Origin of the sequence: Blautia sp. OF03-13 (assembly GCF_003460685.1) — a bacterium.
In the GTDB taxonomy this organism is placed as follows: Bacteria; Bacillota; Clostridia; order Lachnospirales; family Lachnospiraceae; genus Fusicatenibacter; species Fusicatenibacter saccharivorans.
The window spans coordinates 1-49,826 of sequence record NZ_QTVR01000021.1 but is presented as its reverse complement, the minus strand read 5'-3'; the positions used below and the strand labels follow the sequence as shown (position 1 = coordinate 49,826).

The 49,826-nt window shown below is 45.7% G+C and carries 46 protein-coding genes, 4 pseudogenes and 1 riboswitch; of the genes and pseudogenes, 16 read left to right on the top strand and 34 right to left on the bottom strand.

Annotated elements, in window-relative coordinates; all coding sequences use genetic code 11:
• Positions 1-307: 307 nt before the first annotated feature.
• Positions 308-847, top strand: a complete 540-nt coding sequence (locus tag DXA55_RS18980; protein ID WP_117814482.1) for an FKBP-type peptidyl-prolyl cis-trans isomerase — start codon at positions 308-310, stop codon at positions 845-847.
• A 118-nt stretch (positions 848-965) separates the two neighbouring features.
• On the opposite strand, the gene DXA55_RS14070 is transcribed toward DXA55_RS18980, so the two are convergent.
• The 9 genes from DXA55_RS14070 to DXA55_RS14030 form a co-directional block, all read right to left on the bottom strand.
• On the bottom strand, positions 966-2,855 hold the full coding sequence (locus DXA55_RS14070) for an ABC transporter permease (protein ID WP_158565094.1): 1,890 nt from the start codon (positions 2,853-2,855) through the stop codon (positions 966-968).
• A gap of 102 nt (positions 2,856-2,957) precedes the next feature.
• Positions 2,958-3,725 (bottom strand): ABC transporter ATP-binding protein, encoded by a 768-nt coding sequence (locus tag DXA55_RS14065; RefSeq protein ID WP_055219485.1) that lies wholly within the window; start codon positions 3,723-3,725, stop codon positions 2,958-2,960.
• 139 nt (positions 3,726-3,864) lie between these two features.
• Positions 3,865-4,890 (bottom strand): sensor histidine kinase, encoded by a 1,026-nt coding sequence (locus DXA55_RS19635; protein WP_242998573.1) that lies wholly within the window; start codon positions 4,888-4,890, stop codon positions 3,865-3,867.
• A gap of 24 nt (positions 4,891-4,914) precedes the next feature.
• Positions 4,915-5,586 (bottom strand): response regulator transcription factor, encoded by a 672-nt coding sequence (locus DXA55_RS14055; protein ID WP_117509267.1) that lies wholly within the window; start codon positions 5,584-5,586, stop codon positions 4,915-4,917.
• 135 nt (positions 5,587-5,721) lie between these two features.
• Positions 5,722-6,243, bottom strand: a complete 522-nt coding sequence (locus tag DXA55_RS14050; RefSeq protein WP_022461381.1) for a nitroreductase family protein — start codon at positions 6,241-6,243, stop codon at positions 5,722-5,724.
• A 74-nt stretch (positions 6,244-6,317) separates the two neighbouring features.
• The gene (locus DXA55_RS14045) at positions 6,318-6,542 is read right to left on the bottom strand and encodes a DUF6472 family protein (protein ID WP_117509268.1); all 225 of its coding nucleotides are present in this window, start codon (positions 6,540-6,542) and stop codon (positions 6,318-6,320) included.
• 67 nt (positions 6,543-6,609) lie between these two features.
• Positions 6,610-7,812: a class I SAM-dependent rRNA methyltransferase gene (locus DXA55_RS14040; RefSeq protein ID WP_022461383.1), complete on the bottom strand. Its 1,203-nt coding sequence runs from the start codon at positions 7,810-7,812 to the stop codon at positions 6,610-6,612.
• A gap of 136 nt (positions 7,813-7,948) precedes the next feature.
• Positions 7,949-8,857: a radical SAM protein gene (locus DXA55_RS14035; RefSeq protein ID WP_238061024.1), complete on the bottom strand. Its 909-nt coding sequence runs from the start codon at positions 8,855-8,857 to the stop codon at positions 7,949-7,951.
• Positions 8,858-8,946: 89 nt separating this feature from the next.
• A complete protein-coding gene (locus DXA55_RS14030) occupies positions 8,947-9,822 on the bottom strand; it encodes a methionyl aminopeptidase (protein ID WP_117509270.1) in 876 nt (291 codons plus the stop codon).
• Positions 9,823-10,193: 371 nt separating this feature from the next.
• On the opposite strand from DXA55_RS14030, the gene DXA55_RS14025 reads away from it, so the two are divergent.
• Positions 10,194-10,622, top strand: a complete 429-nt coding sequence (locus tag DXA55_RS14025) for a hypothetical protein (protein ID WP_022461386.1) — start codon at positions 10,194-10,196, stop codon at positions 10,620-10,622.
• A gap of 283 nt (positions 10,623-10,905) precedes the next feature.
• A complete protein-coding gene (locus tag DXA55_RS14020) occupies positions 10,906-12,669 on the top strand; it encodes a Na/Pi cotransporter family protein (protein ID WP_117801746.1) in 1,764 nt (587 codons plus the stop codon).
• 221 nt (positions 12,670-12,890) lie between these two features.
• Here DXA55_RS14020 and glgD read toward each other — a convergent pair whose 3' ends face one another.
• The 3 genes and pseudogenes from glgD to DXA55_RS14005 all read right to left on the bottom strand — a co-directional run bounded on the left by glgD (position 12,891) and on the right by DXA55_RS14005 (position 18,150).
• A complete protein-coding gene (glgD, locus tag DXA55_RS14015) occupies positions 12,891-14,033 on the bottom strand; it encodes a glucose-1-phosphate adenylyltransferase subunit GlgD (protein WP_117801747.1) in 1,143 nt (380 codons plus the stop codon).
• Positions 14,027-15,234: pseudogene (locus DXA55_RS14010) on the bottom strand (glucose-1-phosphate adenylyltransferase). Before DXA55_RS14010 ends, glgD begins: the two are co-directional and overlap by 7 nt.
• Positions 15,235-15,534: 300 nt before the next feature.
• Positions 15,535-18,150, bottom strand: a complete 2,616-nt coding sequence (locus DXA55_RS14005) for a glycoside hydrolase family 3 protein (protein WP_117814480.1) — start codon at positions 18,148-18,150, stop codon at positions 15,535-15,537.
• Between the two features lie 322 nt (positions 18,151-18,472).
• Between DXA55_RS14005 and DXA55_RS14000 the strand changes: the two genes are divergently transcribed.
• Positions 18,473-18,877 carry an ACT domain-containing protein gene (locus tag DXA55_RS14000; RefSeq protein WP_022461391.1) on the top strand — a complete coding sequence of 135 codons (405 nt, stop codon included), beginning with the start codon at positions 18,473-18,475 and terminating at the stop codon, positions 18,875-18,877.
• Between the two features lie 77 nt (positions 18,878-18,954).
• Here the strand turns inward: DXA55_RS14000 and DXA55_RS13995 are convergent, their stop codons facing one another.
• Together DXA55_RS13995 and DXA55_RS13990 are read right to left on the bottom strand one after the other, a co-directional pair.
• A complete protein-coding gene (locus tag DXA55_RS13995; RefSeq protein WP_117814479.1) occupies positions 18,955-20,334 on the bottom strand; it encodes an MATE family efflux transporter in 1,380 nt (459 codons plus the stop codon).
• A gap of 22 nt (positions 20,335-20,356) precedes the next feature.
• Positions 20,357-21,679: an APC family permease gene (locus DXA55_RS13990; protein WP_119221444.1), complete on the bottom strand. Its 1,323-nt coding sequence runs from the start codon at positions 21,677-21,679 to the stop codon at positions 20,357-20,359.
• Between the two features lie 311 nt (positions 21,680-21,990).
• Here DXA55_RS13990 and DXA55_RS13985 point away from each other — a divergent pair, with 311 nt between their 5' ends.
• From DXA55_RS13985 to bsh, 4 genes are all read left to right on the top strand, one after another.
• Positions 21,991-23,526 (top strand): aminotransferase class I/II-fold pyridoxal phosphate-dependent enzyme, encoded by a 1,536-nt coding sequence (locus DXA55_RS13985; protein WP_117814477.1) that lies wholly within the window; start codon positions 21,991-21,993, stop codon positions 23,524-23,526.
• 365 nt (positions 23,527-23,891) lie between these two features.
• Positions 23,892-24,683, top strand: coding sequence for a hypothetical protein (locus DXA55_RS17905; RefSeq protein WP_242856420.1), 792 nt, complete (start codon positions 23,892-23,894; stop codon positions 24,681-24,683).
• Positions 24,575-25,963 carry a bifunctional diguanylate cyclase/phosphodiesterase gene (locus tag DXA55_RS13975; protein WP_330415319.1) on the top strand — a complete coding sequence of 463 codons (1,389 nt, stop codon included), beginning with the start codon at positions 24,575-24,577 and terminating at the stop codon, positions 25,961-25,963. The genes DXA55_RS17905 and DXA55_RS13975 overlap by 109 nt, the downstream gene beginning before the upstream one ends.
• A gap of 295 nt (positions 25,964-26,258) precedes the next feature.
• Positions 26,259-27,233, top strand: a complete 975-nt coding sequence (gene bsh, locus DXA55_RS13970) for a choloylglycine hydrolase (protein ID WP_055219508.1) — start codon at positions 26,259-26,261, stop codon at positions 27,231-27,233.
• A 60-nt stretch (positions 27,234-27,293) separates the two neighbouring features.
• On the opposite strand, the gene DXA55_RS13965 is transcribed toward bsh, so the two are convergent.
• On the bottom strand, positions 27,294-27,473 hold the full coding sequence (locus DXA55_RS13965) for a hypothetical protein (protein ID WP_055219510.1): 180 nt from the start codon (positions 27,471-27,473) through the stop codon (positions 27,294-27,296).
• Between the two features lie 397 nt (positions 27,474-27,870).
• On the opposite strand from DXA55_RS13965, the gene DXA55_RS13955 reads away from it, so the two are divergent.
• Positions 27,871-28,821, top strand: coding sequence for a tRNA dihydrouridine synthase (locus DXA55_RS13955; protein ID WP_117814476.1), 951 nt, complete (start codon positions 27,871-27,873; stop codon positions 28,819-28,821).
• Between the two features lie 128 nt (positions 28,822-28,949).
• On the opposite strand, the gene DXA55_RS13950 is transcribed toward DXA55_RS13955, so the two are convergent.
• The 6 genes from DXA55_RS13950 to DXA55_RS13930 all read right to left on the bottom strand — a co-directional run bounded on the left by DXA55_RS13950 (position 28,950) and on the right by DXA55_RS13930 (position 32,239).
• Complete coding sequence (locus DXA55_RS13950; protein WP_117814475.1) at positions 28,950-29,192, bottom strand: hypothetical protein; 243 nt, start codon at positions 29,190-29,192, stop codon at positions 28,950-28,952.
• A 15-nt stretch (positions 29,193-29,207) separates the two neighbouring features.
• Entirely contained in the window at positions 29,208-29,423 is a 216-nt protein-coding gene (locus tag DXA55_RS13945; RefSeq protein ID WP_242998571.1) for a metal-sensing transcriptional repressor, read from the bottom strand.
• Positions 29,424-29,509: 86 nt separating this feature from the next.
• Positions 29,510-30,286, bottom strand: a complete 777-nt coding sequence (locus DXA55_RS13940) for a GTP pyrophosphokinase (protein WP_022461464.1) — start codon at positions 30,284-30,286, stop codon at positions 29,510-29,512.
• Between the two features lie 82 nt (positions 30,287-30,368).
• Complete coding sequence (locus DXA55_RS13935; RefSeq protein ID WP_022461465.1) at positions 30,369-31,070, bottom strand: response regulator; 702 nt, start codon at positions 31,068-31,070, stop codon at positions 30,369-30,371.
• Positions 31,063-31,296 (bottom strand): sensor histidine kinase, encoded by a 234-nt coding sequence (locus DXA55_RS17900; RefSeq protein WP_242857174.1) that lies wholly within the window; start codon positions 31,294-31,296, stop codon positions 31,063-31,065. Before DXA55_RS17900 ends, DXA55_RS13935 begins: the two co-directional genes overlap by 8 nt.
• Complete coding sequence (locus DXA55_RS13930; protein WP_242998569.1) at positions 31,244-32,239, bottom strand: DUF4118 domain-containing protein; 996 nt, start codon at positions 32,237-32,239, stop codon at positions 31,244-31,246. The genes DXA55_RS17900 and DXA55_RS13930 overlap by 53 nt, the downstream gene beginning before the upstream one ends.
• Before the next feature lie 263 nt (positions 32,240-32,502).
• Between DXA55_RS13930 and DXA55_RS13925 the strand changes: the two genes are divergently transcribed.
• Positions 32,503-33,252 (top strand): transposase, encoded by a 750-nt coding sequence (locus tag DXA55_RS13925; RefSeq protein ID WP_227093614.1) that lies wholly within the window; start codon positions 32,503-32,505, stop codon positions 33,250-33,252.
• Positions 33,253-33,287: 35 nt separating this feature from the next.
• Positions 33,288-33,965 (top strand): GGDEF domain-containing protein, encoded by a 678-nt coding sequence (locus DXA55_RS13920; RefSeq protein ID WP_242998566.1) that lies wholly within the window; start codon positions 33,288-33,290, stop codon positions 33,963-33,965.
• Between the two features lie 63 nt (positions 33,966-34,028).
• Here the strand turns inward: DXA55_RS13920 and DXA55_RS13915 are convergent, their stop codons facing one another.
• From DXA55_RS13915 to DXA55_RS13880, 8 genes and pseudogenes are all read right to left on the bottom strand, one after another.
• On the bottom strand, positions 34,029-35,204 hold the full coding sequence (locus tag DXA55_RS13915) for a glycosyltransferase (RefSeq protein ID WP_117814473.1): 1,176 nt from the start codon (positions 35,202-35,204) through the stop codon (positions 34,029-34,031).
• A gap of 31 nt (positions 35,205-35,235) precedes the next feature.
• Positions 35,236-35,604, bottom strand: a complete 369-nt coding sequence (locus tag DXA55_RS18160; RefSeq protein ID WP_117814472.1) for a LicD family protein — start codon at positions 35,602-35,604, stop codon at positions 35,236-35,238.
• Positions 35,601-36,080 (bottom strand): LicD family protein, encoded by a 480-nt coding sequence (locus DXA55_RS18155; protein ID WP_117814471.1) that lies wholly within the window; start codon positions 36,078-36,080, stop codon positions 35,601-35,603. Before DXA55_RS18155 ends, DXA55_RS18160 begins: the two co-directional genes overlap by 4 nt.
• Positions 36,081-36,107: 27 nt before the next feature.
• Entirely contained in the window at positions 36,108-36,464 is a 357-nt protein-coding gene (locus DXA55_RS13900; RefSeq protein ID WP_055265271.1) for a response regulator, read from the bottom strand.
• Positions 36,446-36,730: a hypothetical protein gene (locus tag DXA55_RS13895; RefSeq protein ID WP_055219522.1), complete on the bottom strand. Its 285-nt coding sequence runs from the start codon at positions 36,728-36,730 to the stop codon at positions 36,446-36,448. Before DXA55_RS13895 ends, DXA55_RS13900 begins: the two co-directional genes overlap by 19 nt.
• A 26-nt stretch (positions 36,731-36,756) precedes the next feature.
• A pseudogene (gene rhuM, locus DXA55_RS13890) lies at positions 36,757-37,484 on the bottom strand (RhuM family protein); the annotation flags it as partial.
• Positions 37,485-37,787: 303 nt separating this feature from the next.
• Positions 37,788-37,904: pseudogene (locus DXA55_RS13885) on the bottom strand (transposase); the annotation flags it as partial.
• Positions 37,905-37,937: 33 nt separating this feature from the next.
• A complete protein-coding gene (locus DXA55_RS13880; protein WP_117814470.1) occupies positions 37,938-38,537 on the bottom strand; it encodes a YczE/YyaS/YitT family protein in 600 nt (199 codons plus the stop codon).
• A 267-nt stretch (positions 38,538-38,804) separates the two neighbouring features.
• Here DXA55_RS13880 and DXA55_RS13875 point away from each other — a divergent pair, with 267 nt between their 5' ends.
• Positions 38,805-39,305 (top strand): transposase, encoded by a 501-nt coding sequence (locus DXA55_RS13875; RefSeq protein ID WP_082424585.1) that lies wholly within the window; start codon positions 38,805-38,807, stop codon positions 39,303-39,305.
• Here DXA55_RS13875 and DXA55_RS13870 read toward each other — a convergent pair.
• From DXA55_RS13870 to DXA55_RS13860, 3 genes are all read right to left on the bottom strand, one after another.
• Entirely contained in the window at positions 39,294-39,554 is a 261-nt protein-coding gene (locus DXA55_RS13870) for a sensor histidine kinase (RefSeq protein WP_055219527.1), read from the bottom strand. The genes DXA55_RS13875 and DXA55_RS13870 overlap by 12 nt on opposite strands.
• A 217-nt stretch (positions 39,555-39,771) precedes the next feature.
• Positions 39,772-42,720: a hybrid sensor histidine kinase/response regulator gene (locus DXA55_RS13865; RefSeq protein WP_117814469.1), complete on the bottom strand. Its 2,949-nt coding sequence runs from the start codon at positions 42,718-42,720 to the stop codon at positions 39,772-39,774.
• 5 nt (positions 42,721-42,725) lie between these two features.
• Positions 42,726-44,576, bottom strand: coding sequence for an ABC transporter substrate-binding protein (locus DXA55_RS13860; RefSeq protein WP_055265263.1), 1,851 nt, complete (start codon positions 44,574-44,576; stop codon positions 42,726-42,728).
• Between the two features lie 87 nt (positions 44,577-44,663).
• Positions 44,664-44,739, bottom strand: a riboswitch (cyclic di-GMP riboswitch).
• A 311-nt stretch (positions 44,740-45,050) separates the two neighbouring features.
• On the opposite strand from DXA55_RS13860, the gene DXA55_RS13855 reads away from it, so the two are divergent.
• A complete protein-coding gene (locus tag DXA55_RS13855; protein WP_055219533.1) occupies positions 45,051-45,236 on the top strand; it encodes a hypothetical protein in 186 nt (61 codons plus the stop codon).
• 173 nt (positions 45,237-45,409) lie between these two features.
• On the opposite strand, the gene DXA55_RS13850 is transcribed toward DXA55_RS13855, so the two are convergent.
• Positions 45,410-47,164: a recombinase family protein gene (locus tag DXA55_RS13850; protein WP_242998564.1), complete on the bottom strand. Its 1,755-nt coding sequence runs from the start codon at positions 47,162-47,164 to the stop codon at positions 45,410-45,412.
• 337 nt (positions 47,165-47,501) lie between these two features.
• Between DXA55_RS13850 and DXA55_RS17890 the strand changes: the two genes are divergently transcribed.
• Both DXA55_RS17890 and DXA55_RS13840 read left to right on the top strand, forming a co-directional pair.
• Entirely contained in the window at positions 47,502-47,687 is a 186-nt protein-coding gene (locus tag DXA55_RS17890; RefSeq protein ID WP_215636726.1) for a hypothetical protein, read from the top strand.
• A complete protein-coding gene (locus tag DXA55_RS13840) occupies positions 47,680-48,288 on the top strand; it encodes a GNAT family acetyltransferase (RefSeq protein ID WP_117814467.1) in 609 nt (202 codons plus the stop codon). The genes DXA55_RS17890 and DXA55_RS13840 overlap by 8 nt, the downstream gene beginning before the upstream one ends.
• 47 nt (positions 48,289-48,335) lie before the next feature.
• Here DXA55_RS13840 and DXA55_RS18150 read toward each other — a convergent pair whose 3' ends face one another.
• Complete coding sequence (locus DXA55_RS18150) at positions 48,336-48,470, bottom strand: hypothetical protein (RefSeq protein ID WP_004844681.1); 135 nt, start codon at positions 48,468-48,470, stop codon at positions 48,336-48,338.
• Between the two features lie 249 nt (positions 48,471-48,719).
• Between DXA55_RS18150 and DXA55_RS13835 the strand changes: the two are divergent.
• Positions 48,720-49,652: pseudogene (locus DXA55_RS13835) on the top strand (ATP-binding protein); the annotation flags it as partial.
• Between the last annotated feature and the right edge of the window lie 174 nt (positions 49,653-49,826).

Below are 49,826 nucleotides of genomic sequence, written 5' to 3'. Positions count from 1 at the left end.
TTCGTTTGACTCACTTGCACTCAATCTTACGCTATCGCGTAAGCGACATTCGTCTTCGCCAACTGAAAATAAATTTTCATTTGGCTCACTTGCACTCAATCTTACGCTATCGCGTAAGCGACATTCGTCGTTCGTCAAATGAAAATAAATTTTCATTTGACTCACTTGCACTCATTATATCGTCATTTTTGAGCATTGACAATGTTGGATCGTGTTATTTTTTTCACACTTTTACCATATTTTTATGATATACTTGATATTATAAAATACGATTGCAGTCGTAAAAAGCGCAAAGGAGATCCATTTTATGAACAAAGAAAACAGAAAAGCTGCCAAGGAACGGCGTGCCAAAGAGCGGGAGCACGAAGCGAAAGTAGCGCATTACAAAAAGATCTGGAGCTGGGCCGGACCGGCTCTGATTGTCGTTGTGATCGTCGGCCTTATTATTGCCAGCGTACTCGATTCCAAACGACTCTCTACCAAAAGTGCCTCGGAGGATACCTCCACAGCCTCATCGGCCGCATCCGCCTCATCAGCCTCCACTTCGGCTTCTGCCTCTTTGCAGACCGACACTTCCCTTACCATCGAGGACGGTGATACCGTCAATATCGACTATGTCGGCTCCATTGACGGCGTGGAATTTGAAGGTGGAAACACAAAAGGAAACGGCGCTGATCTTGTGATCGGTTCTCATACTTACATCGATGACTTTGAAGAACAGCTCATCGGTCATCACCCTGGCGACAGCGTAGATGTAACCGTCACTTTCCCGGAAGACTATGGAAAAGACGAACTCAACGGAAAAGAAGCTCTTTTCAAAGTTACCGTCAACGGCATTTATAAATAGAACAACCAAAAAGACATCCCCAGCAGATTTTCCGTCTGCGCCGGATGTCTTTTTCTTATTATTTTTTTGTTAAGTTTTTTTCAAAGGCGCTTCGATGTATTAAAAAAAGTACATCTTCTTATTCCACAATTTTGTAATACGCCCGCGCCGTCAGCACATAGACGATCAGGTAAACCACGGCAAACGCCGCAATCGTAATCGCTGTTGCAGCCAGGAACAGATTGCTGTCCGGGAAATTCAGCATTGCCATGATACGCCTGGTCAATGGAAACGCTACCATTGTATGCACCACGGCCACCGCGAGCGGCAGGAAAAAGACCGTTACCACCTGTGACTGAATCGTCTGACGGATTTCTTTGCGGCTCATGCCGACCTTCTGCATAATCTGGAACCGTTTTCGGTCATCGAAGCCTTCTGAAACCTGCTTGTAATAGATAATCATAACGGCACCCATCAAAAACAGCGCACCGACGAAAACACCTAAAAACAGAAGTGAACCATACAGACTGTAAACCGTATTGCGCTCTTTTTCGCGCACTTCCACCCATCCGTTAAAAGATGATTCCGTCAGTATCGTCTCAATCTCATCTCCAACAGTGATCTGTTCGCCGGCATCCCCGATAAGATCCAGAGCATATTCCCAACTGTATCCTTCTGGCTCCTTTCCCTGCACAGCCGCATACGCTTCCTTTGCTTCATGGTTCCGCGTCACCACCGTCATTGTCTCATACACTTGCGTCTTCTCATCCAGAATGTACGATTTCTTATCGGTATTCCATTTTTTTACTTCATACGTCTGATTTCCCAGTTCAATCGTGTCATATCCATAATTTTTCTGTTTTTCCTGAAAAACCAGAGCCTGCCCTGGTTCCAGCTCTACCTGTTCGCCGGTTACCTGATTGTACTCCGACTCTTCCATGATTTTTATCAGTGTGCTCGCCGCAGCATCATCTGACCGTGTTTTTTCTACTTTGTTTCTATCTACAACAGCAAGCATAACATAGTATCTCTGATCACTTTCATACTTTTTTCTGAGCTGCTTTTCTTCCAGATGCTGATCAATCCCAGTTTTCACTTCCTCTATCATCTTCTGACTGACCGGTTCCACCGTCTTCATAATGCCGCTCACGCCAGTATTTGCTTCGATCGAAATCTGATGTGGAAACCGCGTATAGGTAACCTCCTCAATCCCCGTCCACAAACATGTGCTGATGGAGATAACCAGAAGCACACCCGTTGACAGAATACAGATATTCGCAAGACCGACCGCATTTTGCTTCATGCGGTACAGCATGCCCGAAATGCTTGTAAAATGGCGTGTCTGGTAATAGTAATTCTTGTTTTTCTTCAGAATTTTCAAAAATGCAATACTTCCAGCAGAAAACAGGCAGTACGTTCCCACCATAACCAAGGCGATTGCATTAAAAAACTTATCAAGTGCGTCCATCGAGGATTGGCTGGTCAGAGCCAGATAATAGCCAACACCAAGAAGCATGAATCCAAGAACCGCCGTCAAAAGCTTCGTTTTCGGTTCCCGCTCACCCTGCGCGCCGCCGTGCAGCAGTTCGACCGGCTGTGAGACGTGGATCTGGCGAAGGCTTAAGAGAAAATTGATCACAAAAGTCAGGCCGAACAGCAGCATCGTACTTCCCACGGCTTTTGCACTGAACGCAAAACCAATTGTTCCGTTCAGTCCGGTCAGCTTCATCAGCACCAGAAACAGCAGGCGGTACAGCAACACACCGAGCAGAATACCGATTCCAAGCGATGCCGCCCACAGATACAGACTCTCAAAAAAGAGGATCTTCGCCAGATGCTTTTTCTCCATGCCGAGAATCTGGAACAGACCGAACTCTTTTTTTCTTCTTTTTGCCAGAAAACTGTTGCTGTAGATCAGAAAAATCACCGCGAACAGGCCAATGATATAGGTTCCCATCCCCATCACTGCCAGGATCGTATCTTTTCCGATCATGGAATCAAAGCCACTTCCCTGCGCCAGTGTATCCATGATAAAAACATCACCACCGAGCCGATGCATGACAGCAGATACGGAAGAATATTCTGACGGTTTTTGCTCAAATTTGTTTTTGCCAGTCTGGCATACAGCAGATTATTCATCCCGTTCACCACCCGTCGCAAGAATTGTCAGCGTATCGGAGATCTTCTGATACATCTCATCGCGCCCTAAAGAACCGCGATACAGCTGGTGGAAGACCTCGCCGTCCTTGATGAACAGCACACGCTTCGCCGAGCAGGCCGCCTTCACACTGTGCGTTACCATAACAATCGTCTGGCCCTCCTCGTTGATCTCCCCGAACAGTTTCATGAGGCCATCCGCTGCATGGGAATCGAGCGCGCCGGAAGGCTCATCCGCAAGAACCAGCTCCGGATTGGTAATCAGCGCACGCGCAACGGCTGCACGCTGCTTCTGTCCGCCGGACACCTCATATGGGTATTTATTGAGGATCTGGGTGATGCCGAGTTTTTTCGCAATCGGCTCTGCCCGAAGACTCATCTCCTCGTATTTTTTTCCTTCCAGCACGAGCGGCAGATAAATGTTGTCACGCAGGGAAAAGGTATCGAGCAGGTTGAAGTCCTGGAACACGAAACCTAAGTTTTCGCGGCGGAATCCGGCAATCTCCTTCTCTTTTAATTCGCCGAGATTCTTTCCATTTAACCGCACCTGTCCGCCGGTTGGCTTGTCTAGTGCTGCGAGCAGGTTCAGAAGCGTCGTTTTTCCGCTTCCCGATTCGCCCATGATTGCAACAAATTCGCCCCGTTCCACTGTAAAATTAACGTCTTTCAACGCTTCCACCCGGTTGCTGCCGAGGCGTGTGGTATATGTTTTTTTCAGATGTTCTACTTCCAGAATTGCCATGTCACATTTTCCTTTCTGTCTGAACTGTTTTCTTAATTGACAAGGCTTATTATACCCGTCCACGCCCTCTTCTGCCTTAGGATCATCTTACAAAAAGACCGGCAACCTTACATTTCTGTAAGATTCCCGGCGAAGCTCTCTATGTACTACAGGGATACGGTATCCAGCCCAAGATACACCTTCGTTCCCACTCCCATCTCCGACTCGATGCGGATGGTATGCGAAAGTTTCTCCATGATCTGGCGGCACAGATACAGTCCGATGCCCGTTGACCGCTTGTCTGCGCGGCCGTTGCAGCCCGTGTAGCCTTTTCGAAAATTCGCGGCAGATCCTCCGGCGCAATGCCGATGCCGGTGTCCTCAATCACCAGCGTTTTTGGTGCATCCGGTGACAGATAGATGTGAATGCTGCCACTTTTCGTGTATTTCAGCGCATTTGACAGAATCTGCTCCAGCACAAAGACGAGCCATTTTTCATCTGTCAGCACCTCGCAGTGCACCGGCTCGTAGGAAAGGATAATCTTCCGGCGGATAAAAAGCGGGGCATATTTCCGCACAGCCTGGCGGATCAGCGCATCTAAATCGCACCTCGTAAAGACAAGATCCGATGTCATTTTTTCCATGCGCAGATACTGCAGCGCCATCTGCACATACTGCTCCGTTTGGAAAAGTTCGCTCTGCATTTCACGCGAAAGCGGCGTATCCTCCTCCTGCAGAAGCAGCCGCATCGCCGCAATCGGCGTTTTGATCTGATGGGTCCACATCGTGTAATACTCCATCATATCGCGGTATTTCTGCTCCATCTTAATCTGTTCTTCCTGAAACTGCCGCTCGTAGGATGCGATGATCTGCTGGTAATCCCGCGCCAGAAGCCCGTCCGCCTCCGGAAGCGCTTCTGTTTTGCCCTGCGGTTCGGCGGCAAGGAGTGCTAAGACCAGATGATGTTTCCGATACTTCCCATAATGAAAGCAAAAACCTGCGGCTCCGACAGCAGCCATCAGCACGATCATATAAACGGTGACATCCTGCGGCACATTACGCAGAAAACAGAGGAGTGAAAATACTCCTATAAAAGCGGCAATCCGCACGGCCGATGCAAGATGCTCTTTCAAATACCAGTTAAGAAGCATAAACTCCTGCCGGATTCCCTCTTTCTGTTGTTCCATCCTTTTTCTCCTGTTCTGCTTCCGTCATGCGATCAGGTAGCCGACACCCTTTTTCGTCTGGATAAAGTCTGTAAGTCCTGCCTCCTCCAGTTTTTTCCGCAGGCGCGTGACGTTAACGGTCAGCGTGTTGTCATCTATAAAGCTGTCCGACTCCCACAGATGCATCATCAGCATATCGCGGCTGACGGCTTTTCCTTTATTTTCGAGAAGGGACTGCAGAATGCGCCACTCATTTTTTGTCAGCTCAATCCGCTTTCCCCGGTAATTCAGCACACCACTTCCCGTATCGAGCATGGCACCGCGGTGCTCGAGGAAATTCGTTTCTCCGGCAAATTCGTAGGTGCGGCGGAGCATCGCCTGGACTTTGGCGGTCAGGACACTTAAATCAAACGGCTTCGCGATAAAGTCATCGCCGCCCATATTAACGGCCATAATGATGTTCATGTTGTCCGATGCAGAAGAAAGAAAAATTACCGGCACTTTCGAGACTTTTCGAATCTCCTGGCACCAGTGAAATCCGTTAAAAAAGGGAAGATGAATGTCCATCAGCACTAATTGCGGATTTTTCACGGCAAATTCAGCGAGAACACTGGAAAAATCCTGTACGCAGAACGCATCCATGCCCCAGGAAACCAGGCTCTGCTGCACGGCGCGGGCGATGACTTCATCATCTTCTACAATCATAATTCGATACATGGCTGTTCCTCTGTTGTCTCTAGCAAAGCGGATATTCGTAATCCGCTTCGCTACTTGCTTGATTCGGTTAAAAATATAGACTCCGGGCGGGTGTTTTCAACACACAGCCGCTCCCGGAGCCGTTTTCGCAGATGATTATACTCTTACAATATAATCTGCTTTTCTTTCTTTTGCCTCCGGGTACTCACAGTCGCGATAGCCGAGGATGCAGTGGCCGATGCCAACATAATTTTCGGAAAGTCCCCACTCTTTTAAGAGGGCTTTTCCCTCCGGGCTCGCGAACTCTTCTTTTGCACGATGGATCCAGCAGGAATCCACACCAACGGCATGTGCTGCCAGCATCAGATTTCCCATGACAAGAGAGCCGTCCTCCACATAAGTTCCGCGCTCCGGGTCAGCAAGCACAATCAGAACGGTCGGAGCGCCGTAGAACGGATCGGATGTTGTACCCATAACAGCCGCATTCATTTTCGAAAGCTTTGCAATCAGCTCCGGTTTCTGTACCACAACAATCACCGGCGACTGTTTTCCCATGCCGGTTGCCGCATACGTTCCGGCCTCCAGAATTGCATCGAGCTGCTCATCGGTAATCTGCTCCGCTTTGTATTTGCGGATGCTTCTTCTTGTTTTGATTGCATTTAATACTTCGTTGTTCATGGTAAAAATCCTCCTGTTCTTTTTCTATTTTTATTGCAAACGCCGTAGCCTTGTATACCGGACGCATTGCCTGCCTACATCTGTTTCCGCACAATCCGATACTCGTCGCCGAGCTGGTAGTACGGACAGTCGTAAAATTTATCCTGCAGAAAACGTGCCATCTCATCCTCATCGAGATCCACCTCGCAGGTGTAGCATTCATACTCCTCATCATACACAAAATTGCCGCACGACTCACAGCTTGTGGCCATCTGGCGGGAGTGCTTTTTCTTTTGTGCATGGGGTGTTGGTTCTATCATATGGCAATTCCTCCCATTTCTTACACTTCGCTTTTCCGTTTCGGCGCTTCCGGCAGAGGAAGAATTTCTATTTTTCATCCACAACCTGGAAAGTGTAGAACTTCAGGTAATAGGACTCATCCGCCGCCCACAGAATTGGGTGATCCGGAGCCTGGGTGCGGTATTCTACCTGACGGAGACGTTTGTGGACGTTGTGAGCCGCCTGGTTGATGGTTTTTGTAAAGAGTTCGTAGTCCATAAAGTGGGAACACGAACAGGTGCACAGATAGCCACCGTCTTTGACCAGTTTCATGCCGCGCAGATTGATTTCACGATATCCCTTGATTGCGTTTTTGATGGAGTTTCTTGATTTTGTGAAGGCCGGCGGGTCAAGGATAACGACGTCGAATTTTTCTCCCTCTTTTTCAAGACGCGGCAACAGTTCAAAGACATCCTCGCACACGAAAGATGCTACGTTTTCCAGACCATTTAAGGATGCGTTTTTCCGTGCCTGCTCTACGCCGAGCTCTGATGCATCAACGCCGATAACTTCCTTTGCTCCTGCATATGCCGCATTCAGTGCAAACGATCCGGTATGGGTAAAGCAGTCGAGCACTCTCGCGTCCTTGCAGAGCTTCTGCACAGCCAGACGGTTGTATTTCTGATCCAGGAAGAAACCAGTTTTCTGGCCGTCCTTGACATCGACGAGATAGTGGACACCATTCTCGACGATTTCCACGCTGGTGTCAAACGGCTCGGAGAGAAATCCTTTCACACGCTCCATGCCCTCCTGCTCACGCACTTTTGCATCACTTCGCTCAAACACGCCGCGGATCTTAACCCCGTCAGCCGCCAGAACCTCCTCCAACAGGCGGATAATCGTCATTTTCATTTTGTCGATACCAAGTGCCAGTGACTGAACGACCAGCACATCGGAGAATTTATCCACTACGAGTCCCGGCAGGAAGTCTGCCTCGCCAAAGATCAGGCGGCAGCTTGATGTGTCTGTCACTTTTTTGCGGTATTCCCAGGCATCCTGCACTCTTTTTCTCAAAAATGCTTCATCGATTTCCTGGTCGATATTTCTTGTCATCATACGGATGCGGATTTTGGAATGCTCGTTGATAAAACCTCGTCCCATCGGATATCCGTCGAAGTCGCGCACCAGCACGATATCTCCGTTTTCATATGCTCCTAAAATCGAAGCGATCTCATTATCAAAAATCCAGGCTCCGCCCTGCTTTAAGGCGCGGCCCTCTCCTTTTTTCAGTGTTACAACTGCGTTGCTCAAAAGTTTTTCCTCCTTAAAACAATATAGTTAGTCATATCTAATCATAGACAAATGTGTTTTGCTTGCATTCTCAAAACCGCGCTTCCAGCGCTTTTTGCTGCTGCACAGCTCCTTTTTGCACGAGTGAACTATAACGTCAGATTCCTCTTCCGTCAAACTCCGGAATGAAGCTCTCCTCGGCCACCGGGCCTTCCTGTAAAAAGGCGTTGGTGACGCCGAGGGAAAACGTATAGTCCAGCAGACGCTCATACTCCCGCTTTGTCGTTTTCCGGTTCAGCGGACTTATGTTTTCCACCTGCGGAAGCGGCGTGTACTGGCTCATGAGGCTCAGCCAGACGGTATCGCCGTACGTCTCATAGACGTATTTTACCACAGCTTTTGCATTTTTTACAGCACCGGGCAGCAATAAATGGCGCACAATCACACCTTTTTTCATCAGACCATTCTCATCGAATACAGCCTCTCCTGTCTGACGCACCATTTCCGCCAGCGCCCGTTTTGCTGTTTCCGGGTAATCTTCTGCCCGCGAGTACACTTTTGCAAGGGAGGAGTCCATATACTTAAAATCTGTCAGATAAATATCGATCAGCCCATCCAGGGCCTGCAGGGCTTCCACGCTCTCATACCCGCCGCAGTTATAGACAATCGGTACGGTAAGTCCCTTCTCTTTCGCCAGAAGAAGTGCTTCCCGGATCTGCAGCACGTAGTGGCTCGGCGTCACAAGATTGATGTTATTCGCATTCTGCGCCTGCAGCTCCAGAAAAATATCCGAAAGCCGCCCGATCGAAATCACTTTTCCGCTCTCCATCTCCGCAATATGATGGTTCTGACAGTAAACACACCGCAGATTACATCCGGAAAAGAAAACCGTCCCCGACCCCGTCGTCCCGGAAATACACGGCTCCTCCCAGAAATGCAGTGCAGCCCGCGCCGCCGCAACCCCGGAGGGCGCCTTACAATATCCCGTCTTTCCATGCTCCCGGTCCGCTCCGCACTTCCGCGGACAAACCCGGCACCGGCTCATCTCCAGTTCCAAATCCTGCATCGTATTTCTCCCTTTTCTCTTTAGAAAAAAGCCGTGTCTCCGGAAAATAGTTCTTCCACAGACACAGCTTTCATATTTCTATGCGTCAATTAATATGCCAGAATTTCATATCCATCTTCTGTTACCGCAACCGTAACCTCCCACTGGGCTGACGGTGCGCCGTCCTCAGTGTAGACAGTCCAGTCGTTGTCGGAGTCGATGAAGATTTCATCGGTTCCGAGATTGATCATAGGCTCAATGGTGAATACCATGCCCGGTACGAGCAGCATTCCGGTATCGCGTCTTGTGACATAGCTGACGAACGGATCCTCGTGGAACTCCAGACCGACGCCATGGCCACCGATGTCACGGACAACTTTATAGCCCTGACTCTGGGCAAATTCATTGATCACCGCGCCGACATTGCCAAGCCGGTTGAACGGGCGTACTTCAGAGAGTCCAAGCTGTACGGCTTTTAACGTATCTTCCACCAGCTTCTTCGAAACATCATCTACATCGCCGATGCAGAACATACGGGAAGAATCGGAAAAATATCCCTTATAAATAGTAGAGACATCGACATTGATGATATCTCCGTCCTGCAGAATCTCCTCCTCGTTCGGAATGCCGTGGCATACAGCATCGTTGATCGAAGTGCACACACTCTTCGGAAATCCTTCGTAATTCAGAGGTGCAGCGATTCCACCGAGCTCCTTTGTCTTCTCCGCAACGAGGCGGTCGATATCCTCGGTGCTCATGCCTGCATGAATGTTTTCGGCCACATAATCCAGAACTGCAATATTGACAAGACCGCTTTCACGAATTCCATCGATCTGATCAGGTCTTTTGATAATTTTCTTCGGCGGAATTTTCCATCCCTTTAATTTATAAGAATTGATTTTCTCATCCAGCGCCAGATGGCAGTCTTTGTACTTCTTCCCGCTGCCGCACCAGCAGGGATCATTTCTTCCAATTTTTTTCAGCATAATGTTCTATCCTCTTTCTGAACGCGGAACGACAGATCCGATTTTCTGTCTCCCGCTGAAATTCATATAACTCCTCTACTACTTTACCACACTCCGGCAAAACTGCAAGCAAAAGTTCCCAAATGAATAACTCTCTCAAAAGAGACCCTCCGCCCAGATGACAGATCCCGTTTCTCCCAGAATCCCAATCGCCGACTCCGGCCCGTAATGCACCATATCTTTTGTGGTCAGCAAATGCCAGCCTCCTTTCCTGTCGCTGCCGAAATATGGATTCCAGGTAAAATTACAATTCAAATCAGGTATATTTGCCCCGATTTCCGGCAATACTTTTTCATGAAACCACCAAAGAAAGTAAGAAAGGAAGATGCACGATGAGTGGAGATGCAGAGCTTTTAAACTTTATTTACCAGAACTCCCAGATGGGTGTCGACACGATCCGGCAGCTAATTGGAGTCGTTGAGGACAAAGACTTAAAAGAACATCTGAAAACCCAGTTTCAGGGCTATGAAGAATTTCATCAGGCGGCAAAGGAGCTGCTGAATGAACACGGCTACGATGAAAAAGGCCTTGGCATAATGGAAAAAGCACGCACGTATTTTATGATAAACCTGCAGACTATGACGGATCCGTCTGTCTCACACATTGCCAGCATGCTGATTACCGGAAGCAGCATGGGCATCGTCGAGGCAATCCAGAAGTACCGCCAGTATGAGGACGCGGATCCCAAAATCCGGGATCTGATGGATAAGCTGCGAAAATTTGAAGAATACAACATGGAAAAGTTAAAAGATTTCTTATGAAAATCATATTCAGCCAAACTACCCGCATCTGCAGATCCTGCGAGTGGCAGCTTCTTTCGGATGCAAAGGAATCGAGAAACGATCCGGTACCGGCACAAAACAGTGCCGCACCGGATTTTGAGTTGTTTTGACCGTTTTACAAACTTTACATACATTTAACACAAAACTGTTTTTAGATGTGTTATCTTCTAAATGTAGGTTTTTTCTCGAGTAAGACCTGCAAAACGTGTATCTATTGTTAAAACCACGAAAAGAAAAAGAAAATTACGTAAAGGGAGAAATTATGGACATTTTTGGAGTGTTATCCTTTGTCGGTGGTCTTGCCATGTTCTTATACGGCATGAGCGCCATGGGCGATGGCCTGACCAAACTTTCCGGCGGTAAACTGGAATACCTGCTGGAAAAGCTGACCTCAAAGCGGATTATGGCGGTTCTTTTAGGTGCCGGTGTTACCGCAGTTATCCAGTCCTCTTCTGCAACTACTGTTATGGTTGTCGGATTCGTAAACTCCGGCATCATGAAGCTGAACCAGGCAGTCGGTATTATCATGGGCGCCAACATCGGTACCACCATCACTTCCTGGATCTTAAGTCTTACCGGCATTCAGGGCGACAATGTGTTCATTAAAATGCTGAACCCGTCGTCCTTTTCCCCCATTCTTGCAATCATCGGCGTTTTTATGCTGATGCTGGCAAAGAGCGATAAAAAGAAAAATGTCGGTACCCTGTTAACCGGTTTTTCCATTCTGATGTTTGGTATGCACACCATGAGCAGCGCTGTATCACCGCTCGCAGATGTACCGGAATTCACGGGACTTCTCGTAAAATTCTCAATTCCGGTGCTCGGTGTTCTTGCCGGAACCATTCTGACCGCCGTGATCCAGAGTTCCTCTGCTTCTGTCGGTATTCTCCAGGCACTCTGCGCAACCGGTTCCGTCAGCTACGCCGTAGCGATCCCGATCATCATGGGACAGAATATCGGTACATGTATCACCGCATTGCTCTCCTCCATCGGTACAAGCCGCAATGCACGCCGTACCGCAATGGTTCACCTTTATTTTAACATTATCGGTACTGTTCTTTTCCTGGTTCTCTTCTATGGAATCAATGCCTTTGTACATTTTCCATTCCTGGAAACCTCGGCAAATGCAGCCGGCATCGCAATCGTTCACTCCGGCTTCAATATTTTCGCAACACTGATCCTGTTCCCGTTTGCAGACGGACTGGTCAAACTTGCGAAACTGACCATTCCGGACGGACCGGAAGAAAAAGCAGACGAAGCTGTTCAGATGCTCGATACCCGTTTCCTCGACAGCCCGGCTTTTGCTCTGCAGCAGTGTAAAGTTGCAGCCGCAAAAATGGCAGAGCTGACCGAAACCGGCCTTGTTACTTCTGTTGACCTGATGGCCTCCTACAACGAGGCGGATGCGGAAAATGTAGATATTCTTGAGAAAAAGGTGGATCATTTTGAAGATGCCCTCGGCACATATCTGGTGAAGCTTTCCAGCGAAAAGCTTTCTCCGAAGGACAGCCAGACACTTTCCATGATTCTGCACTGCATCGGCGATTTCGAACGAATTTCCGATCACACCGTCAACATCATGAAGGCTGCAAGAGAGATGCATGACAAGAACCTGCAGTTCTCTTCTGACGGAGCCGCAGAGCTTGCTGTTTATGGAAAAGCAGTCAAAGATATCGTCAGTCTGACCTTCTCCGTTTTCAATAATGAAGATGTGAAAAAAGCAAATGAAGTAGAACCACTCGAGCAGGTGATTGACAGCTTGAATTCCAGCCTGAAGAACCACCACATCGAACGGCTCCAGAGTGGAAAATGCACGATCGAGCTTGGCTTCATCTTATCCGACGTCATGACCGATTTCGAGCGAATCTCCGACCACTGCTCCAACATCGCCGTCTGCGTCAGCCAGATCCACAGCGGATCGTTCGATACACATGAATATCTGCATGCATTGAAGAAAGAAGAAGAATTTGAGGCAGAATATAAAGAGCTGAAAAAACAGTATCAGCTGCCGGATGTAAAAGCCTGAAAACAGACTGTACTGTAACCATAAGCTGTACAACCGGGAATTTTTATGGTAAGAATCTTCCCTTCCTTAGGCTGTCACTGTTTTGTTTTATTACCATATCACAGATGCATTACTCAATCTACTATTTTTCTCTGAATTTTTCCAAAAAATACCGACTGCCCATCAATATTGATATATTCTACATTGGCAGTCGGTATTTCTATTTCATTCTATTCTTTTCTTTATACAACCTGATCCTTCGCAATAAATACCGGGAAGGAATCGGTTCCTTTGAGCTGTTTTCCTTCAGATACCGTAACGTATTTATCAGAAACAACGTACTCAATCTCAGCGCCTGCTTCAATCACGGTATCCTGCATCAGAATGCAGTTCTTTACTTTTGCTCCCTTGGCTACCTTGACACCACGGAACAAAATGCTGTTTTCGATTTCGCCTTCGATCACACAGCCGTCTGCTACCATCACGTTTTTCGCTTTTGATCCGTTGATATAACGGGTCGGATTGTCGTCGCGGACTTTGGTATAGATCGGGTTGCCGGAGAAGAGACTATCGAGATTCTCATCTTTTAAGAGCTTCATGTTCTCATCGAAATAACTCTTCATATCGTCGATTCTTGCCTGATAACCGGTAAACTCATATCCCTGAATGTTCAGTTTCTCCGTTTGCGGTGCCAGGACATCACGCTCAAAGAATTTATTTCCAAGGACAAAGCCTTTTTTGATTTCGTCGATCAGAAGCTGACGCTCCATCACGTAGATATTCATCGATACATTCTGTACTCCGTTTTCCTCCGAGTTTACAAAGATCTTGCTGATCTTCTGTCCTGCCATGGAGAAGGTGTAGTGCAGATAATTGGTTTTCTCGTAAGAGCTTCTGACGCCTTCCGGAATCGGCTGCTTGGTATAAGCTGCAGTAACATCTGCGCCGCTTTCGATATGCTGATTCAGCATCTCTTTGAAATCAAAATTGCAGGCAATGTTGGTGTCCGCCATAACAACATATTTTTCTTTCTGCCATTTCAGAAAATCGAGAACATTTGCCAGTGCTTCCACTCTTCCGGAATACACCTGAATTTTCTTCTCGGAATAAGGCGGAACAATGTTTAAGCCGCCTTTTTTTCTGGCGAGATCCCACTCACGTCCGGAGCCGAGATGATCCATCAGCGAATGGTAATTTTTGCGGACGATAATGGATACATTTCCGATTCCGCAGTTTACCATGCTGGATAAAATAAAGTCCACCATGCGGTAACGGCTGGCAAAAGGAATGGAGGCCATCAGACGCTCGTTTACCAGATCCGGTACCTGCTCATCATAACTGTTTGGGAAAATGATGCCCAGTGCATCTGCATTTGCGTTTACCATTCTTCTTCACCATCCTTTACATTTGCATTTACCATTGCATTTGGTCCTACTTTGGCACGCTCACCGATATGGATTCCGGATCCGATGGTGGCAACACCTTTTTCACCGTCATGCGGCATTTCTCCTACCACGCATTCTGGCCAATCACAACGTTTTCCGCAACGATACAGTGTTTCACGACTGCTCCGGATTCGATCACGGTTCCTCCCATGATAACGGCATCTTCTACTTCTGCGCCCTCTGCAACCTTTACACCGGAGAACAGAATCGAATGTTTGACATGACCTGCAATACGGCAGCCATCGGTGATCATACAGTTTTCCACAACAGCGGTTTCGGTGATCTTATGGCCTGTTTTTCCGCTGTTTCGGCTGTAAATCTTCCAGTTATTGTCAAACAGGTTGATTCCGCTGTGTTCCGGATCGAGGATTTCCATATTTGCCTCCCACAAAGAGGAGATGGTTCCTACATCTTTCCAGTATCCGCTGAAATGATAAGCGTACATATTGCGTCCGTCTTTTAAAAGATTCGGGATGATGTTGTTTCCGAAATCGTTCGAAGAATTCGGGTCTGCCTCGTCCTCAATCAGATATTTTTTCAGGATATCCCAGTTGAAAATGTAGATACCCATGGATGCCAGATTGGATTTCGGCTGTTTTGGTTTTTCCTGGAACTCGGTGATTTTGTCATTTTCATCTGCTACCATAAGTCCGAAACGGGATGCCTCCTCCCACGGCACTTCCATAACCGCAACGCTGAATTCTGCGCCCTTTTCCTTATGGAAGCGGAGGAAATCGCTGTAGTCCTGTTTGCAGATCTGGTCTCCGGAAAGGATGATGACGTACTCCGGATCGTAGCTCTCGATGAATGGAATGTTCTGGTAGATGGCATTTGCAGTTCCTTTATACCAGTCAGAACCTGAGGCTTTCTGATAAGGAGGCAGCACGTGAACACCTCCATGGAGGCGGTCCAGATCCCACGGCTGGCCGTTTCCTATGTACTCATTTAACACCATTGGCTGATACTGTGTCAGAATACCTACGGTATCAATTCCGGAATTTACGCAGTTAGAAAGTGGGAAATCGATGATTCTATATTTTCCGCCAAATGGAACTGCCGGTTTTGCAAGCTTCTCGGTCAGCGCATAAAGGCGAGATCCCTGACCTCCGGCAAGAAGCATTGCTATCATTTCTTTTGCCATAATCTATCCCCCTGTTTTAATAGATGCATTCATTATAACACACTATTTGCTCTATGGACAATCTTTTTGTGCATTTTTCACTATTTTTTATTTTTTTACCGATTTTATTCTGTATTTTTCTCCAGTTTTACAGTTCTTTCGTGAGCTTTTTACATTTTATGCCACCAAGCTGGGCTTGCAGATTGCGGAAATCGCTTATCTCTTGCAGTCACAGCCTTGCTCCTTTGACCGTACAAAAAGCAGCCCCGCAAAGCCTTATGGTAAAGGTCTGCGGGGCTGCTTCTATGTTTTTTTGATTTTTTATGCTTTTGTAACGGTAACTGCCTCTTCGAGATCGAACTGATCACCGTATGGTTTGCAATCATCATAGGCGAGGGACTGCAGAACAACATTCAGAATGCGGTATGCACAGGTCTGAAGCTGTCCAAGCGGCAGAGTTCCGTCTGCAACAGATGCTACAATTTCCTGACGGTTTCCTTGCTGGCCAGGCATCTGCAGATCGTTTCCTGCAAGAACACACTCTCTTGAAGTGGAATGTCCATATTTCAGGTTATATTTGTAAGCGAACAATCCGCTCATGTCCTCTGAGGTTCCCCAGTCGGTCATGACATAGCCTGCGAAGCCCCACTCATCTCTTGCTGCTGCGGTCAGAAGGTCGTGGCTGTTGGCAGTATGCACACCGTTTACCAGGTTGTAGGAAGACATAATCGTCATCGGCTGTGCTGTCTTGACTGCGATTTCAAAGCCCTTCAGATAGATTTCACGCATTGCGCGCTCGCTGATGTGCTCATTGACGTACATACGGTTGTCTTCCTGGTTGTTGGCTGCAAAGTGCTTAATGCTGGTTCCGATTCCGGCATGGGACTGGATTCCTCTGGTATCGGCTGCGGCGCACATACCTGCCACCAGCGGATCTTCCGAGTAGTACTCGAAGTTTCTTCCGCAAAGCGGATTTCTGTGAATATTCATGCCAGGCGCCAGCCATACGGAAATGTGGAATTCTTCCATCTCTTTTCCGACGATATCACCGCATTTCTGGATCAGATCCATGTTCCACGATTGCGCAAGAAGCGCTGCTACCGGGATTGCGGTGCAGTACTGGAAATACTCCGTGCCGCCTTCCGGAACTTCGATTTCATTTTTGTTAAACGCATCTTCCAGAGGATTTCCGGAGGATACCATCTTTCCGTCTGCATCAACGACAAAGTGCGGAATCAGACGAAGACCGGCCGGACCGTCTGCAAGAATCGTATTGTAAATACCTCTGTCCTCAAGAAGAATGGAAGTCGTATCTCCCGCTGCTCCAGGCGCCATATCGGAAGAAGATCCGATAAATCCTTCCTGGCCAAGTCCGTCTGCAGTACCATTGCAAACGGCAGCCATCTCTTCTACGGTCAGCTGCGATACGAGATCTTTTAACGTCGCTTTTCCGCTCTTTACATCTGCCGCGGTCAGCTTCTCTCCCTCATAAGCCGGGAATGCTTCCGGTGTCTCACTGTAGACAACAGTCTCCGTCTTGATGCATTTGCTGCAGATATCGATCTGTTTTGCAGCTGCTTTTTCTTCTGCCTCACCTTCATAGCTGTACGGTGTTACGCCTGCTTTGGAGAGTTCCTGTGGAGCGTCATCTGCAGGGAAGAGATTCTTTCCCTGAACCGTAACAACGGTCTCTTTGAGATTCAGGGCTGCTGCCACTTTCGTTGTTCTGGAGCTGTTGCCGACACGGATGTAATACGTTCCTGCCTCGAGTACCCATGCTGCTTTTTTCTCATCGTAGGAAGCCATAGATCTCGTCGGGAAGGAAATGGTAATCGTCTGGGACTCACCCGGCGAGAGCAGATCGGATTTTCCGAAGCCGCCAAGCTCCTGATACGGTTTCTCAATCGTGCCATCCGGTGCGGAATAGTAAACCTGTACGACTTCTTTTCCGGCGAATGCATCACCAATATTCTTTACGGATGCGGTAACGGTAACGTTCTTGGCATCTGCCTCCACGTCCCTTACTTCCGTCTCAAAATCAGTATAACCTTTGCCATAGCCGAAGCAGTAGTTCGGGGTTACGTTGAAGGTGTCAAAATAACGGTAGCCGACATAAATGCCGTCGCTGTAATACTCATCGTTGGTGTCACCGTTGTTGTGGCTGAAATTTTTTGAGGACGGATAGTCTTCATAGGAAGCAGCCCATGTATCAGTCAGCTTTCCGGATGGGATGCTCTTTCCGAGAACAACGTCTGCAACGATGTTTCCGGTTGCATTTCCGGCCTGTCCTGCAAGAAGAATTGCATTCAGTCCTTTGATTTTCTTTAACTCTGTGGTGTCTACAAGGTTCGCAATATTCAAAATTAAAACTGTTTTCTCATAATGCTCTGCCAGATAGGCAATGTCAGCGAGCTCGTTTTCGCCGAGCAGATAATCGCATGCTCTGTTATAGCGGTCTGCACCTTCACCGGAGTTTCTTGACAGAACATAGATAGCGGTATCGGTGTCCTCTTTTTCGGTAATCGCAGGTACATCAGGCTGCGCAAATGCTTCCGAGAACATGACAGCAAAAATCGGAATGTGAAGCTCCTCTGCTTTTTTTGCCAGCTCTGCCTGATATGCAGCCTGCGCATCTGCAAGCACTTTGTCATATTCGTCAAGCCATTTACCGGTCAGAATTTCAAAGCCGGCCTCTTTTAAGCCCTGTTCAATCGTAACAACCGTTCTTGTGTTAACGTCTCCGGAACCGGTACCCCCTTTTACCGTGTGGCGGACGCCGTTACCATAAACTGCGACTTTTCCTGCACCGGCAAGCGGCAGGGTTCCGTCGTTTTCAAGAAGTGTCATGCACTCACCGGCCAGTTCACGTACCAGCGCGGAATGTTCTTTTTCTCTAGCAGATACTTCTCCTGTTTTTGATGCATAAAATGTTGCCATAATTCTAATACCTCCCAATAACAAATTCACATATAGCGCTTTTATTGTAACGCATTTTTCGTCATTATGCAAAAGTTTTTTCACCCGTTTTCTCATATTTTATTTGTATTTTGTGCATTTTCTCTTATTATCCGACTTTTCTGTCTTTTTTTCGCTCATTGATTTCTTTTTTTATTTTTTATATTGATGCTTTTATTCTATTGATTTTTCTGTAAACGATACGCTTTTTCCACCTTTTTTCGTCTTCTTTCACAAAATTCGTTGACGCGTTTGATTTTGGCAGTATAATGGAATCACAGATCAATTTTAGGAGGCCCCAATTATGTTAAAACAACTTTCTATTTTCGCAGAAAATAAAAAAGGCACGATGCAGCAGATCACACAGATTCTGTTTGAAAATGACGTCAACATTTTAGGTTCCGTCAACAATGACAGCGCAGAGTACGGCATTGTCCGCATGGTCGTTTCCGATCCGGATAAAGCAGAGCAGGCGCTTCAGGCTGCCGGTTACATGACACGCCAGACGGATGTACTCGGTGTCGAGGTAGTTGATCAGCCGGGTAACTTAAATTCCCTTCTGAAAACACTGCTTGAGACAAATATCGACATCGACTATATCTATCTCTCTTTCAACCGCGAGTCCGGCTGCCCGATCATGGTGTTCCATGTACCGGATGTGTACGAGACAGAAGCAAGCTTAAAGAGCAAAGGATATACCGTTCTCTAGAGCATGTTTGAAAAACACGAAAAAAGACATCTAACGAAGTGATTTTTCACCTCTGCAGATGTCTTTTTCTATATCATCTATTCTTTTTCTTCATCCTCAAACAGATGATCCCGCGTAATGTTTTTTGCCCACAGTCCGCTCTTATACCGTTTCAGAACCCACGGCCATTTTACAAACTCATCTGTACACAACAGGAAATAAACCACAAGGACAGGAAGCTTGAAGACAAACGCTGCAATAAATCCAAGCGGCACCGCGTAGCACCACATATCAATCGTATCGCAGACCAGTCCGAACTTTGTGTCACCTCCGGCACGGAATACTCCGGCAATCAGCGTTGTATTGACGGCAGTCCCCATAATATAATAGGTGTTAATCAGCAGCATATATTTCAGATAATGCATCGCGGTCTCATTTAAAGAAGCAAACTTCAGTACAAACGGCGTGATACCCAGTACAACCAGTCCGCCCACAGCTCCGGTAACAACCGTCAGCTTCAGCAGTTTAGACGCATATTCCTTCGCCTTTTCCAGATTTCCTTCTCCCATAACATTTCCAAGCAGAATACCGCCCGCACTTGCCACACCAAAGCACAGCACAGTTCCGATATTTCTTACAACGACAACGAGCGAGTTTGCCGCTACCGCATCGCTTCCCAGATGGCCCAGGATCACAGAATACATCGAAAATGCAACGCCCCAGGAAAGATCATTTCCAAGCGCCGGAAGTGACAGCTTCACAAAATCGGAAAACAGCAGCTTGTTGCGGATGAACATGTACCGCAGATCGAGCTTGATATCCTTACTCATGATCGACACAATCACACAGCCGATCAGTTCAATGACACGCGACATCGCCGTTGCGATTGCAACACCGGTTGCTCCAAGCTTCGGAAATCCGAAGAGGCCAAAAATGAAGCATGCGTTGAAAAATACGTTCAGTGCGAATGCCATCATATTCATCGCCATGCTGATCGTCACACGGCCGAGGCTTCGAAGTACCGCAAGATAGATCTCCGTAATGCCCCAGCACAGGTAGGTCACACCCATGACGCGCAGATACGAAGCACCGATCCGGATCAGTTCCGCATTATCTGTAAACAGACGCATCATCATCTGTGGCATGGTAAAAGCAATTCCTGCCACAACAACGGAGATGATGACGGAGAATCGAAGTGCGATTCCCTCGACAGTCTGAATTGCGCGCATATTGCCCTTTCCAAAGTACTGGGCACACAGAAGTGTTGCTCCTGTTCCCAGTCCGTAATAAACCATAAATAATACATTTGCATAGTTGGATGCCAGGGATACCGCAGAAATAGCGGACTGTCCCACGTAGTTCAACATCACGACATCGGCAGAGTTGACTGCCGCGCTTAAAAGATTCTGAATCACAATCGGCAGAACCAGCTTAAAAATCTGGCTGTAAAAGCCCTGCTCTTTTGTTGTTGCCCTCATGTTTCTTCTCCATTTCTCTTCTTTATTTGTCTTCTTTCTTTTCCTGTTTTGCCTTCACATACGGATATCGGACCTGCGTGTAAACAAACATCACCAGAATATAGATGCCGCATGCGATCGCCGCGGGAACCGTAAGATCCGACAGATTGACATACGAGGTTCCGATCATCAGAATGCCGATGAAAAACAGCAGAATGTGAAGTGTCCGCTTTTTCATACAAAACGCAGACTTCTGATACTCTTCCGGGAAGATATCCGGCAGACGCCAGCAGGCCAGGAGTACCATAAATTCCGTCACCATATCGGTTCCGACACCCATGTTGGAAATCAATGTCAGATCCATTCCCGTAAGGATCGGAATAGCGCCCATCAGGAAAAAGACCATCAGAAGGATCACCGGAACACCGTTTTTATTCTCCTCCGCAGTTTTTTCCGGCAGCCAGCCCTGTTTTGCGGCCGCCTGCAGTCCTCGCGTCACCCAGCTCAAGGTTCCATTCAGGGTGGTGAGCAGTGCAAATACAGCACCGCCGAACACGAAGAACAGGTACAGCCAGGTTGGAAAAATCTCCTGCGCGACAAGCGTCAGGTTCTGAAATGCGACCGTTTCGACCGGAAGCACGCCGCCTGCCACGATACCGATCAGCACGTAGAATACAGCAACGATACTCGTGGAAAGCACGATAACCTTTGGAATCGTGCGGGACGGCTCCACGATATCATCACCGTTCTCCGCAACGAATTTTGCGCCTCCGCACGCAAAACTCAAAAGTGCTACACCTGTGAAAAAGTTCTTCGGACCGTTCGGCATCAGGTTGGATACCGTCGGTTTCAGAGCATCCCAGCTTACTTTGGGCAGTCCGAATACAATAAATAAGAACAGGCTCAAAAGCAGCAGCACAACCATGCCCTTTTGCACCAGTGCGCTCGATTTCAGTCCGATAAGATTGATGGCGGTGCAGATAACAAGTGCTGCCATTGCGACAGCCGACTCGCCAAACTGCGGAAAAATCGAGCAGAAATAGCTTGCAAAGCCTTTCGCGTACGTTGCGATCAGAACCTGGCTTAAGACAAACATCGCAATGTACATAAAGCCGGCTTTTTCACCCATCAATCGTCGGATGTAAGTAAAGCCGGCGCCTGATGACGGGATTGCGGACGTCAGGATAATAAACGGTACACAGGTGATAATGGCAAGCACGGCGCCTAAAATAAACGCTGCGGCAATGCCGTGTCCTGTCAGACCGATGACGATTCCCGTCAGTACCATGATGCCCGAACCGATGATCTGTCCGATCGCAAGTCCCATACAGTCGGAAAAATTCAGTTTTTTATGACCTTCCCCCATACATTTTCCTCCCTTTTTCTCCCAATGTACTCTCGTTTCTGTTGGCGGATTCCAACAGAAATGCATAACATCCTATTTTTTTATTCTACCGAAATCTCATCGTTTGTCAATTTGCAAAATGCGCAAGGTTTAACGCTTTACCTGTACAGAATAGACAAATATTATAATTGAACTTATTTTTCTTCTATTTTGAACTTTTCAATATTTTTTACAAATTTCAGCTTTTCTATTGAACTCTCTTCCCACTCATGCTACAATAAGCACAGTTTTGAACTTTCTTTATTTTGCATTCTATTTTAAGGAGATTTTCTATGACAAATGAAACCTTTTCCGACCGTCTGAAACTGGCCATGCAGGCGAAACAGTTCAAGCAGGTCGATTTGATCCGAGCGGCCCAGCGGCGCGGTGTGAAGCTTGGAAAAAGCCATGTCAGCCAGTATGTCAGCGGAAAAACGGTTCCGCGCTCCGACATTCTTCACTTTCTGGCCGATGTGCTCCAGGTCGATCCCGACTGGCTGCTTGCAAAAGATTCCACAGTAAACTATACGGCAGATACGGTTTCCGATCCGGCAGAATCCTTTTCTGATCCATCTGCCGCTTCCCTTTCCCAGACAAAAACAGGAGGTTCCCCTATGCGAGAATTTAAAAAATCATCGAAACTCGACAATGTCTTATATGATGTCCGCGGACCTGTCGTAGAAGAAGCAAACCGTATGGAAGCGTGCGGCACACAGGTTCTGAAACTGAACATTGGAAATCCGGCTCCATTTGGCTTCCGTACTCCTGATGAGGTCATCTACGACATGAGCCATCAGCTTACCGACTGCGAGGGTTACTCTCCTTCCCAGGGTCTCTTCTCTGCACGAAAAGCGATCATGCAGTATGCGCAGTTAAAGAAACTGCCAAATGTTTCTATCGATGATATCTACACCGGAAACGGCGTCAGTGAGCTGATCAACCTCTGCATGTCCGCTCTTCTGGATGACGGTGATGAAATCCTCATCCCATCCCCGGATTACCCGCTCTGGACCGCCTGCGCAACGCTGGCCGGTGGAAAAGCCGTCCACTACATCTGCGATGAACAGTCCGAATGGTATCCGGACATCGATGATATGCGAAAAAAAATCACCGACCGCACAAAAGCGATCGTTATCATCAATCCGAATAACCCGACCGGTGCACTCTATCCGAAAGAGGTACTGCAGCAGATTGTCGATCTCGCCAGAGAGCATCAGCTGATCATCTTTTCCGATGAAATTTATGACCGGCTCGTCATGGACGGTCTTGAGCATGTTTCCATTGCATCCCTCGCACCGGATCTGTTCTGTGTCACCTTCAGTGGTCTTTCCAAATCGCACATGATCGCAGGCTTCCGTATCGGCTGGATGATCTTAAGCGGAAATAAAGCTATCGCAAAGGACTATATTGAAGGACTCAAAATGCTTTCTAACATGCGTCTCTGCTCTAATGTTCCGGCCCAGTCCGTTGTCCAGACCGCTCTTGGCGGCCACCAGAGCGTCAACGACTACATCGTTCCGGGCGGACGGATTTACGAGCAGCGCGAATACGTTTACAAGGCATTCTGCGATATTCCGGGTATCACCGCAGTCAAACCAAAAGCTGCGTTCTACATGTTCCCGAAAATTGACACGAAAAAGTTCAATATCACAAACGACGAAAAATTTGCTCTCGATCTGCTGCGCGACAAAAAACTTCTGATCGTCCACGGCGGCGGCTTCAACTGGGGACAGCCGGATCACTTCCGCGTTGTTTACCTGCCGCGAATTGAAGTTTTAAAGGATGCGGTTGGAAAGCTCACCGACTTCCTCTCTTATTATCATCAGTAAAATTCTGATCACTTTTTTCACAGAGCTCCACCGGAAATACCACCTTTTTTTTCCGGCGGAGCTTTTTTCCTTTACCGGATTCTTTCCTGCTGCATTACACTTTACCGGTACCCGGCAAACAACAGGTAACTTTTCGTTACAGTTCACTCAGCAGTGAAACACTTGCTGTTTCGCTGCGTAAGAAAGTGATTCAGGCGTGAGCAGCCCTCCTTTTGCGAAGCAAAACTTTAAATGAGGGCTGCGAATGTTACAGTTCGCTGGGAACCAGTGAACTGTAACAACTTTTCTGTTCCACGGCTTAATTTCGATTGCGGCTCCTGTTCCTTTATGTTATAATTTTTTTAAATCAAGCCACAACCGTTCTTTTGAGTTCTGTTCTCGCTGTATCGCTTCTTGGCGGATGCCGCGCCTCCGACAAACCCGTTACGCTGACCGTATGGACGTATTACAACGGAGATCAGTTAGCTTCCTTTGAACGTCTTGTTGAGGAATTCAATACAACGATCGGAAAAAAAGAGCATATTACGGTCGAAGCCTCCAGTCAGGGCAGCATCAATGACCTGGAAAAAAATGTTCTCGATGCCGCCAAAGGAAGGGTTGGTGCCCTTGCCATGCCAAATATTTTTTCCGCCTACGCCGATACCGCCTATACGCTTGAGCAGATGGGACAGGTCGTTGATCTTTCCCCTTATCTTACAGAGAAAGAAAAGGCTGCCTATCTTCCCAATTACCTGGAAGAAGGTGACTTTTCCGATGACGGCAGTATCCATATTATTCTGACAACCTCCACAAAATTCCTGCGTATCATGGAAATGGCAAGTATTGAACTGGGTGGCTATGAGATGCGTTTTGATCTCAACACGGTCTATGTCACAAAGAACTTTTTCCCATGCTCAACCTTCCATCTGAAGATGTCTCCGGGCTTTCCACCCGGTATTTCCAGCAGATGCTGCGTGAATTTGACCAGACACATTCTCATACCGTATGGGTCGGACATTCTAAGGTGTATGAAATTTCATTTTCTGACGGAACAATCCGCTACATCCGTATGGAGACCTCCCGCGAGGGCTATGCGCAGATCGGACTTGTCGAAGATTTTACCTCCGTTATGCTGGAACGGCAGCGCATGGAGCACGAGCGTGATTACGATGCATTGACCGGTCTCTACAATCGACGCGCGTTTCAGCGGGAAAGTGAAGCTCTTTTTGAGCATTCGGAAGTTCTCGGTCACGCTGCCCTTCTGATGATCGACCTTGACAATCTAAAACGCACCAACGACACCTTCGGCCACGACTGGGGCGATGCCTATATCCGGCAGGCAGGACAGTGTTTTATCTCCTCTGTGCCGGCTAAAACGCTCTGTGCCCGTATTTCCGGCGATGAATTTAATCTTCTGTTCTACGGCTACCAATCGCAGGAAGAAATTCGAGCACTTCTGCAGAATCTTTCCCTTGCGGTTTCAAATACAGCCCTGGAGCTGCCAAGTGGTCGTAAACTGCCCCTTCGCCTTTCCGGCGGAGTTTCCTGGTATCCGGAAAACAGTACAGATCTGTCTACGCTGAAAAAATATGCGGATTTCGCAATGTACCAGGTAAAGAAAGCAGAAAAAGGGTACATTACCGAATTCGATCTGGAGCTTTTTACAAAAAATGCAAAGGAAACCGAGATGCGCCGCCTGTTCCATAAAATGTTGAATGAAGAGCTGTTTACGTATTACTTCCAGCCAATTGTTTCCGCCACGGACGGCAGTATCTACGCCTACGAGGCGCTGATGCGCGGAAATCTCCCGGCACTTACTCGTCCGGATCAGATCCTGCAGCTGGCTCACGAGGAAGAGTGCCTGCATGAAATAGAACGTCTGACTATGTTTCTCTCTGCAAAATCCTATGCCACATTCCTCTCCACCCATCAGATACGCGGTGATGAGCTTCTCTTTGTCAATTCGATTGCAAGCCAATACATGAATCACGACGAGGCAGTGGCTTACGTCGAACAATACAGCTTTCTTCAGGATCGGATTGTCATTGAGATCACAGAGGAGGATTCACCGGATCTTACAGCTCTGCTGAAAAAACGTGAGATGCCGGGATTTTCCGGTGTATTTGCCCTGGATGACTACGGCAGCGGCTACAGCAATGAAAAAACGCTTCTGGAGCTTGCACCGGCGTATATCAAGCTAGATCTTTCCATCATCCGCGATATCGACTCCGATCCGGACAAGCAGCAGATCGTAGAAAATATTGTTTCCTATGCACATCAAAGAGGCATGAAAATCATTGCCGAGGGTCTGGAAACTCCAGCTGAACTTTTGAAGGTACTGGAACTGGATGTTGATCTCCTGCAGGGCTATTTTCTTGCAAAACCGTCCGCTGTTCCGAAACCTGTCAGTGCAGAATCCGTTGCTGTCATAGAACGCTTCCGGAAGCATCTTGCGTAATTCCACCTCTTCCTGCAGCGTCCTTTCAAATCACAGCATCTATGTCTGATCTGCTGCTTCGAAACAGATACCGGTCAGCGACCCGGAGCGTATCTGAGCAATCATCCCTCAAAAAACACCCATAGCAAACCCTGCAAAAGCAGGGTTTTGTCTCCACTCTGAAGGATCCTGCCTGACAGGATCCTTTTTTATACTTTTTTATACTTTTTTCATATTTTTCTCCTGTTCGTTCCTCCGCTTCTGTGCTATGATACCTTACAGCAATGACAACCCGTCCATCGAAAGGAGTTTTTCTATGTGTACAGCAGCAACCTATCAAACACGCGACTTTTATATGGGTCGCACACTCGATTATGAATTTTCCTATGGCGACCAGATCACCGTTACACCTCGCAATTATCCGTTTTCCTTTCTTCATATGCCGTCCCTTTCCCATCACTATGCAATGATCGGCATGGCGTGTGTGATGGATGATTACCCGCTCTATTATGAGGCGTTCAATGAAAAGGGGCTTGGTATCGCCGGCCTTAATTTTGTAGGAAATGCCGTTTATTTCGATCCGAAACCGGAGAAAGACAATATCGCGCAGTTCGAGCTGATCCCGTGGATTCTCGGTACATGTGCTTCGCTTGCGGAAGCAAAAGAATCCCTCTCCCGTATCAATCTCATCAGCACACCTTTTAAAAAGAATCTTCCGCTCGCACAGCTTCACTGGATCATCGCAGATGCATCGGGTGCCATCACCGTGGAATCCACGGCGGACGGTCTGCATGTCTACGACAATCCGGTCGGCGTTCTGACAAACAATCCGCCGTTTCCAATGCAGATGTTCTCACTGAACAATTACCTGCATCTGTCACCGAAACAGCCGGCCAACACGTTTTCCAACCAGCTCGATCTTTCTACGTACAGCCGTGGCATGGGCGGTCTTGGACTGCCGGGCGACCTCTCGTCTGCTTCCCGCTTTGCACGCGTGGCGTTTGTAAAGCAGAACTCGATCTCGGGAAACAGCGAAACGGAGAGTGTCAGCCAGTTTTTCCATATTTTAAATTCTGTTGACCAGCAGAGAGGATGCTGCGAGGTGGCGGACGGAAAGTATGAGATCACGCTCTATACTTCCTGCTGCAATGCGACGCAGGGAATTTACTATTATACGACGTATGACAATCATCAGATTTCTGCGGTTGATATGCACCGCGAGAATCTTGATGGCGAAACGCTTCGCTGCTTTGCGCCGGTGACGGGCGAGCAGATTCATATGCAGAATTAGAAAAATCCGGTACAGAAATCTTTGAGGACCCCTCAAAAAAGATTCTGTATCGGATTTTTTCTACATCTCATCACACATTGTAAAACAGACGTCGCACCGGCTTCTGGTGCGGCATTTTTCAAAATACAACTCCTCGAGCGGAATCCATTTCTTCTGAAATTCCACCGCCTTTTCACTCCCGTTCCGCTTTTCAATTCTCTGGATCTGCTCGATCGGATCGATCGTGAGGAAGACCTTCATATCGTAGTATGCTTCCAGCCGTTCATGGCAGGAGCATTTTTCCAACTGCCGGGATCTGGCCGATGAAGAACGGCAGGATCAGGCCGATCGCAAAGAGCATGCCGGAAAGGGTTACTTTTTTTACTTTTTCCATCTTGAAATTCCTCCCTTATGTTTCCTTCTGGAATCAGTGTATCATTCAAGTACACTTTAAAGTCAAGACCTTTTCTGCATTTTTCTCTATTTTTCCCACTATTTTAGTATATTTTGTATTTTCCGTGCTTCTCGGTGTCTGACTGCACTTTCTGTAGGAACTTTTTCTGTCGTTTTCCATGGTTTTGTGGTACACTTTTGGATATTGGGAAATGCAGTCATTTTCTGCAGTTCCCTGACTATTTTTCGAAAGGATTTTATCATCATGCAGTTTTATCTCGCCCCGATGGAAGGGCTGACCGGGTATGTGTACCGGAATGCTTACCACAAATATTTTCCGGCGGCGGACCGTTATTTCACGCCGTTTATTACAAATAAAAAAATGAGTTCCCGCGAACGGAACGATATTCTCCCGGAGCACAACGAAGGAATGACGGTGATTCCGCAGATTCTCACTAATCAGGCGGAGGATTTTCTGTCCCTGACAAAGGAACTGAGGGAGTACGGTTACGATACCGTCAATCTGAACCTCGGATGCCCGTCCGGCACGGTTGTCGCCAAGCGGCGCGGCTCCGGGCTGCTCGCGTGGCCGAATACGCTCGACGCGTTTCTCGATGAGATTTTTTCGTCGTGCGACTGCCGCATCTCGATCAAAACGCGGCTTGGCACAACGGATACCGACGAGTGGGAGGATCTGCTTACGGTTTACGACAAATATCCGCTCGAGGAACTGATCATTCATCCGCGGATTCAGAAAGATTTCTATAAATTTACGCCGCGCATGGAGTGCTACCGGACAGCGTATGAGACGAGCCGCTGCTCGCTCTGCTACAACGGTGACATTTTCTCACCCGATGATTTTCAGAATCTCTGCCGTGAGTTTCCGGACACGGAGAAAGTGATGCTCGGACGCGGGGTACTGCAGAATCCGTGGCTGATTGGGATGCTGCGCAGTGCAGATCCGGCAGGCGGCGAAGCCTCTGCTCCCGATAAAGAGCTGCTGCACGCGTTCTGTGAGGATCTCTGCGCCGGTTATGCGTGTGTGATTTCCGGGGATAAAAATGTGCTGTTCAAATTAAAAGCACTTTGGATTTATCTTGGAATGTCGTTTACCAATCCGCAGAAATATCTGAAAAAGATCAAAAAGGCGAACCGGCTTGCCGAGTATGAAGAGGCGGTCGACGCACTGTTCCGGGAACAGGAGCTGATTCTTTAATTTCGAAGTCCATTAGTATCTTTTGGAAACCATGTCACTTTCAGGTACGCACTTGTCTTTTCTGCAAAATCCGGTACGATAGAAACAGGATACAACGACTTATTTCTATTTTGTTTTTGGGAGGATTTTTACCATAATCGATTTACACAAGGAAGACGAAAAGCTTTTTGCTCTTGTCGGCGCATGCCAGCGTGATGTCCTTCTTCGTTCCTCCCCAACTCGAGAAACTCCTCTAACTTTTTCACACTATTTCCTCCTTGTATACCTATAGGGGTATTGGTTGTCAAGAGGAGTTTTTCAAAATCAGAAAAACAAAAAGAACTTCTGACGAAGCATCTTTTTTCTGCTCCTGCCGGAAGTTCTCTTTTCATCTTATCTTCTTATTTTTATTTCATATTTGCAAACCGTTCCACAGCCTTCGTAAACTGTACAATCGTCTGATCCGCATCTCCGTGCTCGATGCCGTCGCGCACGCAGTGCTGGATATGGCCCTCGAGGACAACTTGTCCTACTTTATGAAGTGCCGATTTTACCGCATTGATCTGCGCCAGTATATCCTCGCACGGCACGTCCTCATCCACCATACGTTCGATCGCCTGCACCTAACCGATGATCTTTTTCAGGTGACGGTGAAGATTATCTGCATCCATACACTGTTTCATTTTGCATCCTCCTTGTTTCAAATCCGTCATCGCATCGGCAGCGTTACAAAGGTGCAGTGGTCTTCCTCTTCTGCTTCCTCTGCAATCAGATTCCGGATATTCTGCATACGGTTGTCCAGCTCCGCGCTCTGTCTTGCGCAGTCGTAGAGTTCATCCTGCAGATATTTGACATGATTTTCGGGAATATTTTTCTTGTAGCGCATCTTATGCTCCAGACTCGCCCAGAAATCCATCGCGATCGTACGGAACTGTACTTCCACGTAGACCAGTTTCTTTGTATCCTGTAAAAAGATCGGCACCTGAACGATCAGATGAAGACTGCGGTAGCCGCTCTCCTTCGGATGCTGAATATAGTCCTTCCGCTCAATCAGCGTAATGTCATCCTGTTTCAGAAAACTGTCTGCCAGCTTATAAATATCGCTTGGAAAAGAACAGATCACACGCACACCGGCGATATCGCGGATATTTTCCTCGATAGACTCCAGTGTGACCGGGATGTCTTTCACGCGGATTTTCCGCATAATGCTCTCATACGATTTGACCCTTGTTTTGATTCCTTCAATCGGGTTCTGGTCATAGGAAAGCGAGTATTCCTGATTCAGCACCCGGAACTTTGTCTCGATTTCCATAATGGCGCACTGATAATACGACATCAGAAGCTCGAACGGCTTTTTGTTCTTCTGCATCATCTGAATAAACTCGTCCGATAAAAGATTCTGCTTTACAAACTCATCCCGTTTTGTCTCGATCAGATTTTTTCCCTGTTTTCTAATTTCCTCCAGTACTTCGAGGTTTTTCATCATCCGTTTTTTCGTCCTCCCAAAACTGCGTTCTCTGTCCTTTATGCTATCATTTTAGGCCTGTAAAGTCAAATTTTTTCTTCTTTTACTCTACCTTCAGCATCCGGTAGCCAACCCCGATATGCGTCTGGATATACTGCGTCTGCTCTCCGTTCTTTTCCAGCTTTTTCCGAAGCGTCGCCATGAAAACACGGAGGGAAGCGATATCGTTCTCCCAGCTGCTTCCCCAGATTTTCTGTGTGATAAACGTATGCGTCAGCACCTTCCCTGCATTCTGCGACAGCAGGCAGAGCAGCTTGTATTCGATTGGTGTCAGATGAAGTTCCTCTCCGTCAAGATATGCGCACCCCGCTGCGTACTCGATCCGCAGTGCGCCGTTTTCAAAGACAGCCGACTGGACTCCATTTTCTGCCTGCATCTGGGACAGACGGCGCTGTGTGACTCGAAGGCGGGCCAGCAGTTCCTCCACAGAAAACGGTTTCGTCAGATAATCATCCGCTCCTGCGTCCAATGCCTCGATTTTATCGCTGTCCTCACTTCTTGCACTGATTACGATAATCGGCATATTCGACCAGCTTCGAATCTTTTCAATCACCTCTACGCCATCAATATCCGGCAGGCCAAGGTCGAGCAGAACAATGTCGGGATTATGTGTGGATGCCTCCATAATGGCACCCGCACCGTTCTTTGCAGAAATATACTTATAATCGTGTGTTTTTAACGTCGTAGTAATCAGGTTGTGAACCGGCGTATCATCTTCCACAACCAGAATTAATGTCTTATTCATTCAAATTCACCTCACTGAGCGGCAGGTTAATCCGAAAGCAGCAGCCCTGTGGATCGTAGTCATAAAGTGCTATCTCCCCGCCGTGCGCATTTACAATCGAACGGCAGAGTGCCAGTCCAAGGCCAAGGCTTCTGCGGCTGTCGCTTACTTTATTTTTCCCGGAATAGAACATCTCAAACACATGCTCTCTGGACTCTTTTGGAATCCCGGGGCCGTTGTCCTCCACCGCGATCCAGACATTTTTCTCCTCTTTTCCGGCTGTCGAGAACCCACTGAATGATTTCCTGTTCCCTTAGGTCAAAGATTTTTTCCGTCTTTCCTCCTGTCTGCGCGCTGTAAAGTGTTCCGAGGACAATTCTGCTCTCCTGTGCCCCTGCCGGTGCGGCCGTCAGATCCCTTCCCAGCAGTTTTACAAGCTTTGTCGCTGTAATATCAAAAATCTCCGACGCATCCTCTGCCTTCTGCAGAAGCTGGCTGGTATTGAAAAGAATTTTCGTCCGGAACGCATCCCGCGCAGACAGCTTTGCATTCTCTTTTAATTTTGATGCAAGCGTACCTGTCAGAATGGAAATGCCCAGCATGATGGCAAAGGTCACCGGATAACCGGAACCGTACGCGTACAGTGTCAGACGCGGTTCTGTCAGGAAGTAGTTAAACAGCACTACACTGATCACAGAACTGATTACGCTGCAGGTATAACCGCTGGTCAGAATGGACGTCATCATAACGCCGACCAGATATATGGTAATGATATTGGAATCCGGAATGATATGGATTTCCAAATCCGGCACCAGATCGGTCAGCCGTTCGGTCCATCCCCTTCTCTTTCGAAAAAATCCCTGATCCATCATGCTTTTTCCAATGACAATCCGCGTTACTTCGGAAATTCTCGCATATTCTGCAATCTGCAGGGCAATGTCCTCGCTGTGCGTCGTTACAATCTCCGCCCCGCTCTGTTCTGCCAGGCGGATATGCTTCTGCAGCCTTGCCTGATCCTCCGGCGTTTTCTCTGCCGGTTCCGCGGTCTGCACATACAGTGCTGTAAAATTAGCACCAAATGCCCGGGCCATCTGTGCCGCAGTCCGGATAATTTTTTCATTGGACGGCGAAAATGACAGACAGACCAGAATATGTTCTTTTCTCTCTGTTTTCTGTTTTTCTTTTTCCAAATGCTTCACCTCGCTTCCAATTGTAGACTTTGACACTCCCCACAGCTAAAGCAGGGGGATTCTTGTTTCTTCCACTACTGCAATAAACAATCAAAAAGGACACCTTTTATTGTATAATTATGTTACCCCACAAACATACGAAAGAAGGTGTCCTTAATGAAAAATTAGCATTGAAGAAACTGCTAACTTATATGAAAAGTGTATACAAAATTCCACAAAAAATCAAGGGTTTATCCGATGAAAGAAAAAGAAAACCCATCCCGTTGTTTAATATCGTTATGCCAGTGCTGATTTTCCTGATGCTTCAGTATGAAAGTTTTCATACCATTTTTTCAGCGCCGGAAAGCATGGAGAAACGACCGAAAAACTGTATCCGTGGAAAAATCCCAAAAGTTGATGCAGTCAGGGATCTTCTTTCCCGGATTGATCCAAAAGAAATCGAGGAAATTCACGCGCAGACGATTGATGTTCTGAAACGCAACCGCGTATTTCGGGAAGGAACCATAGGCGGATATGTTGCGGCAGGTATTGATGGGGTGGAATTATTCAGCAGTACAAAAAAGTCCTGTCCAGACTGCCTGAGCCGGAAGAACGGGACGGGGAAGACAGAATACTTTCATCGAAGTGTGGTATGTATGACGGTAGGAAAATCGCCGCATGTGATCTTTGGGCAGGAAATGCTGAAACCCAGAGATGGTTCAGAAAAAGATGAAGGGGAACTGACAGGAGCGAAAAGGCTCATCCGGCGTTTAAAGAAAAGGCATGGTCATTTCGCAGATGTGATTGTGGCGGATGCACTGTACCTGAATGCCCCGTTTATCAATACTTTGAAGGAATGCGGTTTAGAAACGGTAATCCGTCTGAAAGATGAAAGAAGGCTTCTGTTTCAGGATGCGGAAAGCATGTTTCAGCGGGACAAGGGGAGAAAAAGGAGCTTCAGGAAGGGAAAAAAGAGTATTGAAGTCTGGGATCTTTCCGGATTTGAGATAGACCTTACCTGGACGATATCTTAAGCGTACTGAAATACGAGGACGGCCACTACGATCTCGTGAGTCTTTCCGACAAGGATTATCAGAAAAAACTGGATGTCCAGATTGCCTACTGGGATAAACTGAAAAATGAAATTCAGAAGGTCAGATCCGGAGAAAACGGAACGGCGGATCTGGTAGACATGAGCGAGACGTATTTCCAGATGGCAGATGAAACGGTTGCCGCAGTCAAAGTTTCCCATGCCAACCGCCAGCTGGAACAGAAAGCCTACATCGACCTTCACACGGGACTGCCGAACAAGAGCAAGTGCGAAGAGCTGTTCCACAATGTGGAATTCATCAAAACTCCTACCGCCTGTATCGTCTTTGACATGAACAACCTGAAACGCGTCAACGACAGCCTCGGCCACTCCATCGGCGACCAGCTGATTCTGAACTTTGCCCGGCTGCTGCGAAACTCGATTCCCGCGAAGCATTTCGTAGGAAGATACGGCGGCGATGAATTTATGGCGGTCATCTATGATGCAACCCGCGAAAGCATCACAGAAATCCTCACAGAGTTTCAGAACGAAGTCGAACAGTTCAACGGCTACGGAACCCAGTTCCGCATCAGCTATTCCCACGGCTTGGCACTTTCCACCGATTACAACGAATGTACGCTCCGCACGCTGTTTGACAAAGCAGATAAATATATGTATGAAAACAAGCAGCAGAGCAAGCAGGGACGCCAGAACTAAAGAAACGCCGGAACCGGAAATATCTTATCGCCGGTTCTGGCGTTTTTTCTTGCTGTTTCTCTTTTATTTTTTTGCAAACGCTTCTATCTGCGCATATCCCGCTGAAAAATCAATGGGTTCCTCCCGCAGCTTCTTTCTGACCGCATCGCGTCCTTCCTGATCTGCCAGCACTTTCTGGATTTTATCGGCAAACTGCATCACATCCAGCGGACAGAGATATCCGTTTTCCCCATCCCGGATCTGCTCGCGCATGGACGGAATATCGGAAGCGATGATGACCTTCTGCAGGCTTCTCGCCTCTACAATCGTAATCGGATAGCCTTCGTGACGGGACGGCTGGAGATACAGGTCGCAGGATTTTACGTACGGCGCAGGATTTTCGCGCATTCCGAGAAAAATAATTTCCTGCTCCACCTGATATTCCTTTGCCATGGTCCGCAGCTTGTTCAGATCTCTTCCATCACCGATGATGAACCATTTGAAGCAAAGTCCCCGTTTTTTCAGCTCCGCCGTAATCTGCACCGCAATATCATATCCTTTTTCTTCCGAAGCTCTTCCCACCGTCAGAAATTTCAGCTCTCCTGTGTACTGCGGATCGCTAAGCGGCTCCTCACTCCGTCTCTGCACCTGTTTGATGTCAATGAAATTCAGCAGAACCTCTGTCCGGTCCGCGAGTTCTGGAAAACGGGCAATGACCTGTTTCCGGACAGGCTCGGAAACGCAGTAAATTTTATCATACTCCGGAATAAAGTCCCTGGTCCGGAACAGCCACCAGAGATTTTCTCCGTGGAACCAGACCGCTTTCTTCCGCGCATTCGTCTTTCTGGCTCCGAATGCGGTTGTGAACGCACCGAATCCGAAAAAGTCGAAAACAAGATCGTATTGTTTTGTTTCCGGCTCCACACACTCCAGAATCCGTTCATACAGTTTTCCATACCGTTTCTTTCCATACACGACGCGCATCAGAAATACGCCCATTCCTCTGGCATAAAAAGACCGTTCTGCCGGTGTCTCCCGTTTTCCCACAATCCGTTCCAAAGCCGGATGCGGCTTTTTGTCCCAGATCATCTGGCGCACTTCCACTTCCTTCGGAATCCGCTCCAGCAGAACGCCTCTTTTTTCGACCAGAAGAAGCGTTACATCTTCTTTTTTCTCCACCAGTTTCTGCAGCAGCGCTGCCATGGCCACTTCCGTTCCGCCCATGTCCATGGTACGTCCCAGCACCAGTATTTTACTCATTGCTTACCTCTCATCTGCTTTTTTCTCTGTTCTAACGCCAGTAGGCATCTCCCACATGCGCAGGATGACGCTGATCCTCCGGCGGAAGCTGATGGTAATCGCCGTACAGGGTGTGAAGATACGTCTCGTATCCCGCCGGGGCATTGATCAGATGGCCTTCAAACGGAAGGCGCACGATCTCTTCGATCGCTGTTTTGGGAATCGCGTCCGACTTGCGGTAACCGCCGCACTGGCAGGCCACCCACTTTGAGTCCTCCGCGCGGTACTTTCTGCACTCTTTTTCCATCTCGCGCAGAATCCGCTCTTTTCCATAGCATTTCCGGATCGCCCATTTGCACCATTTTGCGAAGCTTCCTTTGTTTCCTTTTAAGGTCTGGCGGTAGGTGCGGAATGCATTCATCCGCTGGCTTTCCAGAAACAGTAGCTTTTTCCAGTGACGGTCGTACTCCGGTGTATCTTTTCCGGCAGTCCGTCAAACGGGAAAATGTCGACGAAAAGACCGGTATCCACAGCTCCTGCCACGTGCTCCACAAGACTCGTTCCGGTGTGTACCAGCTTTCCGTATGCCAGTGTGAAACCCTTTGTATTATGAAAATTCATGACGCGGTACGGTGTATCCGTTTCGCTGTTTACAATCTGTTCCAGTTTTTCATAATCCGCTCTCGGCATCCAGACATCCACATCATCATCCCACGGAATGAACCCCTGATGCCGGATCAGCCCGAGCAGAGTTCCATCTGCTGCAAAATAGATCAGGTGATGTTTCCGGCAGACTTCATCCAGATACAGTAATATTCCAAGCGCAATCTCCTGTTTTTCTTTTAATTCTGTAATTTTACGCATAACAGCATTGCCTTTCTGTTTTGTTTTTCCCATCCATTATAAACACTCTGCCGGATTTTTTCAATTTAAAGTTCCTGCCGCTCCGGCGCCCGTCTGAAGATTCCGCACTGTTTTTATCAGTACCTTCATATCCACCGGTTTTACTATGTGTGCGTTCATGCCCGCATTGAAGGCATTCTGCACATCTTCTGAAAATGCGTTGGCTGTCATCGCAAGAATCGGGATTTTCTTTGCCAGCGGGTGGCTGCTGTTCCGGAATTCTTTGCTCATACCGATTCCATTATCCGCTACCCGCAGGCACATCTGCGCATAATGATCCGATGTCGGCACCAGCATCAGCATCGACCAGTCGTATCCGTCCAGCTTCTTTAAAACCATGTAATACGTATTTTCTTCGATCACAACATCCGTACACATAATGGTCTTTTTTTCTGTTCTTTGACCAGACTGTCATCCGGCGTACCGGATGAAACTTCTTTTACGTTCTTCAGATATTCTTTTGCTGCATCAAGACCGACGATTCCGGTATCCTGCTGATTCAGCTCGTCTTCCATTCCTTTTAAGAAACCACAGATCACAACGGTGTACTCTTTTTCGTCCTCCAGATCGGTTCCATCTTTGGTCAGAAGCACATATGGATAAGGATATCCGTTTCCATTGAGATCACAGCCTTCTTTTGCCATTTCTTTGATCTTTGCACCCGTCAGGGTTGATGTCTGCAGCGTTCCATTGCCAAATCCAAATAAGCAGATACAATACGCTCCAATGAACGCATTTCCTTATCTGTTAGATAATTCTTCGCAATGCTGACATCACTTTTTACAATCTTGCCCTCCGGAGCTGCAGTCCATGTAGTTAATCCCATGTGTGGCTTATCTGCATCTGCTCGCTCGTAAATCAACTCCGCTGCTGTATGTCCGTGAACTGCATAGTGCATCTTGTTCTGCACTTTTGCAAAAAATTGCTTTGTTGTTTTCGCTGTTCGGTCATAATCAAGAGCTGTAGCATAGATATCTGTTATCTTCTGATAAAATCTACGCTCAGAGAGACGGATTTCTCGAATCTGCTCAAGCAAATGGTCGAAATATTCTACTGTGAGCACAGAGCCACCATTTTTCAGGCGTTCATCATCCATGACTCAACCTTTGATGGCGTAGTCCTTCACGATGCCATTGGCCCACTTGCGAAACTGTACTGCTCGCTCATTATTAACCTTGAATCCAACCGCAATAATCATTTGAAGATTATATTGCTATGTTCATTTATCGTTGGCAAACCAACGTCATACAATGTGGCCATCATCCTCTGTGTCAGCCATATATTCTCATCCTCATAGCGCATCTCAATACTATCCTGCTGACCACCAACAGAGGCAACATAGGTCAAGTATTCTGCTGCACTGGAACGGATAGTTACTTCATCTTTTTTCTTTTTCAAATAGGAGGCCTCCTTCTTCGATAAATCACTCAATGCTACAGCAGGGTCAAATGCAAGATTGATGTACTGCTGTTCTAATTTCTGTTTCCATGTAGGTATGTCTGTCATGCGGATATCCTTAGTAACATTGAAAACAAAGTTTTTAATTGTGCTGTAATCTACAGAGCGGTAATTGAGACGGTTTCAAGTTTTATGTAAGCAGAAAAAACTGATATAAGATATGTCATTAGTTATCGAGGACGGAGCCCGTTTTGGGGACTCTGTCCTTGTTTGTATTATAATGCAATTTCCAGGCATGTCAAGCAGGCTGTCATCCGATGGAAATACAGTTTTTGATTTTGTGACTTTTCGGAGCTGGCGGTTAAATCCTTCGATGGTGTTGGTCGTATAGATCAGGCGTCGGACTGCTTCTGGATACTCCCGCCGGTGACGATTTTCACCAAATCCACATCTTTATTTTTTTAATAACTTTTTAGTTTTTGATGCTGTAAACTGAATAACCGGTCCTGAGATAATGATCGTTACGATTGTACATATGCCAAACTTTCCCCCCAGCAAAACTCCGGTAAGTACCATAACAATATCCAGTATCATCCGCACTGCTTTTACCTGCCAGCCGTTCTTTTCCGCAAGAGAAAAGGTTAATGCCTCGTAAGAACCACGTCCCAGTGAAGCTGCCGCATAAACTCCTGTTCCGACTGCAAAAAGCATGACTCCCAGCAACATAATCAGTGCATTCACCCACAAATGCGTACTGTACACATGTGCATTTGCAAACAAATCAACACAGAGGCTATACACAAGCTGATAAATAATCGTACCAATATGTATCTGTGATCTGTCATAGAAAAATGAGAACACAATCATAATTATGGCTACAATCAGAGATGCCATGCCTATACTTATATGAAATGTCCTTGAAATCCCCTGCCACAAAACAGCAAGGGTTGCCCCTCCAAATCCCGCATACAATGCAAGGGTAATGCCATATGCTGCTATGATCGAACCAATCACAATGATTATTATTTTTTTCGTCCATTCTGTTTTACTCATTGTTATAGCCTCCTTTTATTTTTATTTGAATTCTTACTACGCATTTTATCTTTATACTATAAATGAGCAAGTTCGTGATTTTGCATAAAAGAAAGACACCTTGAATTCGATTGTGTTGTATAATGAAAGTGACCAAACCAACATTTACAGCATTCACGAAAGAAGGTGTCTCCTGCAAATACTATACATCATTCAGCATTCATATACAACCAGTTTAAAAAATTAGATTTATGCAAATCGTATTCTAATCGAATGATCAATCATCTTATGAGTATCCTGATTAGCATCTTTCTTTCTGGATACCATGGAAAAACCACGGATTTTGCCAAAAACAGTTCCTGCCATAGAACTACAATTGCCCATTTTCTCAACTCTGGAAAGTGGGATGAATCGTTGCTTTCAGATACATTAAAACGGTCTGTCATTGAGATTATTTATTCAGAAGCAGCCCGCACCGGAAAACCTGTTTTCTGTATTGTTGACGATACGATAGCTGCAAAGACAAAGCCTTCGTCACGGGCTCTGCATCCGATTGAAGATGCGTATTTTCATCAATCTCATTTGAAAGGCAAACAGGACTATGGGCATCAGGCAGTTTCGGTTATGCTTTCCTGTAACGGCATTGTTTTGAATTATGCTTTTGTGCTGTATAACAAGCTCAGCGAATTGGCTGCCGAATTATCCGTGGCACATAAAAACTTTGATCTTGTGACAGTTAAAGGCAGAAACTCTTCCTTAACCCCGACCATGAGCACACTACCCGCCTGACTGAATTTTATGGCATTGTCCATAATATTCGACAGAATCCTTCAAATCTCCGCTCTGTAGTTTATTCATACCCAGCACATCATTTACCAGAGACACCAGATATTTTAGGGATTCCATTACCTTTTCTCTGATCTTCTGCTGCATCTGTGGATCATCTGCGTACTGATTTCCCATATTTACCATACCGATAATACCATTCAGTGGTGTACGGATATCATGACTCATCGTTGCCAGAAACCTTGTTTTCATTTCGGCTTCCCGCTTTGCTGCTTCCGCAGCAAAGTTAAGATCCTCTTCACGTCTCTTGGAATCGCTGATACTACGGACCGTACATAAAACATGGATTACATTTCCAGACTCATCCCTTTTTTTACAATAAAAATTTTTCCATGCACCTGGAAGGCTCCTGATTGCCTGATTTCCATTTCCCTCTTCTACCTTGTGGGTTTTATGATGTTCCAGGCACCTAATCCAGATTCTTTTGTAACGTATCGATCAATTCTTCAATAATTATTGGCTTGGATAAGAATCCATCCATACCGCATTCCAGAACTTTCTTTCTGTCCTCATCAAAAGCATTAGCAGTCATGGCAAGAATGGTAATTCCCGACAGTGCCGGATCAGTAAGCGCACGGATCTGCCTGGTAGCCTCATATCCATTCATTACAGGCATCTGCACATCCATCAGTACCAGATCATAATCCCCTGGTATTGAATTTTTAATTTTCTCCACTGCCTCTGCTCCATTTTCTGCTGTATCAACCAGGAATCCATATTCTTTCAGAATTTCCACTGCAATTTCACTGTTCAGTTCATTATCTTCCACAAGAAGTATACGCCTGCCTCTGAAATCTAAATCTGCTGCCGGAAGAATCTTATCCTCTGCCTGGGCCTGTTTCTGACCGATGGCAGCCATCAGAGTCTCTCTGATATCTGACATAAACAGAGGTTTCGCGCAGAATGCAGTCACTCCTGCAGTTCTGGCTTCTGTTTCGATATCTGACCAGTCGTATGCCGTCAGAATAATGATCGGCGTATTGTCATCAAGACTGCGGATCTGACGTGTAACTTCAATTCCATTCATATCCGGCAGACGCCAATCAATGATATAAGCATGAAATGCATCCCCCAGCTCCATTGACTGTCGTGCACGGAGAACAGCCTCTTTACCCGAGACTGTCCATTCCGAACGCATTCCAACCTTTACAAGCATCTTTGTTACACTGTCACAGGTGTTAAAGTCATCGTCTACAACCAATGCCTTAAGACCCTCTAGTTCCGAAATCTTCTCTATGCGATGATGCTCAGGCTGAGTCCGAAATGGCAGACGGACTATAAACTCGGTGCCTTTGTCCTGCTCTGTCTGAACCTCAATAGTACCGCCCATCATATCCACGATGTTCTTGGTAATGGCCATTCCAAGTCCCGTACCCTGAGTCCTGCTGACTGTAGAAGTCCGCTCCCGCTCAAAAGGAGAAAAGATCTTCTGTACAAATTCCTGACTCATTCCAATTCCGTTATCCTTTACCCGAAATTCATACAGTTCGCTGCCTTTTACTTTTCCCGGGTACTGTCTGAGACGGACAGAAACGGTTCCGCCTGCCGGAGTAAACTTAACCGCATTTGACAAAAGATTCAGCAGTATCTGGTTCAGCCGCAGTTTGTCACAATAGACATCCTCATTCGTAACATCCATGGCATCCATATAAAGCTCCAGCTGCTTCGCATGAATCTGTCCACTGATGATCGTCTTCAGATCATGAAGCACATCCGACAGACAGACTTCTGTTTCTTCCAGATGGATCTTTCCGCTCTCAATCCGGCTCATATCCAATATATCATTGATCAGTGAAAGCAGATGCTTACTGGAAGAAAGAATTTTGCCCAAATAATCCTGAACCCTTTTTTTGTCATCAATATTACTTGCAGCCAATGTTGTAAATCCAATAATCGCATTCATTGGTGTCCGGATATCATGAGACATATTGGAAAGAAAAATACTCTTCGCCCTATTTGCAGTCTCTGCCGCATGGACTGCCTCAGAAAGAGCCTGGTTCATTTTCCGGTCAGAGGTACGGTCTGACATAACCAGAATATATTTCTTTTCCCCGTTTACCTCACTTCCCATTGCAATATTATGAAACCAGCGCCTTTCCCCTGTCTTCCGATGTATAAATTCACAATCCCACTCCTGCTGTTCATGAACCGGAATTTCTTTCAGATGATTCTTCTGCGAGTCTTCAGAATCTGCAGGGTGCAGTTTTCTTAAAACACGAATATCCTTGCGAATCTGTTCTACTGTAATACCCAGCAGTTTTTCCGCATTAGGGCTGACGTAATCCGTCTGATATGTTTGGGCATCCAGCATCAGGAAAACGTCATCCACATTCATGGAAAGCTTTTGAAACAGCTCATCACGGTACCGGATCTCCACATCCTTTCTTCTGAGATTTTTCCTGTTTTTCTGGATAATAAGACTGATAAAAAAGGCAGCAATGCAAAGTACAACAGCTCCAACAAGAAGCATCGTGGTAAACTGCAGATTGTTCATACTGGCATTGACAATATCAGCCTGGACAAGTCCCAGAAACATCCAGTCCTGAATATCCGATTTTTCATAGACCAGATAATAATTTCTTCCATCCAGATTCAGCAACATCGCATCAGTACGTCCCGCTTTAAACTTCTCCAAAAGGACATTGATCTCTTTTTCAGACATATCAGAATGCCTACTCAGAAAACCGAAGAAATTATACACGTTCCCCCATAACTCGGAAGAATGATCAATCACAACACGACCATCCGGATGAATAATAAAACTCTGGGCATTTCCATCAAAAGCAGAAATATCCAGTACATCTACGATATCAGAATTTTCATAAGCAATGGCAATTGCATCGTATTCAAATCCCTGATAAATTCCATGCGCCTTAGGTGTGGCAAAAACAAGCAGCTGGGATTTTCCGGGAACTGCTGCATTCGCTATCACATCATTTCCCTGCCGGATATCCTCTTCAATATTTTCCTGTAATCCAAGATACCCGGTTTCACCTGTCGCCATCTTGTAGTCACCGTCAGATGATAGAAAAAAGAATTCCAAAAAGCCTGCATCTTCCTGCGCTTTCTTTATATAATCACGGATCTCGTCTTCACCGGAAATATTCTGCAGATTCTCGCCCCAAATATGGAGGTAAGTCAGGTTCTTATTTGTCAGTTCTCTCAGCATCTGATCAGACTGATGAAGAACTTCCGTCAGATGAGAAACACTTTCCTCGTAAATAGATTTCGACATAAACTTATAATATCGGAAAACAGCCAGAACAACTCCTATAAAGAGAAGAAGAAAAGCAACTATTCTTAATCCTTTTTTCCTGACAGGTTTCTTTCTATTTCTATTATAATTCTTAACATCCATTTTTCTCACCTCAGGGTTATGTAATCTTCAGGTTCTGCAAGAACGGCATTACCACCTGAAACATATGCTGTCCAGGTATCTTTCACAGATGTAGCTCCTCCATCAAATATCATATTTTCATCTACAGGATAAGTTTCCATATGCTGCGGTGTGGCAAGACAGGTCACCGTGAAAGTATCCTCATCCCGAACTGCCTTTCCATCCTTTGTAACTTTACTTAATGTATAGCCATCTTCCGTTTCATTAATTTCCACAGAAATACCACTAACTACTGGCAAAGAGCCACGGTTAAACGGAATAAATCCTCCCTCATAGCCTTCTACAAAGTTTTTGATTATTTCTTTCAGCTCAGCCCCACTCATCTTGCTGCTGTAAGCCGCCAGACCATTTGGCATGATCATGTCACCTGCCATTTTTTCTGTGTAACCGGCTTTCAGCACATTTCCCGTAAAGCTGTTTCCGGTTGCGATCAGCACATCTGACCCATAGATGCCACGTAGCGTGTTTGCCATAACAGAATATGCTGCATTTCCTCCACTGCTGTGGAAACGGTTGGAATACGACTTCTGTGAATCCAGCACGATATCCTCAGAAGCAGTTTCTTCCTCAAGAAGCTGAGAATTAAATGACTGGTATGCCTGCCCTGCATCGTATTCTCCTGAGATCATTTTGGAAACCACATCCTTGGAAACAGAGAAAAAGTCACTTGACGCAATACGGATATACATATGGTTTTCTTCGATCACAGGTTTTATATCTTTCAGATATTCCGTAAGCTGCATATCCACCTCCTGACTGTAGCTTAACAGATCCTGTCCATCACTAATGATCCTGTTCTGCGCATCCTCTGAAAACATTGTATCCAGTACCTCCATTGCTTTCTTTCTGCGTGTTTCATCCTTTGTCAGATCATGGTTTAAGGCCACCTGGAAATATGGCGTAGTCATAATCCACTTTTCACCGTTCTCCTGAAAGAATGGAAGAAATGTTGTGTTAATGCCCTGATCCTGGAACATTTTTACACCGAAAGAACTGCCAAAGTACATGGCAAGCTTGCCACTTTTGTACATCTCAACAACATCATCATAATTCATATTCAAATCTTCCTGACTAAGCCCTGTATCCTGAATAAACTGTTCCATACGTTCAAAAGCCTCTGGCCAGACGGTATCGTCCAGACCTTCTCTCTTTGTATTTTCCGAGTCACTGTAGACCGTCCGCCACTTGCGTCCTTCCACAGAAGACAACTCTGATATAGACAGACCCTGCAGTGTTTCCATACAGGTATAATCATAAGAATAGTCTGCCGTAAATCCACGAACACCCACTTTGTCAAATGCCTGGCAGGCGGAAACAAAACTCTCGTAATCTGTTGGCAACGGGATATCATATTTTTCAAAAAGGTCTTTGTTCACTACAAAACCATGGGCATCTGCACACACAGGAAGCCAGTTTACGCTTCCATCCTCGTTCCTGAAATTGCTGAGGTAGGTATCATAGACAGCACCTGCCGCATTGGTTGTGGAAAGATCCATCAGACTGTCTTTCAGGGGACTTGCATCATGCAGGGAAAATCTGCAGCAGGTTATAATATCCGGCAATCCACCGTTTTCATCAAGGAACTTGTAGAAATCCAAATCATTATTCCCTACAACAAACTCGACATTGATATCCGGAAGCTGTTCCTGGATATATGGTGCATATTTTTCATACAGGTTTGTGCTCCATAAATATACTGTGATTGTTTCTGCATCTTCTTTTTCCGCACTCTTCCCGCCACAGCCTGACAGAAGCGATACGGCTGTCACCATCACTAAAAATACAGACAAAACCTTGCTCCATTTTTTCTTTTTCATTACAAGTTCTCCTAATAGAATTGTTATAGTCACGTCTATGAAATAACACCGTAAAAAAGCACTGCCAAACAGACAGTGCACCTCATTTCATGCAACTGGCTGCCATTTTACAGGCCCTGTAGCTTTGCGTCCCAGACTTTCATCTGGTTTGCCGATCGTCCTTTTTAAGCTTTTAAACTTATGCAAAAAACTGATTTTATTATACTATGGCACTCTACTGTACACAAGAAAAACATTACCATTTTAACCTTCAAAAGCAAAAAAAGAACAGCCGATACATATACTCGAACTGTTCTTCTACTTCCGAAGTCCACGCAGCATTGCTTTTAGTAGAAATCTATCACAATCATAAACGAGTTCCTCTTCAAGAATTTTACGAAAGGGCCATGGCAAAAGCTAAATGCCGCTCTGCTTGATTTTTCTGCCTGTCTGTATCATACTGAACTTATTAACAGACAAGGAGGAATTTAAACCATGGATGCAAAGCTTATAGAGGAACTCAGACAAAAATACAGCAAGAATCCTCCAGAGGGAATGACATCCAATCTGGTCAAAAACATGACAGACTCTGACCTTTTGGATATGCACTATTTTCTTACCGAGGATGATGACCTCGATGACGATGAATTTGAAGAAGGTTTTTACATCGACTTCTTTTAATCTATCGTCTGTTTTCTATGCCCGCTTTTGTGCGGGCTCTTTTTATCAAGAGTTCGACGAATGTCGAACTTTCCTATTATATAAAAAGAAAAAGCCGCTGACACGTTATCTTCTAACGCATCAACAGCTTCTGTCTTGCTTTGTTTCAGTGTATTATTCGGTTTTGCAAAGGTTTATTTGCTTTCAGCATTCTCCCTGATACGGTAATAATCATCCATATCAATGCCTATTTTTACCTTGGCATCTGGTTTTCGTTTGCCCAAAAGGCACACAGTCTCAACGGTACTTTCGTTGTCCCAACAAAGTTCCTGTATTTCCCTGTCTCCAAAATACACCGGAAAACGGAACTTTATGTGCTTCAGGAATCTGCCATCTGGCTGCTCCTGCTCGTAAATGTCCACCTGTTCTACAAAGCTATTAAGAAATTCTTTTTTCTCCAGGTCGGTGAACTTATCATATAGTTTATCAAAATATAAAAGAAATTGATAGACGTTTTCTTCTGATATTTTCTGTTGCCGGATATTCAGCAGGCGATTCTTAACTTCTTCTATACTATTCTCCACGCCTTCAATTTCATCATATAGACGATATAAGCGTGTCTCCATATCCTGATATTTCTTTTCATAAAATTTATCCATGATATCCAGACTATCCATCTGCTGTCCAAGTCTTGCTTTTGCTCCGGTCAGTTGTCTGTGCTGTTTTTCCAGTCCTTCAATCTCTTTTTCTATTTCTTCTGTATCTATTCTTGAACCGATTTTATTCAGAATTGCTTCTTCAAATTTCGGATTCTTCACCAGTTTCCGAATAACCTCTTCCACTGCATTGTTAATCTTCTCTTCGCTCCATTGTTTACGATATCCACATTTATGACCATCTACCAGGCGACGATGTTTGCAGACATAATAGAAATAATCCTTATATAAAGTTCCGTCTTTCTTTTTCTTTCTATTCACGTTTCCATACATACCGCTTCCACATAACGGGCATCTCAATATTCCGGATAAAATATGCTCATGCTCGAGGCTATGTGTCTTTTCATATTTTACACCTGTTTTTTCCCGTTTTTGATGTGCCAGCTCCCAGTCTGTTTCTGAAATAATCCCTTCATGGATACCATCGTGCAGCATATAATTTTCCTGCTTTACAATACGGTATTCATTTCTTGTACCAGATACTTTCTCGTTTTTCCTTCGTCCATAAGCCAGCTTTCCACAGTATACCGGATTATCCAGAACGCCTTTTATAAATGAAGCGGCAAATGCGTCCAGTGTATTATTCTGTCGTTTTTTCTTTTTATATCCATGCTGGTTCAGCCATGCAGCAATCGCAGAGATTCCCATATTGGTATGAATAAATTTATCATAGATCAGACGAATAATCTCTGCTTCGTCTTCTGCGATCTGCAATTCTCCATTTACCAATTCATAGCCATATGGAGCAAACCCGCCGTTCCATTTTCCTTCTCTGGCTTTCTGCTTACGTCCCTCCATTGTCTGCACAAGGATATTCTCTCGTTCAATCTCTGCCACCGCAGACAGAACAGAAATCATCAGCTTTCCGCTATCTTTTGAGCTGTCAATCCCATCTTCAACACAGATCAGATTCACTCCAAAATCCTGCATCCTCTGCAAAGAGTTTAATACATCTGCCGCATTACGACCGAATCTGGAAAGCTTGAACACCAATACAAACTGTACCTCATCTGTTCCATTCTCAATATTATCTAACATTCTCTGAAATTCCGGTCTGCCCTCTACGCTCTTTCCAGACTTACCTTCATCGGAATACTCATTTACGATTTCCATGTTTTGAAATTCCGCATATCTCTTGAGTTTTTCTTTCTGAGCATCCAGACTGTAGCCATCTACCTGCATGGTTGTGGATACTCTGGTATATATATCGCATTTAATCTTTTTATTCTTCATAATCTTCCTCGCAGTATAACTCTGTTTTATTGTCCCAACCTTATTTTAGTACTTGTTCCAACTACTTTCAATACTTATTTTCCGTATTGACGCATTTCTTCGCCAATCGTATAATTAAGTTAGATACATAGCATTTCTGTTATCAAAATATTGCCCGCCCACCATCGGCGACTTATAAATGATTGGCTCGAAAATATTGTTCGCTTATCGGAAGCGTCTAATAAATGTCCGGCTTGAAAATTATTTAGAAATAATTTCTGTTTTTGATATTGTGTTTTTATCACACATTGCATATACTATAAATACACAAAAAAGCCAAAAAAGAGGAGGTGTTAGTATGGCTACTTCAAGTATTACTCATAATTTTGTCGTATCCAATCCAAATAGCGTAAAGCGTTTTATCGCAGCAATTGACGAAGCTGACCGTGACCGCACACCAAAGCAGACACTTCCCGGACGTCAGTTAACGAACCCCCAGGAAATCTTAGCTTTAATGTCAAAAAGGAAGAAAAAACATGTCTGATAAATATTTTACCGTTAATATTCGGGCATATTTGGATAAAGACGAACCGACATATATCGGAGAGGAAAGTCTTTACGACTTACTCTCCGATTTTTCTTGTCCCAAAAATCCCGATGTGGAATACTTTTTATTACATAATGCGATTGAGTTTACCAAAAAAGATCAATCTATCACTTATCTGGTATTTGATGCTGAAGATGCTTCACTGGTTGGTTATTTTTCACTTACAGTAAAACCCATCTCTGTCCGTGCTTCAAATATCAGCAAGACAATGGCAAAAAAGCTGTCCCGTGTCAGTATTTTGGATGAAGAAATACAATCCTATACTACCGCAGCTTACCTGATCGCCCAGTTGGGAAAGAACTATTCTCTTCCAAAGGAAAAACGAATTCCTGGAAATATTCTACTGGGATTTGCACTGGAAACCATATCCAGTCTCAAATATTCCGTAGGCGGCGTTATGGAGTTTCTTGAATGCGAAGATAATGAATTTCTTCTGAGCTTTTATACACAGAATCATTTCAAGCCATTTGATACTCGTATTACCGCTTCCCAGAATAATGAGTCACACACTCTGCATCAGCTTTTAAAATTTATTTGATTTAAAAATACATGAAAAAAGCGACAGTCTGATTTACATTTTGTATTTCAGGAAACTGCCGCTTCTTTTTCTTCCTTATTCTGTTTTTCTTCCTCCAACTCCCGGAGGACTTCTTCGCCGTACTTATCAATCATCCGTACCAGAAAATCAATGCACCGCTCAAATTCAATATTCTGTTGCATAAGCTCCTCCCGTTATTGTTTGTTCTGAGCTTATTTTACAGAACCTGCCTGAAAACCACATTGAATAGAAATTGATTGTAAATTGACACAATCAATTTAAAAATATCCGCATTTTCTTGAATCGAATATATGTTCGTATTATGATAGATATACTTAATCTTAACTACGAAAGGGGAATTTCTATTGAATCAATGCGATTTTTCTTCTATTAGCACTTGCTTAAAAAATCATATCAGCGAAAGTAATCAAATGAGTCAGCCTGATTTTTTATACGAATTATTTGAAGATTTTATGGATGATCCGGCAAATCAGGATTTTTCTATGGATAATGGTCTGGTTTGTCGTTGGCTGACCGGTCAAGCAAAGATCAGTCCCAAAATATCTGCCTACTATTCCAAACCCAGTAATCAGAAAAAACTGGCAGAAACCATTCACCAGAATCTGCTTCCATTGATGTCTGACTGCAATATGGCTATGCAGGATATATACACATTATTTATACAAGATGACACCATCTCCGATGCCAAAAAGAAAAATCTGGCTTCTCTGTACAAACCAGCCAGCTCACGTCTGCTTTTTCTTGCAAAGCTGATTTCTTTTGGCATGGAGCGACAATTTATCAAACGTGATACTAAAAATCAAAAATTAATTGCCGGAGGTGCCCTGTCACCCATTGTGCTGGATTATATTATGGACAGTGAGGTTCCGAAACCATGCCGTCATTTTATCGGAAGAGATAAAGAACTAGAAGAATTATATACCATGCTTGAGGAAAACCGTCATGTTTTTCTTTGCGGAATTGCCGGTATTGGTAAAAGCGAACTTGCCAAAGCCTACGCAAAACATTACAAAAAGTATTACACTAACATTCTATATGTAGAATATACAGGTGATCTTCATCAGGACATTACTGACATGGATTTTATTGATGATCCACCAGAAATCAGCGAACAGGAACGGTTTCAAAGACATAACCGTTTTCTGCGTTCCCTGAAATCCGATACTCTGCTTATCATAGATAATTTTAATGTCACAGCTACACAGGACAGTTTTCTGTCAGTAGTATTAAAATACCGCTGTCAGATTTTATTTACGACCAGAAGTAATCTGAATGAATACTGTACTTTTCAATTAAAAGAAATAAAGGATATAAACATTCTTTTCCAACTGACATCTGCATTTTAAGTTAGCAACCACCAGTTCAACTGGTGGTTTATTATTAGCCCTCCAAAGGGCTATTGTTACTGCTCGCCCCAAAGGGCGGTATCGCAAGCACTTTTGCTGGCCCGCTATAAAGCGGTACTACTCGAATCTTCTCGTCTCGATTCTTCTGCTTGCTCTTTTATATACTTTTGA

Excerpts from the sequence above, each read along its gene's own strand:
- DXA55_RS13875 (WP_082424585.1), top strand. The coding sequence starts at position 38,805 with ATGAGTATCCTGATTAGCATCTTTCTTTCTGGATACCATGGAAAAACC.
- DXA55_RS13940 (WP_022461464.1), bottom strand. The coding sequence starts at position 30,286 with ATGATGAAAAACCTCGAAGTACTGGAGGAAATTAGAAAACAGGGAAAA.
- DXA55_RS18150 (WP_004844681.1), bottom strand. The coding sequence starts at position 48,470 with ATGCAACAGAATATTGAATTTGAGCGGTGCATTGATTTTCTGGTACGG.
- DXA55_RS14025 (WP_022461386.1), top strand. The coding sequence starts at position 10,194 with ATGAGTGGAGATGCAGAGCTTTTAAACTTTATTTACCAGAACTCCCAG.
- DXA55_RS13995 (WP_117814479.1), bottom strand. The coding sequence starts at position 20,334 with ATGAGGGCAACAACAAAAGAGCAGGGCTTTTACAGCCAGATTTTTAAG.
- DXA55_RS18155 (WP_117814471.1), bottom strand. The coding sequence starts at position 36,080 with ATGGGAAAAACAAAACAGAAAGGCAATGCTGTTATGCGTAAAATTACA.
- DXA55_RS14020 (WP_117801746.1), top strand. The coding sequence starts at position 10,906 with ATGGACATTTTTGGAGTGTTATCCTTTGTCGGTGGTCTTGCCATGTTC.
- DXA55_RS13865 (WP_117814469.1), bottom strand. The coding sequence starts at position 42,720 with ATGGATGTTAAGAATTATAATAGAAATAGAAAGAAACCTGTCAGGAAA.
- DXA55_RS13985 (WP_117814477.1), top strand. The coding sequence starts at position 21,991 with ATGACAAATGAAACCTTTTCCGACCGTCTGAAACTGGCCATGCAGGCG.
- DXA55_RS18980 (WP_117814482.1), top strand. The coding sequence starts at position 308 with ATGAACAAAGAAAACAGAAAAGCTGCCAAGGAACGGCGTGCCAAAGAG.
- DXA55_RS13975 (WP_330415319.1), top strand. The coding sequence starts at position 24,575 with ATGGAGACCTCCCGCGAGGGCTATGCGCAGATCGGACTTGTCGAAGAT.
- DXA55_RS13840 (WP_117814467.1), top strand. The coding sequence starts at position 47,680 with ATGTCTGATAAATATTTTACCGTTAATATTCGGGCATATTTGGATAAA.
- DXA55_RS14055 (WP_117509267.1), bottom strand. The coding sequence starts at position 5,586 with ATGTATCGAATTATGATTGTAGAAGATGATGAAGTCATCGCCCGCGCC.
- DXA55_RS13935 (WP_022461465.1), bottom strand. The coding sequence starts at position 31,070 with ATGAATAAGACATTAATTCTGGTTGTGGAAGATGATACGCCGGTTCAC.
- DXA55_RS13990 (WP_119221444.1), bottom strand. The coding sequence starts at position 21,679 with ATGGGGGAAGGTCATAAAAAACTGAATTTTTCCGACTGTATGGGACTT.
- DXA55_RS13895 (WP_055219522.1), bottom strand. The coding sequence starts at position 36,730 with ATGGCAAAAGAAGGCTGTGATCTCAATGGAAACGGATATCCTTATCCA.
- DXA55_RS14030 (WP_117509270.1), bottom strand. The coding sequence starts at position 9,822 with ATGCTGAAAAAAATTGGAAGAAATGATCCCTGCTGGTGCGGCAGCGGG.
- DXA55_RS13950 (WP_117814475.1), bottom strand. The coding sequence starts at position 29,192 with ATGAAAAGAGAACTTCCGGCAGGAGCAGAAAAAAGATGCTTCGTCAGA.
- DXA55_RS13915 (WP_117814473.1), bottom strand. The coding sequence starts at position 35,204 with ATGAGTAAAATACTGGTGCTGGGACGTACCATGGACATGGGCGGAACG.
- DXA55_RS13855 (WP_055219533.1), top strand. The coding sequence starts at position 45,051 with ATGGATGCAAAGCTTATAGAGGAACTCAGACAAAAATACAGCAAGAAT.
- DXA55_RS17890 (WP_215636726.1), top strand. The coding sequence starts at position 47,502 with ATGGCTACTTCAAGTATTACTCATAATTTTGTCGTATCCAATCCAAAT.
- DXA55_RS13860 (WP_055265263.1), bottom strand. The coding sequence starts at position 44,576 with ATGAAAAAGAAAAAATGGAGCAAGGTTTTGTCTGTATTTTTAGTGATG.
- DXA55_RS14000 (WP_022461391.1), top strand. The coding sequence starts at position 18,473 with ATGTTAAAACAACTTTCTATTTTCGCAGAAAATAAAAAAGGCACGATG.
- DXA55_RS13870 (WP_055219527.1), bottom strand. The coding sequence starts at position 39,554 with ATGAAAACAAGGTTTCTGGCAACGATGAGTCATGATATCCGTACACCA.
- glgD (WP_117801747.1), bottom strand. The coding sequence starts at position 14,033 with ATGGTAAACGCAAATGCAGATGCACTGGGCATCATTTTCCCAAACAGT.
- DXA55_RS14050 (WP_022461381.1), bottom strand. The coding sequence starts at position 6,243 with ATGAACAACGAAGTATTAAATGCAATCAAAACAAGAAGAAGCATCCGC.
- DXA55_RS14070 (WP_158565094.1), bottom strand. The coding sequence starts at position 2,855 with ATGGATACACTGGCGCAGGGAAGTGGCTTTGATTCCATGATCGGAAAA.
- DXA55_RS14035 (WP_238061024.1), bottom strand. The coding sequence starts at position 8,857 with ATGCAGGATTTGGAACTGGAGATGAGCCGGTGCCGGGTTTGTCCGCGG.
- DXA55_RS14065 (WP_055219485.1), bottom strand. The coding sequence starts at position 3,725 with ATGGCAATTCTGGAAGTAGAACATCTGAAAAAAACATATACCACACGC.
- DXA55_RS13965 (WP_055219510.1), bottom strand. The coding sequence starts at position 27,473 with ATGAAGGTCTTCCTCACGATCGATCCGATCGAGCAGATCCAGAGAATT.
- DXA55_RS14045 (WP_117509268.1), bottom strand. The coding sequence starts at position 6,542 with ATGATAGAACCAACACCCCATGCACAAAAGAAAAAGCACTCCCGCCAG.
- DXA55_RS13955 (WP_117814476.1), top strand. The coding sequence starts at position 27,871 with ATGCAGTTTTATCTCGCCCCGATGGAAGGGCTGACCGGGTATGTGTAC.
- DXA55_RS18160 (WP_117814472.1), bottom strand. The coding sequence starts at position 35,604 with ATGAATGCATTCCGCACCTACCGCCAGACCTTAAAAGGAAACAAAGGA.
- DXA55_RS19635 (WP_242998573.1), bottom strand. The coding sequence starts at position 4,890 with ATGGAACAACAGAAAGAGGGAATCCGGCAGGAGTTTATGCTTCTTAAC.
- DXA55_RS14005 (WP_117814480.1), bottom strand. The coding sequence starts at position 18,150 with ATGGCAACATTTTATGCATCAAAAACAGGAGAAGTATCTGCTAGAGAA.
- DXA55_RS13900 (WP_055265271.1), bottom strand. The coding sequence starts at position 36,464 with ATGTGTACGGATGTTGTGATCGAAGAAAATACGTATTACATGGTTTTA.
- bsh (WP_055219508.1), top strand. The coding sequence starts at position 26,259 with ATGTGTACAGCAGCAACCTATCAAACACGCGACTTTTATATGGGTCGC.
- DXA55_RS13850 (WP_242998564.1), bottom strand. The coding sequence starts at position 47,164 with ATGAAGAATAAAAAGATTAAATGCGATATATATACCAGAGTATCCACA.
- DXA55_RS13880 (WP_117814470.1), bottom strand. The coding sequence starts at position 38,537 with ATGAGTAAAACAGAATGGACGAAAAAAATAATAATCATTGTGATTGGT.